49 protein-coding genes and 1 tRNA gene (2 of these 50 cut by a window edge) are annotated in these 57,671 nt (G+C 46.2%); 35 read left to right on the top strand and 15 right to left on the bottom strand.

Annotation, left to right across the window (positions count from 1 at the left end):
* Nucleotides 1-203, bottom strand: the beginning of a protein-coding gene (locus BMZ54_RS27830; RefSeq protein ID WP_089919972.1) for a hypothetical protein. The gene continues 328 nt to the left of window position 1, outside the view; only the first 203 of its 531 coding nucleotides appear in the window; its start codon is at nucleotides 201-203; its stop codon lies off the left edge, out of view.
* A gap of 177 nt (nucleotides 204-380) precedes the next feature.
* Here BMZ54_RS27830 and BMZ54_RS27825 point away from each other — a divergent pair, with 177 nt between their 5' ends.
* Nucleotides 381-1,295, top strand: coding sequence for a winged helix-turn-helix domain-containing protein (locus BMZ54_RS27825; protein ID WP_089919717.1), 915 nt, complete (start codon nucleotides 381-383; stop codon nucleotides 1,293-1,295).
* Between the two features lie 92 nt (nucleotides 1,296-1,387).
* Here BMZ54_RS27825 and BMZ54_RS27820 read toward each other — a convergent pair whose 3' ends face one another.
* From BMZ54_RS27820 to BMZ54_RS27810, 3 genes are all read right to left on the bottom strand, one after another.
* Nucleotides 1,388-3,139, bottom strand: a complete 1,752-nt coding sequence (locus tag BMZ54_RS27820) for a trypsin-like peptidase domain-containing protein (RefSeq protein WP_089919715.1) — start codon at nucleotides 3,137-3,139, stop codon at nucleotides 1,388-1,390.
* A gap of 15 nt (nucleotides 3,140-3,154) precedes the next feature.
* The gene (locus BMZ54_RS27815) at nucleotides 3,155-3,787 is read right to left on the bottom strand and encodes a hypothetical protein (protein WP_143081163.1); all 633 of its coding nucleotides are present in this window, start codon (nucleotides 3,785-3,787) and stop codon (nucleotides 3,155-3,157) included.
* Nucleotides 3,788-3,880: 93 nt separating this feature from the next.
* Nucleotides 3,881-4,123: a response regulator transcription factor gene (locus BMZ54_RS27810; RefSeq protein WP_262487624.1), complete on the bottom strand. Its 243-nt coding sequence runs from the start codon at nucleotides 4,121-4,123 to the stop codon at nucleotides 3,881-3,883.
* A 389-nt stretch (nucleotides 4,124-4,512) separates the two neighbouring features.
* Between BMZ54_RS27810 and BMZ54_RS27805 the strand changes: the two genes are divergently transcribed.
* The 7 genes from BMZ54_RS27805 to BMZ54_RS27775 all read left to right on the top strand — a co-directional run bounded on the left by BMZ54_RS27805 (nucleotide 4,513) and on the right by BMZ54_RS27775 (nucleotide 8,987).
* Entirely contained in the window at nucleotides 4,513-5,295 is a 783-nt protein-coding gene (locus tag BMZ54_RS27805; RefSeq protein WP_089919709.1) for an SDR family oxidoreductase, read from the top strand.
* Between the two features lie 10 nt (nucleotides 5,296-5,305).
* Nucleotides 5,306-5,740, top strand: a complete 435-nt coding sequence (locus tag BMZ54_RS27800; RefSeq protein ID WP_089919707.1) for a DUF2147 domain-containing protein — start codon at nucleotides 5,306-5,308, stop codon at nucleotides 5,738-5,740.
* An 18-nt stretch (nucleotides 5,741-5,758) separates the two neighbouring features.
* Entirely contained in the window at nucleotides 5,759-5,956 is a 198-nt protein-coding gene (locus tag BMZ54_RS27795; RefSeq protein ID WP_089919705.1) for a hypothetical protein, read from the top strand.
* A 3-nt stretch (nucleotides 5,957-5,959) separates the two neighbouring features.
* Nucleotides 5,960-6,316 carry a hypothetical protein gene (locus tag BMZ54_RS27790; protein ID WP_089919704.1) on the top strand — a complete coding sequence of 119 codons (357 nt, stop codon included), beginning with the start codon at nucleotides 5,960-5,962 and terminating at the stop codon, nucleotides 6,314-6,316.
* 8 nt (nucleotides 6,317-6,324) lie between these two features.
* Nucleotides 6,325-7,233, top strand: a complete 909-nt coding sequence (locus BMZ54_RS27785) for a helix-turn-helix domain-containing protein (protein ID WP_089919701.1) — start codon at nucleotides 6,325-6,327, stop codon at nucleotides 7,231-7,233.
* 244 nt (nucleotides 7,234-7,477) lie between these two features.
* Entirely contained in the window at nucleotides 7,478-8,047 is a 570-nt protein-coding gene (locus tag BMZ54_RS27780; protein ID WP_089919699.1) for a Crp/Fnr family transcriptional regulator, read from the top strand.
* A 79-nt stretch (nucleotides 8,048-8,126) separates the two neighbouring features.
* Complete coding sequence (locus BMZ54_RS27775) at nucleotides 8,127-8,987, top strand: SDR family oxidoreductase (protein ID WP_089919697.1); 861 nt, start codon at nucleotides 8,127-8,129, stop codon at nucleotides 8,985-8,987.
* 206 nt (nucleotides 8,988-9,193) lie between these two features.
* Here BMZ54_RS27775 and BMZ54_RS27770 read toward each other — a convergent pair whose 3' ends face one another.
* Nucleotides 9,194-9,535, bottom strand: a complete 342-nt coding sequence (locus BMZ54_RS27770) for a winged helix-turn-helix transcriptional regulator (protein ID WP_089919970.1) — start codon at nucleotides 9,533-9,535, stop codon at nucleotides 9,194-9,196.
* A gap of 87 nt (nucleotides 9,536-9,622) precedes the next feature.
* On the opposite strand from BMZ54_RS27770, the gene BMZ54_RS27765 reads away from it, so the two are divergent.
* Entirely contained in the window at nucleotides 9,623-10,411 is a 789-nt protein-coding gene (locus BMZ54_RS27765) for an SDR family oxidoreductase (protein ID WP_089919695.1), read from the top strand.
* A 158-nt stretch (nucleotides 10,412-10,569) separates the two neighbouring features.
* Here BMZ54_RS27765 and BMZ54_RS27760 read toward each other — a convergent pair whose 3' ends face one another.
* On the bottom strand, nucleotides 10,570-11,760 hold the full coding sequence (locus tag BMZ54_RS27760) for a macrolide family glycosyltransferase (RefSeq protein ID WP_089919692.1): 1,191 nt from the start codon (nucleotides 11,758-11,760) through the stop codon (nucleotides 10,570-10,572).
* A 186-nt stretch (nucleotides 11,761-11,946) separates the two neighbouring features.
* Between BMZ54_RS27760 and BMZ54_RS27755 the strand changes: the two genes are divergently transcribed.
* Nucleotides 11,947-13,593: a M1 family metallopeptidase gene (locus BMZ54_RS27755; RefSeq protein ID WP_089919691.1), complete on the top strand. Its 1,647-nt coding sequence runs from the start codon at nucleotides 11,947-11,949 to the stop codon at nucleotides 13,591-13,593.
* Nucleotides 13,594-14,009: 416 nt separating this feature from the next.
* Nucleotides 14,010-14,363: an avidin/streptavidin family protein gene (locus BMZ54_RS27745; protein WP_089919685.1), complete on the top strand. Its 354-nt coding sequence runs from the start codon at nucleotides 14,010-14,012 to the stop codon at nucleotides 14,361-14,363.
* A 373-nt stretch (nucleotides 14,364-14,736) separates the two neighbouring features.
* On the opposite strand, the gene BMZ54_RS27740 is transcribed toward BMZ54_RS27745, so the two are convergent.
* A tRNA-Pro gene (locus BMZ54_RS27740) sits at nucleotides 14,737-14,810 on the bottom strand.
* A gap of 58 nt (nucleotides 14,811-14,868) precedes the next feature.
* Nucleotides 14,869-15,447 (bottom strand): chloramphenicol phosphotransferase CPT family protein, encoded by a 579-nt coding sequence (locus BMZ54_RS27735; RefSeq protein WP_089919682.1) that lies wholly within the window; start codon nucleotides 15,445-15,447, stop codon nucleotides 14,869-14,871.
* Between the two features lie 306 nt (nucleotides 15,448-15,753).
* Here BMZ54_RS27735 and BMZ54_RS27730 point away from each other — a divergent pair, with 306 nt between their 5' ends.
* The 3 genes from BMZ54_RS27730 (at nucleotide 15,754) to BMZ54_RS27720 (ending at nucleotide 18,100) form a co-directional block, all read left to right on the top strand.
* Nucleotides 15,754-16,179 carry an SRPBCC family protein gene (locus BMZ54_RS27730; RefSeq protein WP_089919680.1) on the top strand — a complete coding sequence of 142 codons (426 nt, stop codon included), beginning with the start codon at nucleotides 15,754-15,756 and terminating at the stop codon, nucleotides 16,177-16,179.
* A 280-nt stretch (nucleotides 16,180-16,459) separates the two neighbouring features.
* Nucleotides 16,460-17,191 carry an SDR family oxidoreductase gene (locus BMZ54_RS27725; protein WP_089919678.1) on the top strand — a complete coding sequence of 244 codons (732 nt, stop codon included), beginning with the start codon at nucleotides 16,460-16,462 and terminating at the stop codon, nucleotides 17,189-17,191.
* A gap of 18 nt (nucleotides 17,192-17,209) precedes the next feature.
* Nucleotides 17,210-18,100: an AraC family transcriptional regulator gene (locus tag BMZ54_RS27720; protein WP_089919675.1), complete on the top strand. Its 891-nt coding sequence runs from the start codon at nucleotides 17,210-17,212 to the stop codon at nucleotides 18,098-18,100.
* Between the two features lie 9 nt (nucleotides 18,101-18,109).
* Here BMZ54_RS27720 and BMZ54_RS27715 read toward each other — a convergent pair whose 3' ends face one another.
* Nucleotides 18,110-18,766 (bottom strand): RNA polymerase sigma factor, encoded by a 657-nt coding sequence (locus tag BMZ54_RS27715; protein WP_262487623.1) that lies wholly within the window; start codon nucleotides 18,764-18,766, stop codon nucleotides 18,110-18,112.
* A 162-nt stretch (nucleotides 18,767-18,928) separates the two neighbouring features.
* On the opposite strand from BMZ54_RS27715, the gene BMZ54_RS27710 reads away from it, so the two are divergent.
* The 6 genes from BMZ54_RS27710 to BMZ54_RS27685 all read left to right on the top strand — a co-directional run bounded on the left by BMZ54_RS27710 (nucleotide 18,929) and on the right by BMZ54_RS27685 (nucleotide 27,758).
* Nucleotides 18,929-20,113 carry a FecR family protein gene (locus BMZ54_RS27710; RefSeq protein ID WP_089919673.1) on the top strand — a complete coding sequence of 395 codons (1,185 nt, stop codon included), beginning with the start codon at nucleotides 18,929-18,931 and terminating at the stop codon, nucleotides 20,111-20,113.
* A gap of 212 nt (nucleotides 20,114-20,325) precedes the next feature.
* The gene (locus BMZ54_RS27705) at nucleotides 20,326-23,835 is read left to right on the top strand and encodes a SusC/RagA family TonB-linked outer membrane protein (RefSeq protein ID WP_089919671.1); all 3,510 of its coding nucleotides are present in this window, start codon (nucleotides 20,326-20,328) and stop codon (nucleotides 23,833-23,835) included.
* A gap of 26 nt (nucleotides 23,836-23,861) precedes the next feature.
* Entirely contained in the window at nucleotides 23,862-25,274 is a 1,413-nt protein-coding gene (locus BMZ54_RS27700) for a RagB/SusD family nutrient uptake outer membrane protein (protein WP_089919669.1), read from the top strand.
* A 13-nt stretch (nucleotides 25,275-25,287) separates the two neighbouring features.
* Entirely contained in the window at nucleotides 25,288-26,457 is a 1,170-nt protein-coding gene (locus BMZ54_RS27695) for a TlpA disulfide reductase family protein (protein ID WP_089919668.1), read from the top strand.
* A gap of 146 nt (nucleotides 26,458-26,603) precedes the next feature.
* A complete protein-coding gene (locus BMZ54_RS27690) occupies nucleotides 26,604-27,071 on the top strand; it encodes an ester cyclase (RefSeq protein ID WP_089919666.1) in 468 nt (155 codons plus the stop codon).
* A 21-nt stretch (nucleotides 27,072-27,092) separates the two neighbouring features.
* Nucleotides 27,093-27,758 carry an SDR family NAD(P)-dependent oxidoreductase gene (locus BMZ54_RS27685; RefSeq protein WP_089919663.1) on the top strand — a complete coding sequence of 222 codons (666 nt, stop codon included), beginning with the start codon at nucleotides 27,093-27,095 and terminating at the stop codon, nucleotides 27,756-27,758.
* On the opposite strand, the gene BMZ54_RS27680 is transcribed toward BMZ54_RS27685, so the two are convergent.
* Nucleotides 27,755-28,117: a winged helix-turn-helix transcriptional regulator gene (locus BMZ54_RS27680; RefSeq protein WP_089919661.1), complete on the bottom strand. Its 363-nt coding sequence runs from the start codon at nucleotides 28,115-28,117 to the stop codon at nucleotides 27,755-27,757. The two genes, BMZ54_RS27685 and BMZ54_RS27680, sit on opposite strands and share 4 nt — an antisense overlap.
* A 112-nt stretch (nucleotides 28,118-28,229) precedes the next feature.
* On the opposite strand from BMZ54_RS27680, the gene BMZ54_RS27675 reads away from it, so the two are divergent.
* The 3 genes from BMZ54_RS27675 (at nucleotide 28,230) to BMZ54_RS27665 (ending at nucleotide 32,747) form a co-directional block, all read left to right on the top strand.
* Entirely contained in the window at nucleotides 28,230-29,213 is a 984-nt protein-coding gene (locus tag BMZ54_RS27675; RefSeq protein WP_089919659.1) for an MBL fold metallo-hydrolase, read from the top strand.
* Between the two features lie 189 nt (nucleotides 29,214-29,402).
* Nucleotides 29,403-31,964 (top strand): GH116 family glycosyl hydrolase, encoded by a 2,562-nt coding sequence (locus BMZ54_RS27670; protein WP_089919657.1) that lies wholly within the window; start codon nucleotides 29,403-29,405, stop codon nucleotides 31,962-31,964.
* Nucleotides 31,965-32,003: 39 nt separating this feature from the next.
* Nucleotides 32,004-32,747, top strand: a complete 744-nt coding sequence (locus BMZ54_RS27665; RefSeq protein ID WP_089919655.1) for an SDR family oxidoreductase — start codon at nucleotides 32,004-32,006, stop codon at nucleotides 32,745-32,747.
* Here BMZ54_RS27665 and BMZ54_RS27660 read toward each other — a convergent pair.
* Nucleotides 32,744-33,628 carry an MBL fold metallo-hydrolase gene (locus tag BMZ54_RS27660; RefSeq protein WP_089919966.1) on the bottom strand — a complete coding sequence of 295 codons (885 nt, stop codon included), beginning with the start codon at nucleotides 33,626-33,628 and terminating at the stop codon, nucleotides 32,744-32,746. The genes BMZ54_RS27665 and BMZ54_RS27660 overlap by 4 nt on opposite strands.
* A gap of 433 nt (nucleotides 33,629-34,061) precedes the next feature.
* Between BMZ54_RS27660 and BMZ54_RS33015 the strand changes: the two genes are divergently transcribed.
* The 6 genes from BMZ54_RS33015 to BMZ54_RS27635 all read left to right on the top strand — a co-directional run bounded on the left by BMZ54_RS33015 (nucleotide 34,062) and on the right by BMZ54_RS27635 (nucleotide 41,712).
* The gene (locus tag BMZ54_RS33015; protein WP_156093030.1) at nucleotides 34,062-34,235 is read left to right on the top strand and encodes a class I lanthipeptide; all 174 of its coding nucleotides are present in this window, start codon (nucleotides 34,062-34,064) and stop codon (nucleotides 34,233-34,235) included.
* 80 nt (nucleotides 34,236-34,315) lie between these two features.
* Entirely contained in the window at nucleotides 34,316-34,516 is a 201-nt protein-coding gene (locus BMZ54_RS27655; protein ID WP_089919654.1) for a class I lanthipeptide, read from the top strand.
* Nucleotides 34,517-34,615: 99 nt separating this feature from the next.
* On the top strand, nucleotides 34,616-35,827 hold the full coding sequence (locus BMZ54_RS27650) for a lanthionine synthetase LanC family protein (protein WP_089919652.1): 1,212 nt from the start codon (nucleotides 34,616-34,618) through the stop codon (nucleotides 35,825-35,827).
* A 35-nt stretch (nucleotides 35,828-35,862) separates the two neighbouring features.
* Nucleotides 35,863-38,991, top strand: coding sequence for a lantibiotic dehydratase (locus tag BMZ54_RS27645; RefSeq protein WP_089919650.1), 3,129 nt, complete (start codon nucleotides 35,863-35,865; stop codon nucleotides 38,989-38,991).
* A complete protein-coding gene (locus BMZ54_RS27640; protein WP_089919648.1) occupies nucleotides 38,991-41,177 on the top strand; it encodes a peptidase domain-containing ABC transporter in 2,187 nt (728 codons plus the stop codon). The genes BMZ54_RS27645 and BMZ54_RS27640 overlap by 1 nt, the downstream gene beginning before the upstream one ends.
* A 4-nt stretch (nucleotides 41,178-41,181) precedes the next feature.
* Nucleotides 41,182-41,712 carry a beta-barrel domain-containing protein gene (locus BMZ54_RS27635; RefSeq protein ID WP_089919647.1) on the top strand — a complete coding sequence of 177 codons (531 nt, stop codon included), beginning with the start codon at nucleotides 41,182-41,184 and terminating at the stop codon, nucleotides 41,710-41,712.
* A 19-nt stretch (nucleotides 41,713-41,731) separates the two neighbouring features.
* Here BMZ54_RS27635 and BMZ54_RS27630 read toward each other — a convergent pair whose 3' ends face one another.
* From BMZ54_RS27630 to BMZ54_RS27620, 3 genes are all read right to left on the bottom strand, one after another.
* The gene (locus BMZ54_RS27630; RefSeq protein WP_089919645.1) at nucleotides 41,732-44,140 is read right to left on the bottom strand and encodes an ABC transporter permease; all 2,409 of its coding nucleotides are present in this window, start codon (nucleotides 44,138-44,140) and stop codon (nucleotides 41,732-41,734) included.
* Between the two features lie 195 nt (nucleotides 44,141-44,335).
* Nucleotides 44,336-45,055: a LytR/AlgR family response regulator transcription factor gene (locus BMZ54_RS27625; protein WP_089919642.1), complete on the bottom strand. Its 720-nt coding sequence runs from the start codon at nucleotides 45,053-45,055 to the stop codon at nucleotides 44,336-44,338.
* 3 nt (nucleotides 45,056-45,058) lie between these two features.
* Complete coding sequence (locus BMZ54_RS27620; RefSeq protein WP_162277686.1) at nucleotides 45,059-46,069, bottom strand: sensor histidine kinase; 1,011 nt, start codon at nucleotides 46,067-46,069, stop codon at nucleotides 45,059-45,061.
* Nucleotides 46,070-46,254: 185 nt separating this feature from the next.
* Between BMZ54_RS27620 and BMZ54_RS27615 the strand changes: the two genes are divergently transcribed.
* The 5 genes from BMZ54_RS27615 to BMZ54_RS27595 all read left to right on the top strand — a co-directional run bounded on the left by BMZ54_RS27615 (nucleotide 46,255) and on the right by BMZ54_RS27595 (nucleotide 55,824).
* Entirely contained in the window at nucleotides 46,255-48,654 is a 2,400-nt protein-coding gene (locus BMZ54_RS27615) for an outer membrane beta-barrel family protein (RefSeq protein ID WP_089919638.1), read from the top strand.
* Between the two features lie 105 nt (nucleotides 48,655-48,759).
* Nucleotides 48,760-49,359 carry an FMN-dependent NADH-azoreductase gene (locus BMZ54_RS27610; RefSeq protein WP_089919635.1) on the top strand — a complete coding sequence of 200 codons (600 nt, stop codon included), beginning with the start codon at nucleotides 48,760-48,762 and terminating at the stop codon, nucleotides 49,357-49,359.
* Nucleotides 49,360-49,703: 344 nt separating this feature from the next.
* The gene (locus tag BMZ54_RS27605) at nucleotides 49,704-52,880 is read left to right on the top strand and encodes a SusC/RagA family TonB-linked outer membrane protein (protein WP_202909377.1); all 3,177 of its coding nucleotides are present in this window, start codon (nucleotides 49,704-49,706) and stop codon (nucleotides 52,878-52,880) included.
* Nucleotides 52,881-52,902: 22 nt separating this feature from the next.
* Nucleotides 52,903-54,723, top strand: coding sequence for a RagB/SusD family nutrient uptake outer membrane protein (locus BMZ54_RS27600; RefSeq protein WP_089919632.1), 1,821 nt, complete (start codon nucleotides 52,903-52,905; stop codon nucleotides 54,721-54,723).
* A 24-nt stretch (nucleotides 54,724-54,747) separates the two neighbouring features.
* On the top strand, nucleotides 54,748-55,824 hold the full coding sequence (locus tag BMZ54_RS27595) for a pectinesterase family protein (protein ID WP_238386704.1): 1,077 nt from the start codon (nucleotides 54,748-54,750) through the stop codon (nucleotides 55,822-55,824).
* A gap of 9 nt (nucleotides 55,825-55,833) precedes the next feature.
* On the opposite strand, the gene BMZ54_RS27590 is transcribed toward BMZ54_RS27595, so the two are convergent.
* The gene (locus BMZ54_RS27590; RefSeq protein WP_089919631.1) at nucleotides 55,834-56,604 is read right to left on the bottom strand and encodes an SDR family NAD(P)-dependent oxidoreductase; all 771 of its coding nucleotides are present in this window, start codon (nucleotides 56,602-56,604) and stop codon (nucleotides 55,834-55,836) included.
* 71 nt (nucleotides 56,605-56,675) lie between these two features.
* Between BMZ54_RS27590 and BMZ54_RS27585 the strand changes: the two genes are divergently transcribed.
* Nucleotides 56,676-57,671, top strand: partial view of a glycoside hydrolase family 15 protein gene (locus tag BMZ54_RS27585; RefSeq protein ID WP_089919629.1) — the 5' portion only. The gene runs 852 nt beyond the window's last position; the window shows 996 of its 1,848 coding nt (coding positions 1-996); it begins with the start codon at nucleotides 56,676-56,678; the stop codon falls past the right edge of the window.

The following is a 57,671-nucleotide window of genomic DNA, read 5'->3' as shown; positions in this document are numbered from 1 at the left end:
CCTTTGGGGGACGCTTCCCATTTTTTGAAATTTATGCCGGCAGGGGTGGCCTCCCATTGTTTCCTTGCTGCACTCCTTTCAGCATCGGTAAGCGCTTTTGGAGACAGCTTTTTAGAATCTTCATTTTTGATTTCGCGATTGGCAAATACTAGTCCGCTTACCACAACCAGCAGTAAGATCAGCGCATAAGTAACTTTTTTCATGTTTTTTGTTGGTTTAATTGTCATAGATTTCCAGATAAATCAGATCCGTTTAAGGCATTTTTTTTATTTTTCGTATCCTTTTAAAGTTGATGCAACAAAAATACTTTGATATCTTTCAGACCGCGGCATCTGGATTGTAAATTAAAATGTAACCTTTGTAAATAATATCTTGACATTATGCCTGATATCCGAAATCTCCTGTCCGGAAAGCGTAAGTACGTGGGTGGATTGTTGCTACTCATGTTTATCTCTATAATCGGCCTGGCTTTCAGTATGGCTGGCAGCAACGACTATGATGTCGCCCGGAGAGAGATCCTACTCCGCCGGATCGGGCATGAAATATTATTACAGTCCGGCGACAGCACATCACGGGTACTTCCGGTAAAAAAGATCGCCGAAAATGAATACCAGGTCAGTTTTGAGAATGATCTTACTTTTCAACCCGGCCTCCTGGTGAATACTACCCGGCGTTTGTTAGCCGGAGACCCGCTTGCACATGATTATGTTGTTAAGGTACTGAACTGTGCAGATGCCAGTGTAGCTTATGGATATGCTATATCAAAAGATAAGAAAGATGATATTGTAGCCTGTTTAGGAAGAAAGCAACCCAAAGCATGTTACATGATCAACATTAAATTTAAACCAACGGCTATCATTACAGCAAAGACTAAATATTTCCTGGGGACAATGTCATTTTTAGCATTAGCCGGATTTATTTTTTTGAGACCTGTTAAGCCGCGGAAGGCCTTAATCGATAGTCAGAATACTGACTTACCCAGCAGCCGGCATACTGATATATTCACATTGGGGTCAATTTCGTTCGACACGGAGGCTCGTAAGCTCATGATAAATGGAAAGGCCATAGAATTAACCAGAACTGAAACCCGTGTACTACGCATTTTCGCGATGTCGCCTAACGAGGCTATAGAGCGAAGCCGGCTACAAAAAGAGATATGGGAAGATGAAGGTGTTGTAGTAGGCCGCAGCCTTGATATGTTCATATCAAAACTCAGAAAAAAGCTGGAATTTGATCCGAACGTCAGGATTGTTGTTATACGTGGCAAAGGTTATAAGCTTGAAATTAGCTCATAAAAAGCCCCCCCTGACTCAAAACAGATCTTTTAGGATATAAAAACGGCACCATTTGTCTTCAAATGGTGCCGTTTGGCTTTGGTCGGGACGGCTTACTTGTTTATATACTGGTCCTTCAGTTTTACTTTGATTAAAGGCACATAGGATTTCAATATCTTAATTTTTTCGGTGAGCGGCTTTTCCTTAATTATATTGAGGGGTGTGGTGTATGTTCCGGGAAAACTACTGCCTAACATTTGCACAAGCAGGCTGCTTTTGATCGCATAACCAACATTATCCATCTGACCCACAAATCCGGCGTTAGTCAAGCCGACCAGGTTTCCATCATTGTCAAAAAGCGGTCCTCCACTATTGCCATGCTGTATGGGCACCGTGATCTGGTACCAGTAAGGATTATCCTGAGCACCCGTCTGCGCGCTTATTTTGCCATCGGTGAATTTTATGTTTTTCCCCAACTTCCACATCTCGGGATATCCGAGTGCAAAAACACCGGAGCCGATATCCAATAGGTTTGTAGTAATGCCGTATGGCAACGCAGACGGCTTGAAAGCATTATAACGGGTATCATTAATTTTTAGAATGGCCAGATCCTGTGCCTCGTCTGCCTTTATTACTTCTGCGTTAAAGGTATACTTAACATTATTCTTCACAAATTCCACTTCAATAACCTGGGCACCTTTGATCACATGCTCGTTCGTAGCGATAAAACCATTCCTGTCGATTAATATGCCACTGCCACTGGCATTCCACTCAACGTCACCAACCGTTGGGGTATTTTTCTCTTCTGGCGCAGCACCCGCCTCCTGTTGTACAATAAACCGGTCGACATATATACGCTCAATACCGGAAGCAACGGTTACACCGGCATAATTGCCCATCAACGGCTGGAATGGTGCGGTAGCAACTACCTGTCCATTGATGACAAAAATATACTCGTTGTTTGCTTTTACAACCTTAAGCAGATTAGGCGATTTCCCCTGTTTTATGGCTGACGTGCTGGTCCACGCCAAGGTCTTTACATCAATACCGTTTTGAACATAACCCGTTTGAAAGGAACCTTGGTCGCTGATGATAAAGTAATCGTAGTTGCTTTGATCCTTAACACCCCACATGATGCCGTGGCTTTTAAAACCGCTGCCAGCTTTATCGAGCGTTACCGCAGCCTCTATGGAAAAAATGCCCGCCGCATCCAGCTTCATATATTTGTAGCCATAGGTACGATAATAACCTGTCCTGGTATTGAGCCAAAGTTTCCGCTCTTTTACTTCGGAGGTATAATCCTTACCATTAAAAAGCGTCCATTCAGCCGCATTGTCGAAAAACTCAGGATACACGGCTGCAGGAATACCGTTTTCATCATATTCCAGATACACATTTCCTACGAGTTTTCCATTGTTGTAGGCCGCTACCAATCTCGGCTTCTTATTCGGGAAATACCTGATCCAGGCGCCATGTAATACGTTGTCCTTATAATCTTCTTCTCCTGTCAGATCGCCGTTTTCGTTCCAATAATAGGTGGTACTGTCAAGCCTGCCATTAAAATAAAAGCTTTGCTGTTGAAACTGACCATTGGGATAAAACCAGGTACACCAGCCGCTCCGTGTTTCTGTACCATTTTTATCAATAGAGGTAATGTATCCACGCCACTGAAGCTGCCCGCTGATGTAATAGTCGTTGACTATTCCTGTCGGCTGTCCGTTGGCGCCATAAGCGATCATACGGTAGTAAGAAGCCTTCTCCTTATTCTTTGTTTTTTTCCAATCCGCAGTGAAAAACTCTGTCGTCTGGCAAAATAAACTCAGTGGAAAAAGGAACGCTGATAGGATAAAAGCGACATTTTTCATACAGGATAATCTTGGTTAAAATTGTTTGGCAATCTTTACTTTTATTTCGAACATGCCCGGCTGCCCATTTTGTTCCATTTCATCGGAAGAGCCCCAACTGGCCAGGCCGAAATGAATCTCCGGAGTAAACACCATTCGTTTCACTTTAAAATCGACGCCGAGTGATGCCTGCAAGCCATAGATATAGTTAGCTTCTGCATTCTCTCCGCCGCTATTGATGTAGTTAAAATATGGCCCCATACCAATCAGCGGTACGATAGCGCCTTCATTCTTTGGAAATAAGTATCCCATTTTGAACAATCCTTTAATACCCAAAGCATACCCACCTTTACTTTCACCCTCTGTATTGCCATTGGCCTTTATATCGGACTTGATACCAAGGCCTCCGGTCAGCTCTCCACCAACATCGAACACGAGTTTATTTTTTTGCCAGGCGGATTTCTTCTCAACGCCCAATGACAGTATCAAACCCGAAAATGTCTGATCGTTGTATAAGTCACGGCCACCTGCATAAGCATACAGGTCCAATGAGTAGGTTCCATAGCCAATTGCCAGGTTCCCATAAGCGCCTTTACGGTCTGCCTGCGCAAAAATGAATGTGGGAAAGCACAACAAAAAAAGAAGCGATGGATAAAGTTTCATGAACATAGTGCTAGGTTATTTATGCCAACAAAACTATGTCCTGCTAAAACCGGCATCAATAGAACAAAAGTTAGATTTGGAAGCAAACTGACTGAGCCGTCATCCCAAATGCTTGCCCAATACTTTATTGAGCGCTTCAGTACGGTTATACACATGCAGTTTCCCGTAGATGTTGTGGATATGTTGACTTACCGTGCCGCTAGAAATGGATAATTTTGTGGCGATCTCCTTGTACAATAATCCTTTGGCAAGCAGCATCAATACTTCCATTTCGCGACCGGAAAGCTCATTTTGCGTTGTCCTAAGCTGATACGAATTGAAATCCAGCGGTTTGATTGACAATAAAGCGCAATCCTTCCCTTATTTCGGTGATATCTTCCACAATGCTGATAAGAATTGGGTTCATACTATAAAATTGGCATTCCCTTTTTACAAATTCACTATAACAAAAGTTATATCGGCATGATGCTGAAGGAAACTTCCCTGCTTTTTTCGTTTTTAGGAAGGCTGAAGGACTGGGGCTCAGTTCTCTGATCTTTTAAACAATTTCGTTCGTGCTGAAATTGCTTTAACAAACCAAATGGTATTTATGTTTTTCAGGTTAAGTTGAAGTGCTGCTTGTCTGTTATAAAAGCCGGCAATCTTCCTTTTTACTACAACTTCGTGACTTTTGGATACATCTGCTCATTGGCATTGGCTGAACTTTACATCAACAAATTAGTGAGAAAAATATGGATTTAAAGAACAGCACCATCCTGATCACAGGAGGAACCAGCGGTATAGGTTTGGAACTTGTTAAGCAACTTACCGAACAGGGATCAACGATCATCGTTACAGGTCGTAAACAGGAAACCTTAAATGATACCAAAAGACGTTTTCCCAAAATACACGTCTTTCAGAGTGATGTAAGTGATCCGCAGGATATTGAGCGCCTGTATGAAGTGGTGACACAGCAATTTCCTGATCTGAATGTGATCGTTAACAATGCGGGTGAAATGCGGTTGCTTGACGTTCAGGACGCCAGTAAGGACCTGAAAAACATCACCCGTGAGATTGATATTAATCTTACGGGAACGATCCGGATGGTTCATCAATTTCTGCCGCACCTGATCAAAAAGCGTACGGCGGCAATTGTGAACGTTTCCTCCGCCATTGCTTTTATGCCTTACTCCACCGCTCCGGTCTATAGCGCTTCAAAAGCAGGAGTTCATGCTTACTCCCTGGCCCTGCGCCTCCAATTGAACAAAACCAGTGTCAAGGTGTTCGAATTGATCCCTCCGGGCGTAAATACCAATCTTCAGAATGATTGGGTACTGCCACCTAATCCGAGCCAAATGATGGATGTGGATAAACTGGTCAGTGTAGCCATTAAAGGACTTTTGAATGACACGCCTGAGATCAAGCCATTCCTGGTGAATGTAGTAAAATTTCTAAGCAGGCTGATGCCCAGCCAATTGATGAAGTTAGGACACAAAGAATTTGAAAAATTCAAAAAACTGAATAATCAGCAATAAACAATCAGATATGAAAAAATCAATACTGGCAGTGTTTATGCTGCTGTTATCACTGGCATCTTTCGCGCAGAAACTACCTGCAGACCAAATCACAGGGGTATGGCAATGTGATGATTACAAGATCGGGGTGTTCAAATCAGGCAACACATACTCGGCTAAGCTCTTATGGTCGAAAGAGATGTTTGAAGCAGATGGCAAAACCCCGAAGAAGGACTTTAAAAATCCTAATGAAAAACTCCGGGGCAGGTCCGTTCAGGGCCTTACGCATATCACTGGTCTAATCTATAAGGATGGCGAATACGTGGACGGTAAATTGTATAGTGTACAGGATGGGAACACCTATAGTATCAAAGGAAAACTAAAAGGCCCTAATGACCTTGAGACCCGGGGCTACAAAGGCATCCCCCTGGTGGGCAAATCATTTAAATGGAAAAGAGTTCAGTAAATTATAAAAACAATACTCATGAAAGATAATAAAGATACGCTGTCCAGGTTTTGGCTCGTCACTTCCAATGCCCTTCCTCCTATAGGATTCTTCCTTTATTTCAAACACAGAAACACGCATCCAAATAAGGCTAAAAGAGCTTTAGCAAGCGCAATGATCGGCGTGCCGATAGCGATACTTGGAGGTTACATCATGAATACTTTTATCCTTAATTAAACCATGGCAAAAAACATTGTTTCAGCACTGCTACTACTCATTTCGGTGACGCTCAGTTTTAAACATGCCTGGGATACCGTACATTACAAAAGCAATCCGGAGTCCGTTAAGATGATGGAAAGTTTAGGGATCAGCGAAGCGTTCATTCCATATCTGGCTGCTGTAGCTATAGTGGTCGGCGTACTCCTGCTCCTCCCTGGCACCTTTTTCCTGGGCAATATGCTAAATGCGATCCTGATCGTTATGATCATGGGGCTGGCGCTGCGGGCGGGAAATTACCGCATCGCGTTGATAGAGATCCCGTTTTTAGCGATGCCATTAGTTATGATATGGCTAAAGTATCCTTTTAAATTTAAATAACCTGCAGTATGGCTAACAGCAAACCCTACCGGATCACTTCCATAACGGAGATCCACCGTTTGATGGGGCTTCCTAAACCCCATCACCCGCTGATCAGCATCGTTGATCTGAAAGGGCTGAGAAATGATACAGGTATAGAGGCGGTCGTATTCGACTTGTATGTGATCTCAATGAAAAGAGGATGTGACGGCTTACATTACGGGCAACAAAAATACGATTTTGACGAAGGGCTTATGGCCTTTATGTCCCCCGGCCAGGTCTTGCGTGGCGAAGAGAACGGTGTGCCTCCGGACCTGGATGGCTGGATGCTTTTTGTACACTCTGACTTTCTTTGGAACACACCGCTTGCTACCAAGATCAAGCGATACGAATACTTTAGCTATGCTACCAGTGAAGCGCTCTTTCTCTCGGATAAGGAAGAAGTATTGATCAATGACCTGGTCAAAAATGTAAAAACGGAATATTATTCCAATATGGATAAGTTCAGCCAGGATATTATTATCTCACATCTGGAAACCTTGCTGAATTACGCCGAACGTTTTTACCAGCGTCAGTTCATCACCCGAAAGATCACTAACCATCAGGTCTTAAACCAGGTGGAAGAGATCTTAAGAACCTATTTAAACAACGAAGCGCTGCTTTCTGAAGGGTTGCCTACGGTACGATACTTTGCCGATGCTTTGAATATGTCCTCTAAGTATTTAAGTAGCCTGTTGAAACAATTGACCGGTCAGACGATGCAACAGATCATCCACGAGAAGCTAATCGAGAAAGCTAAAGAAAAATTATCTACGACGAGTATGTCCGTAAGTGAGATCGCCTATCAACTTGGTTTTGAGCATCCTCAGTCTTTTAATAAGTTATTTAAAAGCAAGACCAAACAAAGCCCATTGGATTTCCGGCAATCCTTCAATTGAAATGTGCATACAACCTTTGAATAAGATGGTAGGGAAGCAAAGGGCGTCATTCGGCCGATATACGGCCATTTCACTAAAACGCCGTTAGTATGGACCGCTCAATAAAACAAACTGGACTTTTCAGAAAACCCGCCTTTCATTTTTACTCTGGAAGATCTCGCAGGCTTTGGCGCTTGTGTCAGGCTTACCTCATTTTTTACCATATGGTAAATGAATGCCCGGCACTGTAAACTATCTTTAGGTGATGGAAGCACTAATAGATCTTATCCTGCAATTTGGTCACCTAAACAAACAGCAGATCGAGTTTTTGCTGAGCAAGGTTCAAACTCTCGGCTTTAAAAAGGACGACTATCTATCGGAAGCCGGGAAGGTGCCCCAGTATGTGGCGTTCGTGCTGGAAGGCGTTTTCCGCTTTTGTTACTATAACAACAAGGGTGAGGAAATCACCAATTATTTTGTAGAAGAAGGTAATTTTGTAGTGGATAACGAAAAATTTGAATCGCAGATCGTGGCCTCAGAATATGTACAAGCCGTTACTGATTGCAAAGTGCTTGTGTTTACCAAAAAGGACTGGGACGATATATCCGACACCATTGTGGGCTGGGAAATGATGAAGGCCAACATGGTAAAAAAGTGCCTTACGCTGGCTATGGAGCGCCGCAGTCCGCTGGTTTCAGAAGATGCCACCACACGTTACCTGTCCTTCATCAAGGGCTTTCCTAATCTTATTAACCGCATCCCGCTTTCGTACGTGGCTTCCTACCTGGGTATCACCCAGCAATCACTTAGCCGGATACGCCGTAATATTCGTTAGCGGCGCTTTTTACCAAATGGTAAATGTTTTGTTGTTACCATTTTCGACATTTGCTTATTCATTTAAACAACTAAAAAAGATGAGCAAAAAGATCGTATTGATAACGGGAACAAATAGTGGTTTTGGCTGGCTTACCGTCCACAGCGTGGCGGCCTTAGGACATCAGGTGTACGCAACCATGCGCGATACGCAGGGCCGTAACGCCGATAAAGCCGCGGCACTTGCAGCGGTAGCGAATGTGACCGTTTTGGACGTTACCCTAACTGATGATGAGAGCGTGAAGCAGGCCGTTAAAACTGTTTTGGCCAAAGAAGGCACTATTGATGTGCTGGTGAACAACGCCGGTTACGGCATGACCGGGGTGGCGGAGAGTTTTACCACGGCCGATGTGCACACTACCTTTGATATCAACGTTTATGCCCCCTGGCGGCTGATCAAACAGGTACTGCCCGCCATGCGCAAACAGGCCGATGGACTGATCATTAACGTGACCAGCGGCTTCGGCCGCGTATCATTCCCGTTCGCTACCATTTATGCGGCCTCGAAATTTGCGCTGGAAGGAATAAGCGAGGGCCTTCATTACGAGGTGAAACGTTTAGGCATTGATGTGGCTATTGTGGAGCCGGGCGCTTTCCCTACCGAAATGCAGCAAAAGAACAACCCTGCATCTGATCAGGGAGTATTTGAGGGGTATGGCGCGATTGCCGATATCCCAAACAAAATGATAGCCGCAGTGGGCGGAGAGATGCAGGCTAAAAATCCTAACCCGCAGGACGTTGCTGACGCTATTGTAAAACTGATCGGCGCCCCAAAAGGCACCAGGCCATTACGCACCGTTGTTGACCCCATAACCGGCCAATACATTGAAGCCGCCAATCGGGCCGTAGATGAACAATTTGCCAAAGGATTGACGGTGTTCGGGATGGGTGAGTTATTGTAAGAGGAACAGATCTAATGGGAACGGCAGTGGCGTGGGCTACTGCCGTTTTTGGTTTGTGGCTGTTGGAGTATGGTATAAAGATCTGCTTGTAATAGCTACTACTTGATCTGACAGTACAAGGATTTTTGTATGGTTAAGTAGTAGCTAAAGATAACATAATGGCAGATGAAGTGTTGTTACCCGTATTTTTGGAATGAAAACGATTGTTATTTTCCTTTAATTTTTTGCTTGTGTTTTTTGCCCCAACTTTCCAATGGTTTTGCAATTTCTTCAAGTCCCAAACCATAAGAAGTTACAGCATATTCAATCCGGACAGGATAATCGCTAACGATGCTTCTTATAATCAAAAAATTTTCTTCTAAATGTTTCAATTCTTTTGACAAAACACGATTTGTAATTTTCGGAATTGAATTTGAAATATCATTAAACCGCTTGTTTCCGCTGTAAATAGAAAGAATTATCGGTATTTTCCATTTACCACCAATTACAAACATGGTATCTTGAATCGCCTTTATTTTCTCCTGAAACCGTTTTTCTTCCGTCGTCATAATATTAAGTATCCTTTTGGATACAAGTATCAAAGGTATACTATTTTCATTCTAGCTTTGCCGTGTAAACAATAAAAATAACGTAAAATGCAAACAATCTTCATTACAGGGGCTTCATCAGGAATTGGAAAAGCAACCGCAAAATTGTTTCAATCAAAAGGTTGGAATGTGATCGCAACAATGCGAAATCCCGAAAAAGAAACTGAACTAACGCAATTAAAAAATATAACTATTTTGCCATTAGACGTTACGAATCCTGAACAAATAAAATCAACAGTATCCAAAGCCATTTCATTAATGGAAATAGACGTGGCGTTGAATAATGCAGGTTATGGTTTGATGAGTTCCCTGGAATCCTTTACTGAAGAGAATATTGTAAAACAAATAGACACCAATTTTTTAGGGACAGTTCGCGTTACACAAGCCTTCATACCTCATTTCAGAGAAAAGAAAAGTGGCTTATTTATTAATGTAACTTCTATTGGAGGACATACAGGCTTTCCATTCACAAGTGTTTACAACGGCACAAAATGGGCGGTTGAAGGTTGGAGTGAATGTTTGTCAATCGAATTGTCAATGTTTGGCGTTGGTGTTAAAACTGTTGCACCGAGTGCTACGAATACGGATTTGTTCAGCCACAATTCGGACGTGAAACCACTTCCATTTTATGAGGCAGCTGAGAGGAAAATGTTGAGTATGATTAAGCCTGCCTCAACACCTGAAGAAATAGCTGAAGTTATCTATGAAGCGGCAACAGACAACAAAGACCAACTTCGTTATTTTGCAGGCAAAAGCTCGCGGGCAATTTACGACAGACGTATGGAAATAGGCGCGGAAGCCTCAAGAAAAGAAATTAAAAAAATTTACTTTGACTGATTGAGTTAACTTATGCCTTGTGTTCATTATTACAATTTTCACCCGGCAAACTGTTCGCATCAAAAGATGTTTGGATGAATATAACGCTGTTATGCCCGTCCGGAAAGTTACGGCTCGTGATTACAGGCACTAACTCTGTGCGCCGGCGGTTAATATGATCACCTGGTTTGGATCGCCTGCTGATAATATGCAGTAATTGCGTCGGTAGCCCGTAAATAGCCGCCTGCGCTGCGGATGTCATTCTTCATGTGCTGTAAGAATTGCCTGATCTGTTCATTCTGCAATACGTAATTTACCGCTTCGCGAAGTGATGCCGAAGTAAGGTTGGATTTGTCCGGTACAATTCCCAGCTGCAATTCCCGCACACGCGCCGCTGTTGTTTCCTGTTCCTTAATGGTCGGCAGCACAACCAATGGTATACCATAAAAAAGGCTTTCCATGGTGCTGTTTAAGCCGCCATGGGTAACAAATACGTCCACATGCGGGAGCAGGGCAGTTTGCGGCACGGAACGTTTTACGGCAAAGTTGGCTGGTACAGGTTCCAGTGCCTGTAAGTCGATCTGATCACCTACGGACATAACTACACTCCAGTCTGGCGCCGGGAAGGCGGAGTAGCACATGCGGTAAAAACCAGGTTCATTATTACGGAGTGTTCCCAATGAAATATATACCCTGGTTGTCTTTGATTCGCTGCCTGTGGCTGCCGGCCATGGAATGAGTGGTGGCGCCACGAAGGATGGTCCTACGAACAGGAAGCGCTCATCAAATTGCGCAGCCTCAACCTGGAATGTTTTTGGCAGGAACACCAGCGTTAGGCCCGGCACTTCTGCATACAACTCCCGTAATGAAAGCCGGGGAAGCTGATAAGATGTTGCCACCGCTGCAAGTGCTTGTTCCGCGGCATATGCAGATAATTTGAAATCCGGGTCGGAGCTTATTTCACTATGCTTCGGCTGCCTGGAACTATGAAATGGCCTGAATCCGATAATGGGCAGCCCCAGTATCCGCGAAACGATTCTGGGAGCAAGCAGCATGGTATTGAATAGTACGCAGTCGGCTTTTATACTTTTTAACCTTTCCAGGATTGCCGGCACTATACGTGGCGATTCGCGCGCCATTAAAAACGGTAATAGTGCAATCTCTTTATCTCCCGGTGGGGGTATATGCTGGCTTCCTGGTGTTCCGGGCAATACCACGGCTATACCTCCGGCCTTTTCTATCGCTGCTGTAAAAGATTCGTTCACAAAATAATAAACGGTATGTCCACGCCTGCTGAGTTCTGCAACAATAGGAAGCGTGGGATTTATATGACCATGTGCCGAAACATTAAAGAAGACGAAAGTGGGCATAACTTATATTTCCGGGTAAGCAGGATATCTTCCTCAAATTTATACCCTTTATCCCAGAAATTCTCCGCCATTTCCATCTCTGATTGTAGATAAGATTGCTGCTTTGAATAGTAAATAGTTACTCAAATTATATTATAAAGTATAAGCTCTTTTGACTAAATTAACAGTTAATGATAATGTCATACAATGAGAAGATTAATATCCTGTTTTTTATTTTGCCTTGTAATAAATAAAATACAAGCCCAACCTTGGAATGATAAAACACACTTAACCCATCAAGACTCATTGCGTGGTTCAGTAACTCCCGAAAGAGAATGGTGGGACGTACTATACTATGCAATAACAATAAAGCCAGATTTTTTATCAAAAACAATAAATGGATTTAATACTATTAAGTATAAAGTTTTAACCAAAGACAATAAAGGCATCATGCAAATTGATTTGCAAAGGCCATTAAAAATTGACAGCGTTAAACTGGGCAATAATAGAAAAGTATCTTTTAAAAATGAAATGAATGTTTGGTATTTGAATCTTCCAGGCCATCAATCGGATATTGATAGCATTACCATTTATTATTCAGGAAGTCCACATCAGGCAGCAAATCCACCTTGGGATGGTGGGTGGGTTTGGACAACTGATAGCCTGGGCAGACCCTGGATGACAGTAGCTTGTCAGGGCATTGGAGCAAGTACATGGTATCCATGTAAAGACTTACAAAGTGACGAGCCAGAGTTAGGTGCGTCGTTAACAATGATTGTCCCTGATACATTGGTAGCAGTCGGCAATGGAAGATTAGAGTTTGAAAAGCAAATCGATAGTCATACCAAAAAATATAAATGGTATGTTGTGAGCCCAATTAATAATTATGCCATCTGTCCCTATATTGGAAAATATGTAAATATTAAGGAAGTATACGAAGGTTTGAAAGGACCTCTGAACTTGAGTTATTGGGTATTAGATTACAATTATGTTAAAGCACAAAGTCATATGCTGCCACAGGTGCATTTAATGATGAAAAGTTTTGAACATTGGTTTGGCGCTTATCCGTTTTATGAAGACGGTTTTAAGATGGTTGATGCACCAGGTTACGGAATGGAGCATCAAAGTGGAATTGCTTATGGAAATGGTTATGTCAACGGCAATCACGCAGTAGATTATTCAGGGACAGGGTTTGGAATGAAATGGGATTTTCTGATTGTTCATGAGAGTGCACATGAATGGTTTGGTAACAGCATCACCGCAAAAGATCCTGCCGATAAATGGATACATGAAAGTTTCGCTTGTTATGCAGATATACTTTACATGAAAGATTACTTTAGCGATAGTGCCGGGAATGAATATGTAATAGGAACAAGAGACAATATAAAAAATGATGAACCGGCTATTGGTCTTTACAATATTGGTAAAGAAGGCGGGAGCGATATGTACCCAAAAGGAAGAAATATGTTGCACATGATAAGATATATTATAAATGATGATGAGAAGTTCAGACAAATTCTAATTGGTATGAACAAAGAATTTTATCATCAAACGGTAACAACGAAGCAAATTGAAAATTACATTAATGAAAAATCTGGAATTGATTTTTCAGCGATATTTGATCAATATTTGAGAACAACAAACATACCGGAATTTGAATATAAAGTATCAGGTAATGAACTTCAATATAGATTTATAAATTGCGTAAAAGACTTTAGTATGCCTGTAAAAATAATTGCCGATGAATATTTTTGGATAAAGCCGACAGAAAGTTGGCAATCATTAAAACTTGAAAGTCAACCTAAAAAGCTGTACGTTGATAGAAATTTTTATATCACTAGCGTTGTGTTATAAGTAAAAATTTCTTTCATACCTGACATCTGCCAAATCATCTCACATGTAATGATGGCATACTTATAATAGCCATGAAATAATTTCGCTTTGCGGTTCCTTTCCTGAAAAGTATAATGTACTGCCGTCATAGCGCCAAAGACCATCAACATTACCGAACCCAATGCTTCCTTTTTTATCTTCAATTATTGACCAAACGTTGTTAAACACTTTACCATCTTTTGCCTGTAGGCAATTACTTATTGTGTAATTTTATGTACAGACAGGGGGGATCGGCCCATGAAGCAAAAAGCTCTAAAATTCTTATTGAAATTATATCTTTGACTAAAGAAAGCAGCTGGATGATATACCACCAGTTCCCTAATATTTTAGTCCGACCCTTAGCTCAAATAGGGATTATTGCACTTAAATGATACAAAATGGATTGGATAGGTAAATGGAGAAATCAATATGGTTCCATCCTCAACATTACTGGCCAGGCAAATGGAAAGATTGAAGGCTATTTCCAATCGGCAATTGATGAAACTACCAAAGGACAACAATTGCCTGTTACCGGCGTATATAAAGATAACCTGATAGGCATTACCTGCGCAGGCGGAGATCATTTGGTGACCTATACAGGTATGTTTTACCAAGGTAAGATGGAAACGATGTGGCAGCTTGTGGCGTCAGAAACGTTGACAGCAACCGAAGCGGGAGAAAAAGCTGCCAAAAAACCGCTGGCCTGGTGGCAATCTGTAAAAACAAATGCAGACACTTTTGAAAGAATTTAATGACTCACGCACTATGGCATTTCCATCGAAGCAGCCTCTTAAATTCTGAGGCTTTCTTTGTGGATAGCATTTTTATAAGAATACTTCTTCGCTAAAAGTCTCACAATAATGATCGGTCATAAATAATCCGTGAGGATTAAATAGCTATATATCATATCAAAACATAGCAGGTTTAATAGCAAAAATATAAGAATAGGAAAGTTCAACACGATATAAAACAACAAGTAGGAGGAGCTGATTTATAAGAGATTAATTAGTAAAATTACTCAGTTTAGCACCCAGTCAATTACTCAGAAGAATGGCAAAATTTGGTCGAAATAACTGATTTGTATTATATGAAAAAAGGTTGTAAATCAATGACTTACAACCTTTGTCGGGATGACAGGATTCGAACCTGCGACCTCGTCGTCCCGAACGACGCGCGCTACCGGGCTGCGCTACATCCCGAGGTCCCCATTTGGGAACGCAAATGTAAGAAGGTTTTTTATTTATTACCAATTTTCATTTATATATTATTTTGTGGCAATGTGTTACTCCCCAAAGCTCCGCGCCCTGCCCGTTGCTCCCAGGCCTCTGCAATGGCTTTAGCATTTTCATCCGGCGGGTTCATGCTATCAACTTCAAAATCATATTTCGTGAAGGTATGAACCGTTTCCAGGTCCCTTTTTGCATCGCCTATTGCCCGGTCGCCCCGCAGTTTTTCCCGCCGTTCCAGCTCCGGTAAAGGGCAGTGCACTCCTACCAGGAATACGTCCAGGTGTCCCAGTTTTTGGATCAGCTGCTGCAGCTGTTCCTGCGATTCAATAATATAATCTGTAAGCACGTTATTGCCCGCATTTGCCAGCCCTGCCAGGCAGTTGAAGTATCCCCCGAAAAGTTTTGGCCGGATGACCGGCCATGAAAACGGGCCGGTCTGTTCACGGCGTTTGGGCAAAACCTTTGAGTTAAACATAAAGAAGTCTAATGAAAATTGTAAAAAGGGAACTGTTAGCTCAGCTTGTAATGCCCCGCAAAGCGTGGATTTTCCTGCACTGGAAGCGCCATTGAGCAGGATTATTTTTCCGGAAGAATTCTGTATGGACATGTCTAAAAATAAAAAATGGCGTATATTATTTTAGGTTTTTCCTGATCAAAGGTATTTGTGTCACATTGTTTAATAAAGAATAGGTGAGGGCATTCAGACAAGAAAAGTCTATATAACGGATATTCTAAGTAGCATATTTTAATAACCTGGTTAATCTCAGCTATAGGGCCAGGCAGGTGATCGTCAGTAGTTGTACAGCGCCGCAAAATTCCCCCTCTTCAAAGTCGTAATTACCCATCATCCATATTCGTTAAATGCCGGATGTTTGCATTGTAACAAACGTATTAACAAAACAAACCTATAAAAATGGAAACGCAACAAAAAACACTTATTACAGTAGAAGCCACCGTAAATGCACCCATTGAAAAGATCTGGGAATACTGGGCAAAACCGGAACACATTACCCGTTGGAGTGCTGCATCAGACGATTGGCACACCCCCCGTGCAGAAAATGATCTTCGTACAGGCGGTACCTTTAATTCAAGGATGGAGGCAAAGGATGGCAGCTTTGGTTTCGACTTCGGCGGTGTATATGATGAGGTTAAAGATCATGAGCTCATCCGCTACACCATGGGCGACGGCAGAACCGTAGAGATAACTTTTGCTACCCAGGGCAGCAGCACACACATAGCAGAAACATTTGAAGCAGAGAGCACCAATCCCATAGAAATGCAACGCGGGGGCTGGCAGGCTATACTGGATAATTTTAAGAAATACACGGAGGCTAATTAATGATGAACGCCGAACGCTGATGCTTAACGCTAAGGTCTTTTAGCCGGAAGCCTTAGCTGCCAAATGCATAGTGCATTCAGCGTTTTTCTACCGTCCTTAAAGCCACCGCCAGAGCCTTATGCCGGTGTGCGGCCATACGCAACAACGCATTAAGCGTTCGTCGTTAAGCACTCAGCATTCAGCATTCGGAAATTGACCATCCAGGACAAGTCTAATTGACCATTTCAGTCAAACAGCCCGGCAATATCCTGCTATAACTTTGTCCTAAACTTAAGAGAAAATGGAAAGGATCAAAGACAAAGTTATTGTAATCACGGGCGCCAGCAGTGGCATTGGCGCTGCAACAGCCCGTAAGCTGGCCGGTCTGGGAGCCAAAGTGGTATTGGCTGCCAGGAGGTTTGAGCAGCTGCAGGCACTCGCAACGGAGCTGGGAGAAAATGCCCTGGGCGTTAAAACAGACGTAAGCAAAAAAGCAGACCTGGATAACCTGGTTGTCAAAGCACTGGAGCGGTTCGGCAAAATTGATGTGCTCCTGAATAACGCCGGTGTAATGCCTATATCTTTTTTTGATGAAGGAAAGGTTGAGGAATGGGAGAGGATGGTGGACATCAATATCAAAGGCATACTCTATGGCATTAATGCCGTGCTGCCGCACATGCTGGAAAGAGGCAGCGGCCATATCCTGGCTATTTCTTCGGTGCAGGGTCACAAAACTTTCCCGGGCACAGGCGTATACGCAGGTACCAAGTTCGCTGTAAGAGGTATTATGGAAAGCCTGCGGGAGGAGCTGGCAGGGAAGATCAAAGTGACCACCATTTACCCGGGGCTGGTGGCCACTGAATTTGGCAATGATATTACCAGCGCCAGGATTCTGAGCACCTATGGCGATTTCAAAAACTTTCCCAGCCTGGATGCCAATGCAGTGGCAGACGCCATCATTTACGCTATTAGCCAGCCCGGTAATGTTACGGCCAATGACATTATTCTCCGCCCCCTGGAGCAGGCGCTTTAAATAACTAAATTCAATATATTGTACCAGGTTGCAGGTATTGCCTGTGACCCGGTACAATACTTAATTGCAGGTATGCAGGTAGATCCTAAGGCTTTTTATTTTCCTAATGTTGCTTACTTCTCAGGAACAAGCAAAGAACATGCACAGGAGGAATTTGTGCGGGAGCACGTACTTTGTCATATAATAGCCGGCGAGCTGCGGTTTACAGATGCGGAAAAGGACACCATCGGGAAACCCGGTGAGACCATTCTGTTTCGCCGCAACCTGCTGTTAAAGTGTGAAAAACGTCCCACGCCTGAGGGCGGGCCTTTTAAAATTGTATATTTTGTTTTGGAAAAAGAGTTCCTGCAACAGTATGCTTTAAAGCATGGTCTGAAAAGAACGGGTATACATACGGATCATAAACCAATTTTATTTATTGATCCCAAACCCGCGCTAAAAGGGCTTATACAATCCATCTACCCTTATGTTGAAGCAGGTGGGTTCTTTAGTGAGGCCATGATACAGCATAAGCTGGTAGAGGCTATACTGGCGTTACAGGAACAGGATGAGCAGCTGGAACATTGGTTATTTGATTTCCCGCAGCAGGGAAAAATAGACCTGCAGGATTTTATGCAGCGGAATTATATGTTCAACGTACCAATGACAAAATTTGCAGAACTTACCGGCCGCAGCCTCTCCACTTTTCAGCGCGACTTTCACAGGATCTTTGGTATGAATGCCACCCGCTGGCTGCTAAAACGCAGACTGAATGCGGCTTACGATGCCCTCGCCTCCGGAAATAAAATGCCGGTTGATATCTACCTGGATCTTGGATTTGAAGACATCGCACATTTTTCGAGGTCATTTAAAAATGAATTTGGCTTTAGTCCCTCTCAGTTAACTGCCAAAACCCGGAAAGCGGTCTGATACCCGCCTTTATTTCATTATTCCCGAAACCGCGTACGTAGTCATAATCAATATCGCCATATCCCGGTTCCTGAGGATATAATCTTTTATAGCCTGAATAGATTTAGTCATGTGACTGTTCACCGTGGCCGGCGAAATACCCATAATGCGGCCGGCTTCCTCATAGCTCTTACCCTCGATCTTACAAAGCTGGAAAACTCTTTTTCTTTGCGGCGGCAGCTGCTCTATAGCCTGCCTTAAGATAGCGGCAGTTTCTTTATTTTCAAGTAATTCCTGTCCGTTCAGGTAATAGTTGGCGGCGTTTATGATCAGGGCTTCTATCAGCGCCTGGTCGTGCGCTGCTTTCCGGAAGTAGTTATACACCAGGTTTTGTGCAATAGTATAGAGGTAAGACTGAAAAGACTTTTCACTGTCAACAGTCGTGCGTGCATTCCAGAGCTTAATGAAAAGTTCCTGTAACAGCTCATCCGCAATGTCGGCACTTTTTACCATCCTTAATATGCGCAAATACAATGGCTTGCTATAGGCCTGATAAAGTTCGTTAAATGCTGATTCGTCACCACGGTTGAGCCGGAGAAGTAATTTTTTCTGATATATGTCCTCTACAATTTTCACCAACAACAGCAAGTTATAACCAAATTTAAAACAATTCGTTCCAATTTTCATATGGGGCGCAGCAGGGGCTTGCTTAAATTGTTGCCTGGGAGTAGATTTGCAATCTTTTGCCAATAATAAATATATGCATAATAAAATAATTAATATGAATTTTTCTGCAGCCGGAGTAATTGGAATTTCACGCAGCGGTGTATTAGCTATTAACTACCGGTCATGAAAGAGATCACACCAGCACTATTTGAAAAATATCTCCGGGATCAATGTTCCGGGGAGGAAATAAAAATGCTCCTGGAGTATTTTGAAGTTCCGGGTAATGAAATGGCTTTAAAGGAGCTGATCCTGCAGGAGCTGCAGCAACAGCAGGAGCTTACCGTTCCGGTACCTGATGTGGATCAGCGGCTGGCAAACATTTATAGCAAAGTAACACAACAGATCCGGCAGGAGAAAGCAGTGCATAAATTGCCCGGAAAGATCAGCTGGAAACGTATTGCAGCAGCTGCCGCAATAGTAATGATGCTCGGTAGCACCTACTACCTGTTCCTGCAAACAGGCCGGCATAAGCACATGGCCAGGTATGCCAACGATATAGCGCCGGGCAAAAGTTCTGCCACACTCACCCTGGCCAATGGAACAAAGATCGTATTGTCGGATGCGGCCAACGGCAAATTAGCAGAGCAGGCTGGCGTAAGCATTAGTAAAACCGATAGCGGCCAGCTGGTGTATGAAATAAAAGACCAGCAAACGGCCGGTATGAATGTAATGAATACGCTCACTACCGCCAATGGGGAAACATACCGTTTGCGCTTACCGGATCAGAGCGAAGTATGGCTGAATGCAGCATCTTCCATCCGGTTCCCGGCATCTTTTGCATCGTTAAAACAACGCAGGATAGAATTGAGCGGGGAGGCTTACTTTGAGATCGCCCCGGATGCAGCACATCCGTTTATCGTTAAAACAGACCGGCAGGAGGTGCAGGTACTGGGTACCCGCTTTAATATCAATAGCTACAAGGATGCAGCTGCTACGGTTACCACTTTGCTGGATGGATCCGTACGGGTAGCAGATGCGCTTGCCAGCAAAGGGGAGATCCTTAAACCAGGACAACAGGCCGTCGTGAAAGAAAACAGCCCGATCATGATCATGCCGGCAAACATTAAGGCAGCCATGGCCTGGAAGAACGGTTATTTCCGTTTCAACAACGGATCTATAAATGAGATCATGCTGCAGCTGGGCAGATGGTATAATATTGAAGTGAGATACGAAGGAAAGCTATCAGAAGAACGGTTTAGCGGTAACATTTCCCGGAATAAGAATATCAGCGAAGTACTGGATATGCTTAGCTATTCAAATGCCGTAAAGTTTAAAGTAGAAGGCAGGGTAGTAACAGTAATGCCTTAAAAGTTATTGACAGGGATCTAATCTAAGAAGGAAAAATTGGCCGTAGGATCACCACCAACCATTAATCTACGCCAATAGAACAACCGGCCTGATTGCATTCAGGCTGGTTGTTTAGCATGTCAAACGTAGGAACAAATATCAACCAAATAATGATCAGATCATGCAACCCAATGCGGTGCGTTTTACAGGAACAATACAAACGAAGTAGAATTATGAAGCTAATCACTTTGCTTTTACTTGCAGGGCTTATGCAGGTAAGCGCCAGTACCTATGCGCAAAAAATTACATTATCAGCCAAAAATGAAGAGCTTATTAACGTTTTTGACCAGATCAGTGACCAGAGCGGTTATGACTTTATGGTAACCAGCTCTATTCTTAAAAAAGCATCCAAAGTAAATATCCAGGTGAAGGATGCAGCTCTCAAAGATGTGCTGGAGCTGATCTTCAAAGGCCAGCCGCTTGAATTTACCATCAGGAATAAAACAGTGCTGGTAAAACAAAAGGAACCGGCACCATTAACAGATCCGGGAAATGGTGTAACAGCAACCAGCAACATTGATGTAAAGGGAAAGGTAGTAGGAGAGGACGGCGCTCCGCTTCCCGGAGCCACCGTAAGAATAAAGGGCAGCCCAAAGCAAACTTTTGCCAATGAGAACGGGGATTTCTATTTGCCGGATGTGCCGGAAAATGCGGTGCTGCTGGTTTCCTTTGTTGGTTATAAAACCATCACCCTAAACGCAGCCCCGGAATTGGGCAGTATTGCCCTGAACGTACAAACAGGCGAGCTGAAAGAGATCACCGTTTCTACCGGTTATCAAACACTCTCCAAAGAACGTGTAACCGGTTCTTTTTCCAGCGTATCGGCCGGTAAGCTGCAGCAGCAGCGTTTAAGCAGCTTAGGTTCCCTGCTGGAAGGCCGCATCCCGGGTTATAATAATGGATTGATCAGGGGTACCACCTCCATGAATGGCGTAACTACTCCATTATATGTGGTAGATGGTTTTCCGGTAGAGAATACACGCTACACAGAAACCGGATCGCTTACAGAAGCGGTGCCCGGCTTAAACCTGGAAGATATAGAAAGCATCACCGTGCTGAAAGATGCCGCCGCTGCATCCATCTATGGCGCCAGGGCTGCTAACGGAGTGGTGGTGATCGTTACGCGTAAAGGCAAAAAAGGAAAGCCGCAGATCTCTGCATCCAGTACGTTTACATTTTCCACCCCTGGCGTTTATACCGGAAATCTTACCAGCTCCGCAGATATCGTTGACCTGGAAAAAGAATGGGCCGCCGCCAACCCGAATTTAAAAGGGCCGGGTGCAGCCGCTTATGCCAGCTCCCTGCTGGATAATATGGCTTATCCCAGCCAGGGTATTAATGCGCTGCTGCGTTATTATTCCGGCACGCTTTCAGAAGCAGACCTTAATACAAAGCTGAACCAGCTGGCGGGCGGTGGATACCAGTATTACGATGATGTTAAAAAATACGCTAAGCGTAATCCCTTTTACCAGCAACATAATCTGAGCGTGGGCAACGCTACGGAGAAAAATTCATTTTATGCTTCCGTTACCTACCGTCACAATAATTATGAAGATAAGTTTGCGAAGGACCAGATGCTGGGCCTGAACATCAATAATACTTTCAAAGTAAATAAATGGCTGAGCCTTGAGCTGAGCAATTACCTCCAGTATAGCGATGCCCGGATGCAGCCGAACAGGCCCTTGTCTCCGGGATATGCCTTTCAGCCTTACGACCGCCTGGTAAATGCGGATGGCAGCCATTTTACTTCCACAGCTGATTCCCGCTTAAGTAAGAACACCATGTCGCTGATCAATAACTATCATCTTTACAATATGGACATCACTCCGCTGGATGAACAGGCCATGAACCTGGCAAACGACAGGGCTTTCAGCAACCGCTCCTATGTAAAGCTGAATGCGGATATCACCAGCTGGCTGTCTTATAAGTCTACCTTCCAGTATGAATATACAAATGACCAGCTGGATCAGCTGTACGATAAAAATTCTTATTATGTACGCAGTAAAGTGAACAGTTTTGCTGGCAGCACGGGAGGGAGCGCAACAGTTTTTAATTTGCCATACGGTAATATTAATTATACAGTAAACCAGCGGAATGTAGCCTATAACTTCCGCCAGCAGCTGAATATAGATAAAACCTTCTCGGATAAACATAATCTCACCGCCATCATTGGTACGGAAACCCGGCAAACCAAACTGGAATATAATACCCGCTACCTGTATAATTATGATCCGGAGGTTTTAACGTATACCCTCATTGATGCCAGGGCATTGAGCACTGTGCAGGGCGCCATACTGGGCGGAGGTAGTTTCAGCGCAAATGATGTGGCTACACAGCACGAGATCATTAACCGGTTTATATCCATCTATTCCAATGCCGGATATGCCTACGATAATAAATACCTGCTAACAGGCAGCATACGCTGGGACCGTTCTAACCTCTGGGGCACCAATTCCAAGTACCAGAATAAACCGCTTTGGTCGGCAGGTGCAGGCTGGAACATCTATAAAGAATCATTTTTTAATGTGAATTGGGTGAACCTGCTGAAGGTCCGTGCATCCTATGGTATCAGCGGTAACATTGCCAAAGATGCAGCTCCTTACATGACGGCAAACTACTATTCCAGTAACACGGTAGGCGGTTTATATGGCACCATTGCTTCCCGCCCTAACCCATTATTATCCTGGGAAAAAACCACCACTACTAACGTAGGATTGGATTACGCCATTTTTGATAACCGACTGAGCGGAACAATAGATTATTATCACAAACAGGGCAACGACCTGCTGGCTAACACCATGGGCGTGCCCACGGAAGGTTTTGGTTATTCCACCTATTCCATTAATAATGGCGCCATGCTGAACCAGGGTATTGAATTATCCCTTTCTGCAGATGTGATCCGCAACAAGGACCTTACCTGGAACGCCACCCTGCAGTATGCCCGTAATAAGAACAAGGTTACCTATGTGAATGTGGAGGCGCCGGTTTATTTCCTGCAGCTGGATTACCCGCAGGCTTACCCGCGCATTGGTAATCCGTATAATGCCATTTACAGCTACCGCTGGGCAGGGCTCAGTGAAAAAGGACTGCCCCAGGTATATGATGAAAAAGGCGGCAAAATGCCCAATTCCCCTGCCACGCTGGAATCTATTGTCTATAGCGGATCTACTGTACCTGAATATAGTGGTTCATTTAACAGCACACTGACGTACAAAAATTTTGTGCTCTCCTTCTTACTGACTTTTGAAGGAGGACATAAAATAAGGAATACTTTCCTGCCCATGCTGGGAAATGCTTACAATTCCGCCCTTTTCGGTTATGTTTCAGTAATAGGCGTTGTGAACAAAGACATTGTGAACAGGTGGCGTAATCCCGGTGATGAGAACCATACCCAGGTGCCCCGGGCAGTATTTGCAGAAGACCCGGATTACAACAGCCAGAGCTATGATATTTATAAGAACGCAGACATTAATGTGTTGAATGCATCTAACATGCGCATGCGCAACATTTCCCTGGCTTATAGCCTGCCGGAAAGGATCAGCCGGAAAGCCGGTGTGGAACATGTAAGGCTGCAGTTTAATGCGGAAAACCTGTTTATGATCGCCGCAAATAAAACCGCCAAGTATTTATTGGGAGGTTACTATCCGCCTAATTATGTGATGGGCGCTTATCTGAATTTTTAAAAACCTGGCCGTTAAAAATATTACCGATGAAAAGTTTACTGTTAAATACAATTAAGATCGCTGCACTGCTGCTGGTAATGGGCCTGAGCAGCTGTGAAAAATACCTGGACATTGTGCCCAAAGGGAAGAAGATCCCAACCACCCTGGCCGACTTTGACGCCCTGCTGCGGGATGAATATGGTAACCAGCGCATGGATATTACCCAGGCTATTCTTTTGCTGAACGACAAGTTTGAAACCGCCTCAAACCTGAGCTACTATAAGCTGTATAATGCCAATTACAACTGGGATGAAAATGCAGACCGTATTGCATTCAATAACAGTGATGAGGGTACGTATTATAATGCTTACACTGCCATCTCCACCAGTAACCTGATCATTACCAATGCAGGATCCGCCACAGAAAGCAGTGATGCGGACAGGAAGCAGCTGATTGCACAGGCTAAGATCCTGAGAGCGCTGAACTACTTTGTACTGGCCAATTATTATGCTGATACCTACGAGGAAGCCACGGCCGCCGGCAAATTATCTGTACCGCTGATCTTAAGCGCGGATATCGGCGCCGCCTACACGCAGGTGAGCATTAAGGAGCTGTATGACTTTATGCTGAAGGATATTACAGAAGCCCTGCCTGACCTGCGTGCACAGGGAGCCACCATCCTGCATGCAAACATTGGCAGTGCCTATGCGCTTGCCGCCCGCATCCACCTGCAAATGGGACAATACGCCCAGGCCCTGAGCGCAGCCAATGAAGCGCTGAAACAAAATGATAAGCTCTACGACTGGACGGAGTTCTATAACAAATACAAAACACAGATCGAAGCGCCGGATCAATATGTTAATGCACCCTCTCCAATGGGATATGATTTTGTGGAGAACTACAGCTTCCGCCATGGCGGCAGGCAGTACTCCAGCACTGAGGTCAACATCCGTACCGACCGCGCCACACGTTTTGAGCAGGGCGATGCAAGATTTGCCTCCCGCTGGAAGTTAAGGACCGTGGGTGCAGATACGTATTTCAAAAGCATAACCACAGGCTTTTATAATTACGGCGGGTTTACCACCACAGAAGTATACCTGATCAAAGCAGAATGCCAGGCCCGCCAGAACGATATTTCAGGCGCTATGAACACCTTAAATGCCGTTCGGGTAAAACGGATCCTGCCGCAGTATTATACAGCGCTTAGCGCCACCACGGTGCAGGATGCCGTAAAGCTGATCCAGCGCACCAAGGGCAATGAGCTGATCCTGGGTATTACGCCTTTTGCAGACATGCGCCGCCTGAATAAAGATCCGGATTATGCCCGCACACTCACCAAGACAGAAAATGGTGTAAGCCTAAGCCTTTCTCCGGCCTCTCATTTATGGACCATGCCATTTCCCCAGGGCGCTATTAAGAACCCGGGGAATGGAACTATCACACAAAACGTAAACAAGTAAAACCTTAAAGCATATGAAGTTCAACCTAAGAAGCACCCCGTTAATATTATTGCTGTTAGTATTTACATACAGCGGATATGCCCAGTCAAAACCCTTTACCATTACCGGTCTTATAAAAGGACTGCCGGATGGCGCCAAAGTAGAGCTGGTTCCCGGCGCCACCCATCAGGACGAAGCACCGGTGGCAACAGCAACCGTGAGCCAGGGTAAATTTGAATTAAAAGGAGAGGTACCTGAGCCCCGCCTTTTTTATATACGTTTAGCAGAGCCCCGGGGCTATTATTCATTGATGGTGCAAAGCGGGGAGATCTCCCTCACGGGTGATGCCCGGCTTTCAGGGAACGGCGACAATAAATTCTATGAATTTGAGCACATGTTAGTAAAGGGAAGTGATGCGCATACGCAATTCCTTCAGAAAAAAGCGCCCCGGGAAATGCTGGATTCCGTTTACATGGCCAACAGGGAAGCCAGTAAAGAAATTTCAGAAAAGGTGAACGCAGCTTATAAAAACAAAGACACCGTATTGTTGAAGTCTTTGAAGGAAACAGAAGCCTATAAACAAATGGATGCAAGGGAATCTGCTTTCTTTAAGCTGGTTACAGCTACGTTTGAAAAAATTATCCGCGATAATAAAGATACCTGGTGGGGGCCTTTCCTGGCGCTGGATCTGTACAACTATTTTACGCCAAAGGATAAGCCGGTGTACGAACAGTTCTCACAGGAAGCAAAAGATAGTTATTATGGTAAGCTGCTGTACGAGCAGCTGAACCCGAAAGGCTTTGCCGGGCAACCGGCTCCCCTGCTGGATCTAAAGGCAAGCACCAGCATACCTACGGATATTGCCTCGCTGACCAAAGGCCATAAATATGTGCTGGTTGATTTTTGGGCTTCCTGGTGTGGACCCTGCCGCCGAGCTATCCCCGCTATGAAAAGTTCCTATGCGGACTTGCAGGCAAAAGGCGTGCAGATCGTGAGTGTATCTATCGACAAAAAAGAGGCAGACTGGCTGAAGGCGCAGAAAGAAGAAAAGCTGCCCTGGCCCAGCTTCCTGGATAAAGGTAAAACTGCCAATGCCTGGAAGATCCGTGCTATCCCTGCTATGTTCTTACTGGATGAAAAAGGGATTGTGGTAGGAGAAAATTTAACCCTGGAAGAGATCCAGGCAAAAATGAAAGAGAACTAAATACAGTCATACACCAGGAATTATAATTCCCCTGAAGTCTTTCTGAATGTAAAGGAAGATTTCAGGGGATTTTTTTATAAACTGAAAACCTCACCATAGCTATACCTTATCATGCAACGACCTTTGTACGCATAAACAAATGAATTATGACAGTACAACATGAACAGCCAGAAATGGTTAAAGCATTAACGGCAGCAGAGCGTAACGCTATAACAGTTTTTTACAGCGCCTGGAAGAAAAAGCAGCCGGAGCTGCTGGATGAAGTATGCACCCCTGACTGGCAGGACATTCCCCTGGGACCGGGGCAGGCAGAGGGGCCTAAAGGATTACAGGATATTATCCGCGGGTTTTCAGCTACCTTCCCGGATGTGGAAATTGTGATCCATGAAATTTACGGCACCTATGAGCGCGCCGGTGTGCGTGCCTCCTTTGTATTTACGCACAATAACGAGTTAATGGGTATTCCGGCTACCGGGAAAAAAGTAGCCCTGGCCCTGCATGAGTTCCACCACCTGAAGGATGGCAGGCTTACGCATACCTGGCACCTGGAAGATTGGTTCGGGCTGCTGCTGCAAAGCGGTGTTTGGGCAGCAAAAGGTTTAGGTGGTAATTAAAAAAAGTTAAACAACAGCATCATGAACAGGTTAAATAAAACAGCGGTAGTTACGGGTATCAGCAGCGGAATAGGTTTAGCGCTCACTAAAAAACTATTGAACGAAGGTTATAACGTTATCGGCACTACGAGATCTGGCGTATTAAAAGAGCTTTCGCATCCGGATCTGCAGATCATTGCTTTGGAAGCCACAGACCGGCAAAGCAGCCAGCAGGCCGTTGAGCGCATCCTTACATTAACAGGCGGTATTGATCTGCTGATCAACAATGCCGGCGCTGCGCCGGATGTATTTGCCGTGGAGCCGGAGTACCAATCCTTTACACAAACACTCAACACCAATATTACCGGCGCTGTGTTTTTTACAGAGCCTTTACTGGAGCATATCAACGAAGGCGGACAGATAATTTTTATTTCCAGCAATATGGGCCTGCCGGAAAATGCAGCGCCCAATGGCCCCGGTTACCGCTTATCAAAAGCAGCTATTAATATGTATGCAGCCATGCTGGCCACCCGCCTGGCTGATAGCAGCATCCGTGTAATGCCGGTTCACCCGGGCTGGGTACAAACCAAATTAGGCGGCGACCAGGCCCCCTTAACCCCGGAGCAATCGGCCGAGGGCATTTACCAGGGTATTTTAACAGGCACGCAAAGCGGTAAGCTTTGGGATATAACGGCAGCCGTTAACTAACAGGCTATTTGCTCAATAGGGTCCGGTAATTCTTCCATACGCCTTTCCGCCCATTGTTTAACATGATTGATAAAGGGGATCAGCTCTTCGGCAATGGGCGTTAAGGTGTATTCCACTTTGGGAGGTACTTCATGATAAGCTTTCCGTATCACCAGCCCGTCTTCTTCCAGCTCACGCAAGGTTTGCGTAAGCATTTTAGGAGTAATGCCTTTAACCATTCGCTTTAACTCACCGTAACGCACAACTTTGCGTTCATGAATATACCAGATCAGGCGGCATTTATACTTACCGCCTATACGCTGGAAACCATAGTCCACTGCGCAGGAGGCCTGTTTATCTTTCAGATTTGTCTTAGTCATAGACTTTTATTTCACTCATTATCAGCATTAGTATACAAATGGTGCGTAGGTTCCCAAAAAGTGCATACTTGCTACAAAGGTATTACGCATCTACATTTGCAGGTAAAAAAATATGGAAAGAAGAGCTTTGATAAAGAACGGGTTGTTGCTGGGGTTGTCCGCAGCATTGCCCCTGGCGCCGCTGGCGGCTATGATAAAAAGGCGTAAACCCAACGCCTATACGGGCTTTCATGAATTTGAGCTGGGAAAGCTTAAATTAAAAGTGGTAACCGATGGACATATCCTGTTTAAAAAGGTGCAGCCTGGTTTTGCGCCTGGTTTTCCCGCAGCAGCGGTTGAGAAATTATTGAATGAAAACTTTTTGCCTGATTCCGTTGACCTGGGTATTAATGTGCTGATCATTAATACCGGCAGCAAACAGATCCTGGTTGATACCGGCTGTGGAAGCTCCCTGGGAGAAAATTCAGGATGGCTGCTTAAAAACTTACCACTGGCCGGCATTCATCCGCAGGATATTACAGATGTGGTGTTAAGCCACGCTCACCCCGACCACCTGGGCGGCTTACTGGATAAAGATGGCAACATGCCGTTTAAGAATGCGGATATTTATATAGCTCAAAAAGAATACGATTTCTGGATGGTGGCACAGCCGGATTTCTCCAAAAGCAAAATGGATGACCAGGAGCTGAAAGCTTTAGTGATACGCGTTGCGCAGGAAACCCTTACTAAAACCAAACCCAGATTACATTTGTTTGAAGATGGCGATACCCTGTTTGACTGCATAAGACTGAACCTGGCGCCAGGCCATACACCCGGCCATACCGTAACCACCATTTTTTCAGAAGGGCAGGAGCTGGTGCATGTGGCAGACCTGGTACACTCGCCTGTGCTGGTATTTGCGCACCCTGAGTGGGGATTTGAAGGGGATACAAACTTTGAATTAGCGGCTGCTACACGCAGAAAAGTATTAGGTGAGCTGGCGGCCAATAGAAAGCAGGTTTTTTCTTATCATTTACCCTGGCCGGGTCTGGGTCATGTAAGGAAAAAAGAAGATGGTTTTGAATGGGTGCAAACAGGTTTTGCATTGCCCGATTAAATAGCTGCAGGTAATACGATGGCTGCCCCGCCAAGCAGGTAGCCATCGTACGCCGCTATTAAACAGTAATTTTCCCGGAACCTGTAAAAAAAATACAAATTCTGATAAGATGTTGGCTTTACCTGTTTACACAATTGCAGTTCACATCATTATTGCATAAGTTTAGTTCAGGAACTAAAACTTTGCGTTATGAAAAGACCCAACAGGCGCCGCGACTTCCTGAAGAATATTGCGCTGGGCGGCCTTGGCGCCGGGCTTGCACCCTTAACCCTGCATGCTGAAAGCCATAGAACAGAACGGGAAAGAACAATAAAGGAAAACCCTTCACCGCAGCGCAGGTACAACAGCGCCTACACCGGAGAATTCAATAATATGATCGCTTTTCCGGTAGGTGGTATAGGTACCGGCATGTTTTGCGTGGAAGGTACAGGCGCTATCTCTCATATGTCGGTAAGGCATGTGCCGGAAATTTATCATGAGCCGGCCATGTTTGCAGCAATAAAAATAAAAGGCCATGCGCCCCGGGTGCTGGAAGGGAAGGTGCCGGACTGGAAAAAATTCGGGCAGCGTGATTCCGGCTTAGGCGGCAGGGGCGGGGCTACCTGGGGATTGCCAAGATTTGCAGCCGCTGAATTTGAAGCAAGATTTCCTTTTGGAAAAGTAAGCATGAAAGATGAAAGCATGCCGCTTTCCGTAAGCCTGCAGGCCTGGAATCCTTTTATACCCAATGACGAAAACCATTCAGGTTTGCCGGTAGGCGGGCTGGAATATACTTTCAAAAATACCGGCAGCAGCACACAGGAGCTGATCTTCTCTTACCACTCCCGCAATTTTATGCAGCAGCAGGATGCTGCCAATAGTATAGGCGCTATCAGCAATGGTTTTATACTATCTTCTGCAGGTACGCAGCAGGCGCCTTCAAAAGAAGGCCATTTTGCCATCTTCACCAATGAGGGCGCAACCGTGGTAGATCATTGCTGGTTCAGGGGCGCCTGGTTTGATCCGCTTTCTATGGTATGGAACACCGTAAGCGATGGGCAGCTGAGGAACACGCCGCCCGTGAATGCAGATGCACCCGGCGCATCGCTGTATGTGCCTTTTACACTGGCCCCCGGTCAGCAGAAAACCATCCGCTTAATGATGGCCTGGTATGTGCCGCATTCCACGTTAAGGATAGGCGAGTTTGAAAAGGAGGATGAAGCAGATCATTCCGAAGCAAGGTTTTACCGCCCCTGGTACAGCAATCGCTTTAATAGTATACAAAACATTGCGGACTACTGGAAAACCAATTACGAAACACTGCAGCAAAAGTCGTTACTGTTTCAGAAAGCATTTTATAATTCAACATTGCCGCCGGAGGTTTTAGAAGCAATAGCGGCTAACCTTACCATTTTAAAATCTACTACGGTAATGCGGCCTTATGAAGGCCGGTTCTGGGCCTGGGAAGGCTCCGGCGACAGCTGGGGAAGCTGCCATGGCTCCTGCACGCATGTATGGAACTATGCGCAGGCTGTACCGCACTTGTTCCCGGTATTGGAAAGAAGCCTGCGGGAAACAGAGTTTAATGAAGACCAGAATGAAGCAGGGCACCAGGTGTTCCGCGCAAACATGCCCATCACAAAGGTGAAGCACACCTTTCATTCCGCTGCAGACGGGCAGCTGGGAGGCATTATGAAAGTGTACCGCGAATGGAGGATCATGGGCGATGACCAGTGGCTGCAAACCATGTATCCTGCTGTGAAAAAAAGCCTGGACTATTGTATCAAAACCTGGGACCCACGCAAAAAAGGCGTGATAGAAGAGCCGCATCATAACACCTATGATATAGAGTTCTGGGGCGCTACCGGTATGTGCACCAGCTTTTACCTGGGTGCATTACGCGCATTCACTGAAATGTCGGAACATCTGCACCAGGATGCAGCTGCCTATAAGGATCTGTATAATAAAGGCAAACAGCAGCTGGAAACGGAGCTTTATAACGGTGAGTTTTTTATTCAGAAGATCCAGTGGACAGGGTTGAATGCACCTGATCCGGTAAAGGCGCAATCATTCAGCACCGGTTATTCACCGGAAGCTCTGGAGCTGTTAAAAAAAGAAGGCCCTAAATATCAGTACGGCGCCGGCTGTTTATCTGATGGTGTGCTGGGAGCCTGGATAGCACGGGTTTGCGGGCTGGATGATATTATAGATGCCGGTAAAATTAAAAGCCACCTGGCTGCAGTGTATAAATATAACCTGCGGCAGGATCTTTCCTCACATGCTAACCCGCAAAGACCTACGTATGCGCTGGGAAAAGAGGGCGGCCTGCTGTTGTGCTCCTGGCCTAAAGGAGGAAAGCTTTCGCTGCCTTTTGTGTACAGCAATGAGGTGTGGACGGGTATCGAATACCAGGTAGCATCGCACCTGATCTTTATGGGTGAGGTGGAAAAAGGCCTGGATATTGTAAGAACATGCCGGGACCGGTATAATGGTAAAGTGCGTAACCCGTTCAATGAATATGAATGCGGGCATTGGTATGCAAGGGCAATGTCCAGCTATGGATTGCTGCAGGCTTTAACCGGCGTACGTTATGATGCAGTTGAAAGAACATTGTACGTAGATTCAAAGGTGGGCGACTTTACCAGCTTCCTGAGCACGGAAAGCGGTTTCGGAAATGTAAGCCAGAAGAATGGAAAGGTGCGGTTTAATGCAGTAAGCGGTAAGCTGGATATAAAAAAAATTGTGGTGTCAGGCCGGGTGCAAGCTGTGTAGTTATGTTTTAACTTTATTCCCTCAATAAAAGCGCCCGTTATGACAACATTTGCAAATGATGCCCTCAAGGGTAAAACCGCTATTGTAGTAGGTGGTTCAAGAGGTATTGGAAAGGCCATCGTAGAACGTTTAGCCGCGGCCGGAGCCGCCGTGGCCATTAATTATGTGAACAGCGCCGCTGCTGCGGAACAGATCGCAGAAAAGATCAGGCAGCAGGATGGTAAAGCCATTGCCATACAGGCAGATATCTCTCAGCTGCCGGCTATCAAAACACTTTTTGAAAAAGCGGAAGCATCATTAGGGAAACCTGATATCGTAATTGCCAATGCCGCCAGCTATATCCCCGCTTTATTATCCGAAGCCACGGAAGAGCAATATGACGCTGTGTTCAACACCAATGCAAAAGGTATATTTTTCGTGTTGCAGGAAGCCGCCAGAAGGGTAAAGGATGGCGGCCGCATCATCGTAACCTCTACCGGCGGCACACAAATGTATTTTTCCATGAACGCCATTTACCTGGGTAGTAAAGGAGCGATAGAGCAATTTGTAAGAGTGCTGTCCCGGGAATTAGGAGAGCGCAACATTACAGTCAATGCAGTATCTCCGGGTTTTACGAATACGGATCTGTTACCGGAGCGCGACCGGGCGGTGGCTGCGGCCATGTCTCCTTTTAAACGGGTAGGAGAGCCGGAAGATGTAGCCGATGTAACTGTTTTCCTGGCCAGCGATGCGGGCAGGTGGATCACCGGGCAGAATATAGGAGCCGGAGGAGGCGTGTTTTAGATCGTATTATTAATTGGCTCCCCGGCCAGTATATTCCTGTTTACCTCGCCAGGCAAAACGCGGTAAACAGGAATTTTTATTTTTAGCTGATCGCATAAAGTTCTTATGCTCCTGTCAATTTCTTCATTTGAATAGCGGGACGAGAAATGCCCCAGGATCAGCGTTTCAATATTCAGACGGGAAACCATTCTTAAAACCTGCTCTAAATTACTGTGTTTATTCCGGTGGGTGTTTGCATGGTTCAGCTCCTGTTCTCCTAAAAAGGTAGCTTCATGGATCAGTATTTTTGTGTTGTTCCATCGTTCAGGATCATCCACCGGCGTGTCTCCTGAATAGGTTAGTATATTGGTCCTGATCTGTTCTGTCATGCGCTCCTTGCCAATTTCCGCGATCCGCTGTAAGATCTCTTCCTGTGATAAGCCGGCGTATTCTTTTTTCAATTTGTTCTTTACCTGGTACACCTGGTAACCAAAACTTTTAAAAACATCCTTTTCTGCCGGTACATGATTATTCCTGATGGACTGCACATACAGGTCGTCCTTTATTTGAATGTGCGCATTTTCTTTGATGCCTTTCCAGGTAGTGCCGCTTACATGCGGATCAAAATTTTTTGAAAAGGTTTCTATGGCAGGAAAAGAGCTGGAATTAAAAGGATAGAAGATCTTGGGAAAACCCTCCCTGGCATTCAGCTGGTTGAATTGCAGCAGTCCTGTTAAATGATCCCGGTCTGCATGAGAAATAAAAACGTTATCTATTTTTCTTGCTTTTTGTAGTAAAGCAGCCGTGATGCCATCGCCAGCATCAAACAGCAATCCTAATTCTTCAACGAAATACCAGGTTGAAAATAATGCCGTTGAATATCCCGTGATGGTGAGTTTCATGATAATGCTTCTTTGTAAATATTGCGGATCCCGGGTAAGTACTTCTGCCCATACACGTAACAAAAATAATTTTTAAAAACATTTTTTTTTACAAGATCAATTTACTTAACTTCAGAATCTCAAATTGCAAATCTCAAATAACCCGTCACTTATGCGTTTACTTACATAGAGCAAGGATGGTATTTATAAAGTTACCCCTGCGCCCATTATCTAAACCGTCGTAACATAGCAAACCTGTAAACCCTTAACAGATCATAACCCGTAATTCCTCACATATGAGAAAAAGGAAAATTTCACTATTCCCCCTGGCAGGCTAGACTGCATTTTTTGCTGGTCTTCATTAAACACGTCTGATTTTTTAACCCGGACAGGCTATAACCGGCTGCCCTACAATGGCGGCAGGGGAAGGTTTTGTCCATAAATCCCAGTTTTTATGAAAAAGAAAAAGATCGAGCTCAGTAAAAAATTATTACTGAAAAAAGAAACCATTGTTGAGCTGAATCAACAGCAACAGGCAAAAGTAGCAGGTGGCGGCCCCTTAACCTGGTGGAGTGCATGCTGCGTAGAAACTGATGAAGTTACCTGTCCGGCGGATTGCGTAAGATAGTAACACCTCCTTTCACAGAAGCTGAACAACCACCCCATGGCTATAGACAGGGGAGGACCCTCATGTAAAAATTTACCATCATGAAAAAGAAAAAAGTAGACCTCAGCAAAAAGCTGCTGTTTAGCAAAGAAACCATTGCACAGCTTACAGCAGATCAGCAGGCACAGGTAAATGGCGGCGCCGCAACCCTTGCAGCTACCTGCACAGAAGACACCCGTTTAATATCCAGCTGCAGGGCTACCAGTCCTGGCCCCGGCCGTCCCTGCTGCATGATACCCTGATAGCAGGCCCCGACAATTTTAAGGAACAGGGATGAGTGGTCCCTGTTCCATTTTTCATAATCCGGAAACTGTTTACAGACATTAAACAGCCGCTGAAAAATGAATATGATAGCCACACAGCTGCGGAACATCTATAATGATCTTATTCCCCTGCTGGACCAGCAGAAATATGATCCCGATATTAGCGGCAGCTTATTTAAAGGCCCATGGGGCGCCTTGCTCTTTATGTTCTACTATGAGCAGTATGCAGACCAGGAGGCGGATAATGCTGTAGCCCTGCTGCAAAAGATCTATGCCGGTTATACTCCTCATGAAGGACTGAATTATTCTTTTTGTTCAGGCCATACAGGCCCGTTCTGGCTGCTGGAGCATCTGAGCAGGCATGAGTTCCTGGAAATGGATCTTGATGTGCTGACAGCTGAATTTATTTCCACTACTATTGAACAAAGCCGGTTCCACCTGCAATGGAAGAACTTTGATTTCCTGCACGGCAGTATAGGCATGTGTAATTTTCTGCTGCCTTTTTCAGCCAGGGAGGAGGTGCATACGCACCTGGTATTTTTTGCGGATCAGCTGATGGCCGCCAGCAAGCTAACACCCCTTGGCAGAAGCCTTCCCATTTTTTATACGCACGAACAACCTGCAGGCACTTATGTAGATGCCTTTAGCCTCGCGCATGGCAGTTGTGCTGCATTAATACTGCTGGCAAAAATATACAAGGCGGGTATTGCTGAAAAAACATGCCGGCAGCTCATTACGGAATGTATCCCCTTCATATTGCAGCATAAGATCCCGGTGTCCGGTAACGGCCTGCATGCTATGTACCCGGCTATACTGGATGGGAAACAGTCCAGCGTCAATAGCCGCCTGGCATGGTGTTACGGCGATCTGAATGTAGCATGGACCTTATGGTACTGTGGTAAAGTATTGGATGAAAAGAGCTGGATGAGTGAGGCCCTGGAGATCATGCGTTATAATACCCGGCGTTTAACCAATGAAACTGCCGGTGTAATAGATAACTGCATTTGCCATGGGTCCAGCGGTATTGCCGCCTTTTACCGCAAGTTCTGGTTTGAAACAGGGGAGCAATCCTTTTATGATTGCGCTGCTCATTGGCAGCAAAAAGCAGTGGAGCTTATCGCTTTTTCAGAAGAAGAGGGTAAGCACGGCATTCGTGTATGGCAGGGCAAGGATAAGCTATGGGATTACTCCTGGGACCTGCTGGATGGCGGCAGTGGCGTAGGATTGTCATTATTATCGCATTTACAGGATCATCCATTACCGTGGGATGAATGTTTCCTGCTTTCATGAACCACGTTTATCAATAAAATTTTAAAGGATCTGTTATGGCTTTATCGCATACAGGATTCTTCCTATTGAGAAGTCCGCTTTTTCCCATAAAACAGTACCGCCGGGTGCTGGATAATAACCTGCAGGCGCTGGCGCAGGAGTTTCCTGTGTTCCTGTACGCTTTGTCTGTTGCTTCCAGAGAGCTGCTCAAAGAGCTGGAACGTTACCTGGCGGATCCTGCTGCTTTTACACCGAAGAAAACAGAAAAGCTGCACCGCTCCCTGTATAAATATTGGGTGAGGGCATGCACCCGCAGCACGCCCTACGGCCTGTTTGCCGGCTGCACTACCGGAACGGTAGGCGAAACAACTGCCTGGCAGCTGGCGCCACTGGCGCAGGCACGGCAGCATGTGCGCCTGGATATGGATTACTATACCAGGATCTGTCATCATATTCAACGCCTGCCAGCAGTAAGTGAAACGCTTACCTGGTATACCAATAACAGCGTATACAAAAGCGGGGATAAGTTCAGGTATGCGGAATATATTATTGCCAATAACCGGCGTAAGTACCTGTTAACAGCAGTGGCCGATTCCGTATTTATACAAAAGATCATCCGCGAAGCATGCAATGGTTTAACTATGCAGGAAATGGTGCAGCTGATAGCCGCTGAGGATGATTCCATTACTGCAGAAGAGGCACGTGCTTTTGTAAATGAGCTGATAGATGCGCAGCTACTGATCGCAGAAATTGAACCCCGCATTACAGAAACAGATAACCTGCAGGCCCTTGTAAACCGCCTTTCATCCATTGAAGCAGCAACCCCTGTAAAAGACCGCCTGCAGCAGCTGCAGCGCCTGTTTCAGCAACAGGATTTTGACCAGGCACGTTTAACCACTATTCATGATATCTGTAATGCCGCTTTTTCCTTGGATACACCGAAAGACCTGCTGCAGGTTGACCTGTTTAAAACCGCTGCTGCCTGCACTATCAGCGAAAAACTCTTAAACGGTATACTGCAGCAGGTAAGTGAGCTAATGGCCCTTTGCCAGGGATATGCAAAAGGTGGGAACACAGAGCTGGCCGGTTTTGTAAGCCGTTTCAAAGAACGCTATGAATCGCAGGAAGTGCCGCTTAACCTGGTACTGGATGGTGAAACCGGCATTGGTTATGGCAGTAACCTTGACAGTACTATTCATGCGCCCTTTGTAGAAGATATAGCCGGCAGTGGTGCAGAAAATACTATGACCACAGTAACCTGGTCGCCCATGCAACAGCTGTGCCTGGAAAAGTATGAGCACTACCTGCGTACAGGCGGCTCCGTTACCATTACCGGCGAAGAGCTTAAGAAGTTAGGCGATCCGGAACAGCTGCCCTTTGCACGCAGCAGCTACCTGTTTGGCTCTTTATATGCCAATACAGCTGCAGATGCGGATAACGGCGTTTATACCTTTGCGTTACAGTCTGTGGGCGGCCCTTCTGCTGCTAACCTTTTAGGCCGCTTTTGCAGCGGGGACGGGCATTTAGCCGGCCATGTACAGGCCGCGCTGGCAGCAGAGGAAGCCGCATACCCCGATGTTATTTTTGCAGAAGTGGTGCACTTTCCCGAAGCCCGTGCCGCCAATGTGCTGATACGGCCGCCTTTACGGCAATATGAAATTCCCTACATAGGTGTGTCCGGTGTACCGTCAGCCTGCCAGATACCGGTATCAGACCTCATGGTATCTGTACAGGATAATGAAGTGGTGCTGAGGAGTAAGCGCCTGAATAAGCGCGTTATTCCCCGCCTTAGCTCAGCCCATAACTATAGCTTTAATAGTTTACCGGTTTATAAATTCCTGTGCGATCTGCAGCACCAGTCGCTGGTATCATACCTTTCCTGGGATTGGGGTGTGTTGGCCGGCCGTCCCAGCCTGCCGAGAGTAACCTACAAAAATATTGTTGTATGCCGCGCCAGCTGGACCATAACGCAAAAAGACCTGGAACCAGCCGGTAATAAGGATACGGATCCGCTGCAGCGTTTTGAAAAGTACCGGCAGCAACAGGGCATTCCTGATAAGGTATTATTATCTGAAGCAGATAATGAGCTGTTGCTGGATCTTACACAACCTATAGCGGTTGGTATTTTGCTGGATCATATTAAGCGCACCAATACGGGAAAGTTAAAAGAGTTCCTGGCAGCAGAGCAGCACGGTATGCTGCGGGATGAGGAGCATGAGGTATATGCACATGAGCTGCTGGTGCCTTTGATCTATACTTCCGCTAACACCAATATCTTACCAATGGCGGCAAAGCAGACAACAACCGGTTTAACACGGAGTTTTGCCCCGGGCAGCGAATGGATGTACCTGAAGGTGTATTGCGGTTACCGCGTGGCAGAAGGACTGCTGGCTGGTTTCTTTGCGGAGCAGGTACCCCTATGGCAGGAAGACGGGCTGTTTGAACAGTTCTTTTTTCTGCGGTATGGCGATCCCCAGCCGCATATCCGCTTAAGATTTCTGAATAAGGAGCATCCTGCTAATAACGACGTGCTTTTACACCGCATACAAACAGCGCTGCAGCCGTATATAAGGTCAGGCCAGGTACAAAAGCTGCAATGTGATACTTATGTACGTGAAATAGAGCGCTATACCGCTGCTGCCATGCTGCAAAGCGAAGAAATGTTCTTTGCAGACAGCATAGCGGTACTAGGTATTATCAGTTTGCTGGAAGGCGCTGAGGGAGAGGAGTACCGCTGGAAGCTGGCCCTGCGGGGTATGCATATGATGCTGGATGATTTTGGGTTAACCCTGCCGGAAAGGAAACAATTGCTGGCTTCCTTAAGAACAGCTTTTGTTACGGAATTTGGCGGAGCAGAGCTGTTGCATAAACCGCTCAATGATAAATACCGCAAACACCAGCAGCAGATATTGTCTTACCTGAATGCTGCCGATGATGACCGCAATGATATTGCCGAAGCAGTGGATCTTTTTCAGCAGCGTTCACAGACTGCACAGCCATTGGCTTTACAGATGCGCGCGGATTGCGGCTCGCCGGACATATACCTGCGCATTATTGCCAGCCATTTGCATATGTTCATGAACCGCTTATTCATTGGCAAGCAACGGAAGCATGAGCTGGTGCTGTATCATTTCCTGGAAAAATATTATTTATCACAACTGGCGCTGGTAGCCGCTACCAAGTAATGGGATTCTTTTTCTATAAACAGATGGACGCTATGGATTGCGGACCTACCTGCCTGCGCATGGTAGCCCGCCACTATGGCCGCAGCTACTCGCTGGAATACCTGCGGCAGCAGGCAAGCATTACCCGGGAAGGAGTGAACCTGCTGGGCATTAGCGAGGCAGCTGAAAAAATTGGCTTCCGTACCAATGCGGTGCGTATCACCTTTGAGCAGCTGGATGAGCAGGTAGACCTGCCCTGCATACTCCATTGGAACCAGCAGCATTTTGTAGTGCTGCCCCCGCAGGAATATAACCGGCATAAAAAGGGGGAGAAGATCCTGGTGGCAGACCCGGGGCATGGACTGGTAAAGGTGGATAAGGAAACTTTCCTGGACTGCTGGCAGGGTAATAGCAATACCGGCACCATATTAATGCTGGAACCTACCGCGGCCTTTTATCAAAAGGAAGCAATGCAGGAAGCAGCCACCGGTTTCCGTTTTCTGTTCAATTACATAAAACCCTATCGCAAATATATTGTCCAGCTATTTTTAAGTGTGCTGGTGGCCAGTGTGCTGTCGCTCACATTACCTTTTCTTACCCAAAGCCTGGTAGACTATGGCATTAACCGCAACAACACGGGCTTTGTATACCTGGTGCTGGTATCCCAGCTGTTGTTATTTGCCGGCTCCACCGCCATTGAAATGATCCGCAGCTGGATCCTGCTGCATATGAACAGCCGGATCAACATCCACATCATTTCCGATTTCCTGATCAAGCTGATGAAATTACCGATCCGTTTTTTTGATACAAAAATGATCGGCGACATTCATCAGCGCATCGGCGATCATACCCGCATACAGAACTTCCTGACCGGTACCACACTGTCCACCCTTTTTTCTTTTGTGAACCTGTTGGTGTTTACCGTAGTGCTGGCCGTGTACAGCCTGAAGATCTTGCTGGTATTTGTACTGTTCAGCGCCGCTGCTATTGGCTGGATCCTCTTTTTCCTGCGGCGCCGTAAAGCGCTGGACTATAAACGCTTTCAGCGCATGAGCGAGAACGAGAATATTTTATTTGAGCTCATCACCGGCATGCAGGAGATCAAATTAAATAACTGCGAAACAGCCCGGCGCTGGGAATGGGAACAGGTACAGGCGGGGCTTTTTAAGGTGAATGTAAAGAACCTGGCATTAGGGCAATACCAGCAGCTTGGTTCGGTTTTCTTTCACCAGCTGAAAAATATCCTGATCTCTTTTATAACCGCCCGGGAAGTCATGAACGGGCACCTTACGCTGGGCATGATGTTATCTGTGAGCTACATCATAGGACAGATGAACAGCCCCCTGGATCAGCTGTTAACCTTTATACAATCCGCCCAGGATGCAAAAATGAGCCTGGACCGTTTAGGCGAGATCCATAACCGGCAGGAGGAAGAGCGGGCCGGCCAGGAGGCGCTGCCAGCAGGCAATGGCGATATACGCCTGGAAAATGTATCCTTCCAATATGGGCCTAAACAATCTCCTTTTGTTTTAAAGAACATTAACCTGGTGATACCGGAAGGAAGGGTGACCGCTATTGTGGGCACCAGCGGCAGCGGTAAAACTACCCTGTTAAAATTACTGCTGCAATTCTATGAGCCGGGCAACGGTCAGGTATGGGTAGGCAACCGGCGCTTACAGGAAATATCGCCCCGCTGGTGGCGGCGGCAATGTGGCAATGTAATGCAGGACGGTTTTATTTTTTCAGGCTCCATTGCAAAGAACATTGCTATCAGTGATGAAAAGCCCGACAAGCATAAATTAATACATGCAGCGGAAGCAGCCAACATACGCGATTTTATAGAGGAGCTGCCATTGGGCTACCAGACTAAGATCGGAAATTCAGGTGGCGGCATCAGCGCAGGACAAAAACAGCGTATACAAATTGCGCGCGCCATTTATAAAGATCCCCGCTACTTATTTTTTGATGAAGCTACCAGCGCGCTGGATGCCAACAATGAAAGCATTATTATGCGTAACCTGGAAGCGCTTTTTGAAGGCAAAACTGTGGTGGTGATCGCACACCGGCTAAGCACGGTAAAACATGCAGACCAGATCGTGGTGCTGGAAAAAGGAGAGATCGTAGAAGTGGGTACGCATGCCACGCTTACCGCACAAAAAGGAAATTATTTTGAACTGGTAAAAAATCAGCTGGAGCTGGGAGGATGATCATATGCCGTTTGTTCAGCAACATAAAACCGATTTAAATGGCCATGCCACTCATCACTCCCTGGAAGAGGTGCGGAGTGAAGCTGTGCAGGAGATCATGGGGAAAATGCCGCCCTGGATCATCCGCATTGGTATTTACCTGGTAGCGCTGCTAACAGCAGCAGCATTGGCAGGCGCATGGTTCTTTCATTACCCGGAGATTGTAACGGCGCCTGTGGTGGTGCGGCAACAGCTGGCAGCAGCTAACATTCCGGCCGCCGCTGCCTGGAAAGTAAAAGCCGGTCAGCAGGTATTGATCCGGCTTACTGCCTATCCGAAAGAGGAATTTGGAATGCTGCAGGGTACTGTGCTGAGTATGAGCGCCACTGAAACGGGTACAGGCTTCCTGGTAAGTATACAGTTAACGCATGACCGGGTTACCAGCGCTGGTAAAAAGATCCCCCCTCATCCGCAGCTGGATGGAACCGCCGAAATTATGGCTGAGGATAAAAGCATAGCAGCGCGGTTATTTGGTAAGTTCTGGAAAATGAAATAAAAGGATCCCGGATGGTCCATCATTCACTCCGCAACGACTTTACGGGGTCGGCCAATGCTGCTTTGATGGCCTGCAGGCTCACGGTTACCAAAGTAAGCATGATAATAGCGGCGCCCGAAACCAGGAATACGGCGGCATCTACGTTTACACGATAGGCAAAGCTTTGCAGCCATTGATTAGTTGCCCACCAGGCCAGCGGAAAAGCTGCAAGTACGGCAAGCATTACAAGTTTTAAAAAGTCTTTTGTCAGCATTAACGTAATACTGTTTACAGAAGCGCCTACCACTTTGCGGATACCAATCTCTTTTTTTCTTTTTTGTGCGGTAAATGCAGTAAGACCAAAAAGGCCCAGACAGGAAATGATGATAGTTATAACGGCAAAATACCGGGACAGTACGGATACTTTTTGTTCTGACGCATACATAGTCTGGTAATCCTCATCCAGGAACTTATACTCAAATGGAAGCCCTTCATTAAAATGCTGGTAGAGTTGTTCCAGCTTTGCCAGGGTTTGCTGTTCAGTACCGGCCTTTATTTTTACCAGGATAGTTTTGTTGCGGGTGGAATATTCCAGGAATGCAGGACCTACTTTTTTATAGAGAGATTCAAAATTAAAATCCTTTACAACTCCAATGATCTGTTTTTTACGCCCCCAGAGTGAAACTATTTTGCCAACAGGATCTGTAATGCCCATTCTGGCAATGGCTGCTTCATTGAAAATAACAGCAGAACTATCCGCACCAAATTTGTCCGAAAAAGTACGGCCTGTAGCCATTTTTAATCCCAGTATCTCCATATATCCAAGATCGCCGCTAACCCCAAAATATTCTATACCTAAATTGGGATCTTTCCCTTCCCATGAAATGCCGCCGCCGCTGTGGCCTGAATGGCCTAAAAGATCACCTTGCATACTGGAGGCATTTATAACACCGGGAATATTCCTGGCTTCAGCAAGGAAGGTCTGAATATTATCCTGCAGTTTCCCAACATTGGCAAACCGGATGATATTATCTTTATTATAGCCAAGATTTTTTGTTTGTATCAGCTTCATTTGCTGATATACAACAATAACCGCAATAATGAGTATGACTGAAATAGTAAATTGAAAAACAACCAAACCTTTCCTTATGATGGATTCACTCGCGGAAGTATGCAGCTTCCCTTTCAGCACAGCAGTGGGCCTGAAGCCGGAGAGATAAAGCGCCGGATAGCTGCCGGCAATAATACCGGTAATAACCGCAATGCCTAATAGTGAAAGGACAAAGCCCGCGTTGAAGCTGAGTGACAGCTGTTTTCCGGTAATTTCTTTAAAAACCGGAAGTAATAAAAAGGTTATTAATACGGCAATTGCCAGCGACAGGAAAGACATTAACATAGATTCTCCCATGTATTGCAGGAGCAGCATTCTCCTGGGTGCGCCGATCACTTTTCTTATACCCACTTCCTTCATTCTTCCGGAAGCTTTTGCCGTAGAAAGGTTCATGAAATTAATACATGCGATCACCAGTATGAAAATAGCAATGATGGAAAAAAGGCGTACATACTCAATTCTGCCGCCAATAGATTTTCCATTTTCAAAATTATTGTGCAGGTACCCGTCTGAATATTTCCGGACAAATAGGCTTCCTTCCCATTTTGACCAATATTCAGAACCAGGTATGTTCTTTATTTTTGATCTTGTAAAATCCCTGATCTTATTGTTGAAGGCATTTACATCCGTACCTTTTTTCAGGATCAAATAAGTATGCACACTATTATTTCCCCAGTTATAAATATCGCCCACCCCACCAATCTCTTTGTCAACATATACCCTATAGTTAAATGCAAGATCAAACTGGTCCGTTGCATTGGATGGAGGCGCTTCATATACGCCGCTAATGGTGTAAGCGCCATTAAAATCCCCGCCGGCATCCCAGGTGAAGGCTTTGCCGGTCAGGTTATGAGTGGTGTTAAATACTTTCAAAGCAAGTTTATCTGAGATCAGCACCCCGTATTTATCAGCCAGCACCTTGTCTTTACTCCCCTCAATAAGGCGGTAGGAAAATACGTTCAGGAAATCATTGCTCACAAAACGCCATGCTGCTTTCATATGTTTTTCACCAACTGAAAGGATCCCCGTCTCACCTTCTTTTCTTATGGCAACCGCATGCTCAACTTCAGGGAATGATTTGGATAGTTCATCGGCTAAAACGCCTTGTGCAGTTGCCCATACAGCAGTGGTGCCATCTCCGTTGGGAGCCGCTTTCATTACCTGGTATAGCTGGCTGTCCTTTTCATTAAACCGGTCCACATGCAGTTCATCATTTACCCACAGATATATCAGCAGCACACAGGCCAGCCCTGTTGACAAGCCTATTAAGTTAAGCAGGGTAAACTGTTTGTCTTTTATGAGATTACGCCAGGCAACTTTAAAGTAATTTCTTATCATTCAGGTGGGATTTGATGGTTATTCTATAAAAAAAATGCCATCTTCTATAATTATTAATAACCAGCTGGTTATGATTTTACAAAATTAAGTAGGTGTCCGTTTATGATACACGGCATGTTCAGTTTTATACAACTGGGGTATGAGTAGCTGGCGCATCACCGTATCAGGCTGATGAAACTGCCCATGAAATAATAGTTATTCCCTGCCCTCAATAAGCTGGAAGAAAGGCTCCCGGTAAGTATCGCCGATCGGTATTACATGATCGCCGATGAAGATGCGGTTCCGTTCAATAGTATCGGTTTTTTCCAGGGAAACAATATAGGATTTATGCACCCGCACAAACCTGGGCGCCGGCAGTATCTTCTCCATGCGTTTCATATTCTGCAGGGTAATGATCTTTTCAGCAGTGGTTTGTATGGCAATATAATCCTTCAGGCCCTCCACAAACAGGATCTCTGAGAGCTGCACCTTTACCATTTTATTATCCGTTTTCACGAAAATAAAATTAGGCAGTTCTGCCGCGGGCTTTTCATAGGGTGTAAGGGCCTGGCTGGGGCGTATGGCGCTGAGCGCTTTTTGCGCTGCTTTATAAAAACGTTCGTAGGCAACAGGTTTCAGCAGGTAATCCAGCACATCATGCTCATAACCGTCCAGCGCATACTGCGGGTAGGCGGTAGTGAATATCACAAGGGCTTTGCCATGAATGATCTTCATGAACTGCAGGCCGTTCAGCTGGGGCATTTGAATGTCCAGGAACACCAGGTCGGCCCCGCCGCTTTCCACCAGGGGTAAGGCATCCAGCACCTGGCTGGTGCTGTATACCAGCTCCAGGAAAGGGGTTTTGTGAATGTAATCGGTTATCACATCCAGTGCCAGCAGTTCATCATCTATAGCAATACAGCGTAATTTTTGCATGGGCTAGGCCAGTTTCAGCTTAAGTTCACAAATGTAATGCGTTCCGTTATTATTCACCGTTAACGTGTGCCGCCCGGGGTACAACAGCTCCAGCCTGCGTTTGATGTTGGTAATGCCAATACCGCCCGTTTGATCTTTCCCCTGCGCATTTATGCGGTTCTGCACATACAGCTGCAGCTGTTCCGGCTCAAGGGTTACCTGTATAAGCACAGGATCAGCGGCATCATGCAGCTCACCATGTTTAAAGGCGTTTTCCACAAAAGCGATCAGCAGCAGCGGCGCTATCTGCTGGTGTTGCGTATTGCCTTCCACCAGCAGATCGGCATAGATGGTTTCTTTAAAACGCATTTTCTGTAACGCCACAAAATTGTCCAGATATTGCAGCTCCTTTTCCAGCGGCACAAGCTTGTCCTCCGTATCATACAGCATATACCGCATGATCTCCGATAGCTTCAGGATGGCGGCCGGCGCTTTTTCTGACTGCTGGTAGGAGAGGGAGTAAATGCTGTTTAAGGTATTGAACAGGAAATGCGGGTTGATCTGCGATTTCAGGAAGGAGATCTCCGCAGTGAAATGTTGTTTTTCCAGCTCTCTTTGCTGCCGCTGCAGGTGGTACCAGTTTTCTATAAAGCGTACCACGCTGGCCAGTATAACCCATACGCCAAAACGCAGATAATTGTCTTTGAAATAAAAGGTCCAGGTAAGCTCCTGAAAATAATTCCTGAACCCAAACAGGCGCAGGAACAATACCTCTTCCACCAGGTAGCGGAGCGCGATGACGATGATCACCAGCAGGGCCACGCTCAGCAGCCATGCAGCATATCTTTTTTTTGCCAGCAGCCTGGGATGCAGCCATTTATAGTTGATATAAAAGCTGGCTAGTTTCAGCGCCGTAAAAGAGACCATGAAAATGCCAAGGTCCAGATCAATATCAATGTCCAGGTAAAGGTTCATGACCGTTACCCCGAACAAAAGTAGTAAGCTGAAAAGTATTTTTCTATGCTGATCTGTCATAATACGGTGATTGATCCCAAAGTTACCGGGAAGCTGCCTGGCCCTGGCCTTTCTTCGACAAACTACCCTTTCCGTCCGACCAACGGGCCGGCCCTGGTTGGTCGGGCCCGGGAGATGGTTGGTATAATTGAAGCCGCAGGCCCGGCCGTTTGCAGGCATCTTTGCAGGGTCTCAATTTAAGATTTATGAAGCTGTTTTTTACCTCCCTGTTCATCATTTTACAATTTAGCACGTATGCCCAATCCCGTATTTCCGGGCAGGTATCTGCTGCTGCCAGGCCGGCATCCTTTGCTACCGTGGCTTTGCTGAAAGCGGCAGACAGCTCATTGGTTAAAGGAATGGTATGCGATAGCCTGGGCCGTTTTACGCTGGAAAATGTGCCTTATGGCAGCTATCTGCTGGCTGCAACACAAGCAGGCGCCGGCAAAACCTATAGCAGGGGCTTTATTGCCGATAGCCTGCACCGCCAAATAATGCTGGATACCTTGCGGCTGATGCAGCAGCATACTTTAAAAGAGGTAGCTGTAAATGCACAAAAGCCTTATGTGGAAATGCAGATAGATAAGCTGGTGCTGAATGTGGAGAATAGCGTAATGGCGCATGGCAATATGATCTTTGACCTGCTGATCCATGCCCCGGGCATGCGACAGGATCAGTATGGGAATATAGTGATGATGGGTAAGCCCGGTGTGCAGATCTGGATAGACGGCCGCCCCTCTGCACTTACCGGCGAAAGCCTTTCCAACTGGCTAAAGAACCAGCCGGCAGATGTGGTTGCTAAAATTGAGATCATCACGCATCCTTCGTCCAGGTATGATGCGGCCGGCAGCGCGGGTATTATTAACATACGCCTGAAGAAGAATGTGCAGCAGGGCATAAACGGGGGCGCATATACTTCCCTGTCCATGGGTAAATATCCAAAGGCTTCCACAGGGGTTAATATGAACTACCGGAAAAATAAGCTGAACATTTTCGGCGACTATAGTTATTCGTATTCAGAATCGTACAATTACCGTACGCTGAACACAGTGATCAACAACGGCTCTTTTATTGATTACGATAACTACTGGCATCCCATAGGCAACTATCATTACGGGAAGCTGGGCGCTGATTATAAGCCTGACGCCAAAACAACGATCGGTATGTTGCTGAATGGTAACATCAGTGCTACCAACGCCATTACAGATGCCAATACAGCGGTATACAGCGATCCTTTGGAAAAGCGCTACCTGGTGGCGCAGGCAGATGGAAAAGACCGCTGGAACAACCTCTCTTACAACTTTAATATTTTGCGTGAGATAGATAGCCTGGGCAGCACCTTTAACCTGGATGCTGACCTTTCCCGCTATGATAAAACAGCCTACGATAATATCCTGAACTGGGACCGTGCCGGTGAAAAAGGCCAGGCTACACAGATCGCAGAGATCCGGAGCGCCATGCCGGTAGTCATAAGGGTGCTATCGCTAAAGGCCGATTATGTAAAGTACTTTAATAAAACCTTCCGCATAGAAACCGGTTTTAAGATCAGCAGGGTGAGCACCGATAACGATATCCGCTATGATTCTTTGCTGCAGCAGGTTTGGGAGCCGGACCTGAACCGATCTAACCATTTTGAATATACGGAAAACATTCAGGCAGTGTATGCAACCGTGGTAAAGGAGTGGAAGCAATTAACCCTGCAGGCAGGACTGCGTGCCGAAAGAACAGATGCAACCGGCAATTCCCTGACGCTGGGGCAAAAGGTGCAACGCAGGTATGCCGGCTTTTTTCCATCGCTGAATGTGATGAAACAAATAAACAATAATAATCAGCTTACCTTCAGCTATTCCAGGCGTATAGACCGGCCTTCGTACAATTCCCTGAACCCCTTTGTGGTAGCCATTGATCCCTATAATAAAAGCGTGGGCGACCCTTACCTGAATGCTGCTTACAGTAATACTTTTGAGCTGCGGCATGGTTTCCGGCAATTCCTGTGGACCACCCTGTATTACAGCCATGGCAGCAAAGGCGCTATTAGCCTTATTAAGCAGGATAGCCTTACGAAAATACAAACCACCACCTTTGCTAACCTGGGCAGCAGCGATTACGGGTATCTATCGGTAAGTATTAGTTTGCCGCTTACCAAATGGTGGCAGATGGATTTTAACGGTGGTGCAGGTTACGCGCAATACCGTTCGGATATTCCAGGCAGCCGGTTCACCAATGGCAGCTGGGGCGCAGAAACCGGTTTGGATAACACGTTCACCGTATTTAAAAACCTGAAGCTGATGATCAGTATGTTCTATAACACTGCGGCGCCTTCTGGTCAGGAGCTGCAGCGCGCTAACTATGGCGGGCGTTTGAGCGCCAGTAAGCCGGTGCTCAATAAAAGAGGGCGGATCAGCTTTACGCTGCAGGATCCATTTAATATGCAGCGCTATGATGCGGATATATACACGAATGCCTCTGCCATCCGTTGGATAAACCGCTGGGAGAGCCGCCGCGTAAGCTTAGGCTTTTCCTGGAAGTTTGGGCGGCAGCAGATCAAAGCCGCCAGGGACCGGAAGAACGGGATGGGGGATGTAGAAAGAAGAGTACAGCTATAACAGGTAGCTAACCCAAAGGTTAGCACTAACCTTTGGTATACCTTGCGCCTGCAAGTACCAGGCTAACCTAATTTTGTAAACACAATTAGCAAAACTGTTTACAACATGAAGAAAATATTAAGCGTCATCTCAAGCGCCCGTAGTAAAGCTTCCAACAGCATACGGCTGCAACAGGAAATTATAGACAAGCTGCAGGCACGTTACCCGGAGAGCACCGTAACCGTAAGGGACCTGGTTGCAAACAAATATCCTCACCTGGAAGAATCCCACCTGACTGCTTTTTATGTTCAGGAGGAAAATGATTCACCGGAATACCGGCTGGCAAGAACACATTCGGAACAAGCCATCCGCGAAATTGAAGAAGCAGACATCCTGGTGATAGGAGTGCCCATCTATAATTTCAGTATTCCCTCTGCGCTGAAAGCCTGGATTGATCACATTGTGCGCTCACGTAAAACTTTCACGGTTGTAGATGGCCGTCCGGAAGGATTGGTGAAGAACAAAAAAGTATACCTGGCCATTGCATCCGGTGGTGTTTTCTCTGACGGGCCTTATAAAGCATGGGATTTCACAGAACCTTACCTGCGGCATGTCCTGGGCTTTATTGGGTTAACGGATATTACTGTTTTTCGTGCAGAAGGCTTTAGCGTTCCTGGTGTGCAGGATGTAGCGCTGCAGAAAGGAATTGAAAGTGTTGCTGTGTAAAGTATTTTAAAAGATAGCGAACAGCTGGCTGAAAACGGGAGCCGTACTGCATTTGGTACGGCTCCCGTTCTTGTTTTACAGAATATACAGCATTTTTTCCGGCAACGTTTGCGTAAATAAAATGTCCGCAAAGAATGGTTTGTAAAAAAAATAGGTATAGAATTGTCTACGTATTTGAGGAGTGATCGCCTGATTATTTTTCACCAAATAACTATTGAACTGATGGGGATATTCATGAGTAATCCTGGCCCTGTATGTAATTAGTTTGCCCTTTTTGATTTAGCATTTCCACATCCACCTCGATATCCACTGTTATGAACGTTATGAAAACAAATTCATTGATCATGCTGTTTTTGGCATTGGGATTTTTAGCTGCCCATGCGCAAACACTTACTATCACCGGCCGGGTGGTAGAGAATGGTAGCAACGATCCGCTACCCGGCGTTTCCATTATGGTTACTAAAACAAAACAGGGTTCAATTACCGATGCCAACGGCCACTTTTCAATTACCGTAAACGGGAGAACATCGGTAGACCTCCTGTTTTCGTTTATTGGTTTCAGTTCCCAAACCATTACAGCCAGCGGCGGCAAACCCTTGCTGGTACAGCTGCGTAAAGAGCAGGCCAGCATTGGGGAAGTAGTAGTGGTAGGTTATACCGCCGTGCAAAAGAAAGATGTAACCGGCGCTGTTTCTTCTGTAGGCGCCCGGCAAATTAAAGATGTGCCCTTATCGTCAGCCGCAGAAGTATTGCAGGGCCGCCTGGCAGGCGTACAGGTAGTAGCCTCAGAAGGCGCGCCCGGCGCAGAGCTGGTGGTGAGGGTGCGCGGCGGCGGATCTATTACACAGGATAACTCACCCCTGTACATTGTAGACGGGGTGCAGGTTGAAAACGCGCTTTCGGTTATTGCACCACAGGACATTGCCTCTGTTGATGTGTTAAAAGATGCCTCCACCACTTCTATTTACGGAGCAAGAGGCGCCAACGGTGTAGTGATCATCACTACCAAAAGCGGGCGTGCCGGTAAAACGCAGGTAACCTACAGCGGATCTGCCGGCTGGCGGGAGCTGCCCAAAACTATGGATGTATTAAGCCCGTACGACTTTGTATTATGGCAATATGAAAGAAGCCGGGGCAATATTGCAGACAGCACCGACTTTGCCGGTACCTACGGTACTACCTGGGATACCTTGCAAAACTATAAGCAGGTACAGCCCATTAACTGGCAGCATGAAGTATTTGGGCGTAAGGCGCAATTTCAAAATCATAATGTATCCATGAACGGTGGCACCGCTGCTACTAACTTTAATTTAAGCCTTACCGCCAATAAGGAAGACGGCGTGCTGCTGGAATCCGGGCTGGATCGTAAGATCGCTAATTTTAAGTTAGACCATAAAATTTCTGACAGGGTAAAAGCAGGTATTAATATGCGTTACCTGGATCAGGAAATTCACGGCGCCGGCACTACCAATAGCGGCACCCGTACTACGAACCGCTTACGCCATGCCATTAACTACCGCCCGTTTGAACTACCGGAATCCGGTGGGGGAATAGATGATTTTGATGAAGCCTATTTCCTGGCTTCTGCCGGGGCTACCAATCCTGTGCTGCTTACACAGGCAGAGTACCGCGAGCAAAAAACAAAAGCCACCTACCTCACCGGCTATGTGAGCATTAACCTGGTTAAGAACCTTACATTCCGCTCTACCTTTGGTTATGATAATACCAGCATCCGGCAATCCCTTTTTTATGGAAAAATTACCAGCACGGCGCGGCAGTACGCCTCCCTGCCCGTTGCCTCCATTGGGGATCAGCAGAACAGCACCTTTAATAATTCCAACACCCTGCAATACACGCTGAGTAAATACAAAACCCATCATGATATTACCGTGCTGGCAGGGCAGGAGATGGTGGAGTTTTTGTCCGGCAGCAATTATGTAGAGACCCGGTATTTCCCGGCAGATATAAGTGCTAACAAGGCACTGACGAATATGGGCCTGGGTGCAGCGCCCACAGGATCTGCACAGCCATTGCCTTCGTCTAGTGAAAACCCGCCCAGCCGTATCTTTTCTTTATTTGGCCGCGTTAGCTATGCATATGACGATAAATACCTGGCTACTGTTAACCTGCGGGCAGACCGTTCCTCGAAGTTTGCTCCGGAGAACGGTACGCTGGTATTCCCATCTGCTTCCATAGCCTGGCGCTTTTCCGCGGAGCAGTTTATGAATAACCTTAGCTGGCTCACAGATGGTAAGCTGCGCTTTGGTTACGGCGCTGTAGGTAATAATCGTATAGGCGACCTGTTATACCGGCAGCTGTACGGGGTAACCGGCCAGTATGCATTTAACCATTCCATACTGCCGGGCTTTGCACCCTCTGCGCTGGCTAATCCTGCGCTGCGCTGGGAAAAGAATATAACGCGCAACCTTGGGCTGGACCTGGCTTTCTTTGATAACCGCTTACAGGTGACCATTGATGCCTATAAAAATACAGCGAACGATCTTTTACTGGCCGTGCAAATACCGCCAACAACCGGTTACACCACGCAGGTGCAGAACATTGGCGCTACCTCTAACCGGGGTATAGAGCTGCAGATAAGCGCTACGCCTGTACGGCAAAAGAATTTTGCATGGAGCACTGATTTTAATATTGCTTTAAACCGGAACCGGGTGGAGAATCTGGGCGGTCCTGCGCAGATCACCCGTAACTCAGGCTGGCAGGGCTCAGACGGGGTAGATGATTATTTAGTGAAAGTGGGAGAGCCCGTGGGTTTGATGTATGGTTTTGTAACGGACGGCTTTTATACCCTCAATGATTTTGACTATAATGCCGCTACCGCTACCTACACCATTAAGAAAGGTGTTCCGGTGAATGGCGTGTACGGCACCCCGCAGCCCGGCATGTTAAAGTGGAAAGACCTGAACGGTGATGGCACCATCACCGCAGACGGCGACCGCCAGGTGATCGGTAACGCCAACCCTAAATTTACCGGCGGCTGGAACAACCAGTTCACCTACAAAAACTTTGATGCCAGCATCTTCATCAACTTTGTAGTGGGCAATGATATTTATAATGCCAATAAATTAGAGTGGACAGACGGTGCTTTTCCCAACCTGAATATGATAAGCACCATGAAGAACCGCTGGACCAACATCAACAGCCAGGGGCAGGTAGTAACAGATCCCAATGAGCTGGCCGCGCTGAATGCCAATGCCAGCATCTGGTCACCGGTGCGGGTGCAGCGCTGGTGGCTGCATTCCTGGGCAGTGGAAGATGGCTCTTACCTGCGCGTTAATAATGTGACCTTAGGATATACCCTTCCCAAACGTATTACGGAGCGGGCTAAGATCAGCAGCCTTCGTGTATTCGGCACCGTGAATAACCTGGCCGTAATAACCGGCTATTCAGGTTATGACCCGGATGTTACAGCCCGCCGTAGTGATCCCTTAACCCCCGGTGTGGACTTTGCGGCTTATCCCCGTTCCAGGACCTGGGTGTTTGGTGTAAACGTTACTTTTTAAAATCTAAAACTTGACAGCTCCCATGAAACATATATCCTACAGGCGCTTAAGCAGTATCATTATTATGCTTGCAGCTTTATTTACCATGCAGGCCTGTAAAAAATGGACAGAAGTAGAGCCCCGCTCCCAATACAATATACAGGAGGTCTTTTCAGACGTGTCCAACGCCACCTCCGCTGTAATTGGCGTGTATGATGAGCTGCAGGGCGATGCCGGCTATGGCATACGCATTAGCATGTATTACCCCTATGATTCAGATGAAGGTATTGTAAGCGGCAATATTGATAACGGCCGCAGAGGAGTGGGCCGCTACCAGCTGCTGCTTACCAATGCAGAAATATCCAACCCTTTCCGGCAGCTGTACCGGGGTGTGGAAAAAGCCAATCTTTGCATTGAGCAAATTCCATTAATGCAATTATATACCAATGGCACAGATGACCAGAAAAAAGAATTGCGCCGCTTGTATGCAGAAGCCCTGACACTGAGGGCCCAGTTTTACCAGGAGCTGATCCGTAACTGGGGCGATGTGCCGGCGCCCATGATCCCTTCTTATGAGCAGGCCAGCCTGTTCATTGGCCGGGCCGACAGGGATTCCACCTACGATAAGCTGCTGGCCGACCTGGCCACGGCCAAAGATCTGCTGCCCTGGCGTACGGAAGTAGCGCGTAATGAGCGGATAACCAAAGGCGCTGCCATGGCCTTACGCGCCAGAATAGCGTTGTACCGTGGCGGTTATGCGCTGCGCCGCAACGGGCAAATGGAAAGAAAGAGCGATTACCTGAAATATTACACCATTGCCCGGGATGAATGTGCCGAACTAATGCAGCACCGCGGCGAACATACGCTGAATCCCGATTTCAAAGACATCTGGAAAAATGTAACCGCTTTTAAATACGACCCGCAGGGCGAAGTGCTGTTTGAAGTAGGGGCCGGCGGCGGCAATGGCAACAGCGACAGCCGCATGGGTAACTATGACGGGCCGAATTTAAATGCAGCATCGCGCTACGGGGCCGGTGGCGGCGGCATTGTAATGCTGCCGAATTATTTTTACGCTTTTGATTCAGTAGATACCCGCCGTGATGTAACCATTACATCGTACCAGGTGACTTCTTCATCCAATGTAAAATCACAGCGTCGCCTGGGTGAATTAAATACAGGCAAATACCGCCGCGACTGGCGGGTGCCCTTATTGCCGGGTAATGTTTTAAACGTAGGATATAACTGGGTGCTGATCCGGTTTGCAGATGTGCTGTTAATGTTTGCAGAAGCGGAGAATGAGCTTAACGGCAGCCCCACCGCTGCTGCTATTGCCGCTTTTGAGGAAGTGCGCAGACGTGCCTACAAGGGTAATGAAAGTAAGATGGGCACCACCCCGGTGACCAAACAGGAATTTTTTAATGCTATTGTAAATGAGCGTTATCTTGAGTTTGGGCATGAAGGTATCCGTAAATTTGACCTGCTTCGCTGGAACCTGCTGGCCACCAAGCTGGCGGAAACCAGGACAAAGATCCAGCAGATCCGCGACCGTACCGGGGTATATAGTTTTGTGCCGCGATACATTTACTGGAAGAATAATGGTGAGGAGATCCAGTATTATGTGCCAGGCAGCACCGATGCTGCAGCGGTTCCCTGGTACCAGCCCACGCAGGCGCCGGACCCGCTTACAGGATGGACCCGGGCAGATTGGGCGCAGCACCTGACGGTAACCAACGCCATTGATAACCTGGCCTTATGGGAAGGCCTGGCGCGGTTCTTTGTTTCCGGTAAAAGTGAGCTCTACCCTTTTGACCAGGCCACCCTGGATGCATACCAGGGCCGCCTGGAGCAAAATCCCGGTTACTGATGCCTGCTGCCCAAAGCGATGCGGATGAACGTAATGCGACGCAACGATGCTGAGCAGCGGGCAGCTGCCCGTACCAAAATATTAATAACAGACCTTTTGATTATGCGAATGCAAAGAGCGTTTTTTTTATTGTGGTTCATGATGGCTGCTGTTACCTTAACAGCGCAAAACACCATTCCGCCAACCAGCATAACCGTTGCGCAGGATGGCAGCGGCGATTTTAAAACCATCCAGGAAGCCGTTAACTCTGTGCGGGACCTGTCGCGGCTGCAGGTGAAGATCTTTATTAAGAACGGCACCTATAATGAGAAGCTGGTGATCCCGTCCTGGAAAACAAATATTTCCCTGGTAGGTGAAAGTAAGGAAGGCACTATTATAAGCAACAACGATTACAGTGGCAAGCCTTTTCCCGGTAAAGATCCCAGTGGCAGGGACAAGTACGTGACCTACACTTCTTACACGGTGCTGGTGCAGGGCAATGATTTCAGCGCAGAAAACCTGACCATACAAAATACCGCCGGCCGTGTAGGCCAGGCCGTAGCCCTGCATATAGAGGGCGACCGTGCCGTGATAAAGAACTGCAGGCTGCTGGGTAACCAGGATACCTTATATGCCGCTAAGGAAAGCTGCCGGCAATACTTCCAGGACTGTTATATTGAAGGCACCACGGATTTTATTTTTGGAGAAGCCACTGCCGTGTTCCGGGATTGTACTATTAAAAGCCTGGTGAACTCTTATATAACGGCCGCGTCTACACGGCAGGGGCATACATTTGGATTTGTGTTCCTTAATTGTAAGCTGGTGGCAGATACCGCTGCTAAAAAGGTTTTCCTGGGCCGTCCCTGGCGGCCTTATGCCAGAACGGTTTTTATTCATTGTGAACTGGGCAGCCATATTACGCCCCAGGGCTGGGACCCCTGGAAGGGAGATGCCATGTTCCCGGACAAAGACAAAACAGCCTTTTATGCGGAGTATGAGAATACAGGCCCCGGGGCAGCCGTAACGGACCGCGTAGCCTGGTCAAAACAATTAACTAAAAAGGAAGCGGAACAATACACCATCAAAAATATTTTAGGGGGCGCCGATAACTGGGTCCCCTAAACGCTTTTGTCAGGCGCCCTGGCCAATGTTGATACTAAGCCCGCCATCCACCACAAAGGTGGCTCCGGTCACGTAGTCACTTTCAGCAGATGCCAGGAAAACGGCAATGCCGCTGATGTCTTCCGGTTTGCCGGCCCGCTTTGCTGGAATGTGCTGTTCTTTTTCTTTGCGCACCTGCTCATTTTCCATGGCTTCCTTATTCATATCCGTGAGGATCATGCCGGGGGCAATGTTATTTACGCGGATGCCCTTGTCAGCCACTTCCAGGGCCAGGCTTCTGCTGAAATTTTTGATCGCTGCCTTGGAGGCATTGTATTCTGCATTGCCGGCCGTATTAATCTCTTCATGAATAGAGCTGATGAATATTATATTCCCATCCTTCAGGCCCGGTTGGTTTAAAAATGCCCTGCTGCAATAAAAGGGACCGTACAGGTTTGTTTTGATACAGGTATCAAAAACATGCGTAGGCATATCCTTGACCGGTGTTTTGCTGCCATTAACCGCAGCATTATTCACCAGCAGGTCCACCGTTCCAAACTGCTCATTTACCTTGCTGAAAACTTCCTTTACGGCTGCTTCATCTGCAACGTCCAGCTTAAAATAAATGGCCTTACCGCCTTCCTTTTTTATTTGATCAGCAAGCTGTGCTGCTGCGGGCTCATCCGAATGGTAGATGATAACCACCTTTGCGCCTTCCGCCGCATAGGCCAATGCAATAGCCCGGCCAATGCCGGCATCAGCGCCGGTTATGAGGGCAACCTTATTTTCAAGCTTCTTCATTTTTCAATTATTAAATGGGCATTTGGTAATACTTTCCTAATTTAATAAAATGAAATAAGATACGCTACTATATGAACAGAAAAACAGCATTTGAATCTATAGAGCATCATGGAATTATTGGTAATATGCGCACAGCAGCCCTGGTATCTTTAACCGGGTGTATTGATTTTCTTTGCGCCCCCAGGTTCGATTCTCCCTCTGTGTTTGCTTCACTGCTTGACCCCAAGGCAGGCGGCGCATTTACCATTACCCCAAAAATGAAGGATGTAGCAACCAAGCAGCTGTACATTCCCTTTACAGCAGTACTGATAACCCGCTTCTTTTCTGATACCGGCATTGCTGAGATCACGGACTACATGCCGGTGATGCCGGATACCTGCAACAGCTACAACGTAATTGTAAGAAAGGTTACTGCTATAAGAGGGAATATTGATTTCAATATGCACTTTCAGCCCCGTTTGAATTATGGCAGATCCACACATACCGCCGCAGGGGACGGCAACAGCATTCTGTTTGATTGTACGGAGCAGGCATTGGAAGGGCTTACCGTTCGTTTATCCGCCAACGTGAAGCTGAAGATGCGGAAAGAGGATGCCTACGCCAATTTTACGCTGAAAGAATCCAAAACCGCTCACTTTGTAATGGAGTCTGTAAGGAAAGGGGAGGAGAAATACCTTTCAGACCTGGAATTTTTTGTGAACCATACCTACTTTGAAACCATCCGCTACTGGCGTTCCTGGACCCGCCAGTCAACCTACAAAGGAGGCTGGGAAAGCATTGTAATGCGATCAGCCATAACGTTGAAATTACTGACCTGCATAGAGCATGGTTCCGTAATTGCAGCTGCTACCTTTGGGCTGCCGGAAGAAATAGGCGGGCTGCGTAACTGGGATTACCGCTATACCTGGATCCGGGATGCGGCCTTTAGCATGTATGCATTTTTAAAGCTGGGATTTCATAAAGAAGGTAAGGCCTTCCTGGACTGGATCGTTAAACATGCCAAAGAGAACGACATGCATTTGATTTACCGGGTAGATGGCGGTACGGACGTGGATGAAATTGAATTT

Origin of the sequence: Chitinophaga rupis (assembly GCF_900109685.1) — a bacterium.
Classification (GTDB): Bacteria; Bacteroidota; Bacteroidia; order Chitinophagales; family Chitinophagaceae; genus Chitinophaga; species Chitinophaga rupis.
This window is presented reverse-complemented; position numbering and strand designations above follow the sequence as displayed.

Coding starts and splice junctions, on each gene's coding strand:
- BMZ54_RS27815 (WP_143081163.1), bottom strand. CDS start 3,787: ATGTTCATGAAACTTTATCCATCGCTTCTTTTTTTGTTGTGCTTTCCC.
- BMZ54_RS27595 (WP_238386704.1), top strand. CDS start 54,748: ATGAACGTAATGCGACGCAACGATGCTGAGCAGCGGGCAGCTGCCCGT.
- BMZ54_RS27730 (WP_089919680.1), top strand. CDS start 15,754: ATGGAAACGCAACAAAAAACACTTATTACAGTAGAAGCCACCGTAAAT.
- BMZ54_RS27605 (WP_202909377.1), top strand. CDS start 49,704: ATGCTGTTTTTGGCATTGGGATTTTTAGCTGCCCATGCGCAAACACTT.
- BMZ54_RS27735 (WP_089919682.1), bottom strand. CDS start 15,447: ATGTCCATACAGAATTCTTCCGGAAAAATAATCCTGCTCAATGGCGCT.
- BMZ54_RS27620 (WP_162277686.1), bottom strand. CDS start 46,069: ATGACAGATCAGCATAGAAAAATACTTTTCAGCTTACTACTTTTGTTC.
- BMZ54_RS27765 (WP_089919695.1), top strand. CDS start 9,623: ATGCAAACAATCTTCATTACAGGGGCTTCATCAGGAATTGGAAAAGCA.
- BMZ54_RS27675 (WP_089919659.1), top strand. CDS start 28,230: ATGGAAAGAAGAGCTTTGATAAAGAACGGGTTGTTGCTGGGGTTGTCC.
- BMZ54_RS27685 (WP_089919663.1), top strand. CDS start 27,093: ATGAACAGGTTAAATAAAACAGCGGTAGTTACGGGTATCAGCAGCGGA.
- BMZ54_RS27590 (WP_089919631.1), bottom strand. CDS start 56,604: ATGAAGAAGCTTGAAAATAAGGTTGCCCTCATAACCGGCGCTGATGCC.
- BMZ54_RS33015 (WP_156093030.1), top strand. CDS start 34,062: ATGAAAAAGAAAAAGATCGAGCTCAGTAAAAAATTATTACTGAAAAAA.
- BMZ54_RS27785 (WP_089919701.1), top strand. CDS start 6,325: ATGGCTAACAGCAAACCCTACCGGATCACTTCCATAACGGAGATCCAC.
- BMZ54_RS27775 (WP_089919697.1), top strand. CDS start 8,127: ATGAGCAAAAAGATCGTATTGATAACGGGAACAAATAGTGGTTTTGGC.
- BMZ54_RS27710 (WP_089919673.1), top strand. CDS start 18,929: ATGAAAGAGATCACACCAGCACTATTTGAAAAATATCTCCGGGATCAA.
- BMZ54_RS27705 (WP_089919671.1), top strand. CDS start 20,326: ATGAAGCTAATCACTTTGCTTTTACTTGCAGGGCTTATGCAGGTAAGC.
- BMZ54_RS27800 (WP_089919707.1), top strand. CDS start 5,306: ATGAAAAAATCAATACTGGCAGTGTTTATGCTGCTGTTATCACTGGCA.
- BMZ54_RS27715 (WP_262487623.1), bottom strand. CDS start 18,766: ATGAAAATTGGAACGAATTGTTTTAAATTTGGTTATAACTTGCTGTTG.
- BMZ54_RS27700 (WP_089919669.1), top strand. CDS start 23,862: ATGAAAAGTTTACTGTTAAATACAATTAAGATCGCTGCACTGCTGCTG.
- BMZ54_RS27795 (WP_089919705.1), top strand. CDS start 5,759: ATGAAAGATAATAAAGATACGCTGTCCAGGTTTTGGCTCGTCACTTCC.
- BMZ54_RS27760 (WP_089919692.1), bottom strand. CDS start 11,760: ATGCCCACTTTCGTCTTCTTTAATGTTTCGGCACATGGTCATATAAAT.
- BMZ54_RS27820 (WP_089919715.1), bottom strand. CDS start 3,139: ATGAAAAATGTCGCTTTTATCCTATCAGCGTTCCTTTTTCCACTGAGT.
- BMZ54_RS27745 (WP_089919685.1), top strand. CDS start 14,010: ATGGATTGGATAGGTAAATGGAGAAATCAATATGGTTCCATCCTCAAC.
- BMZ54_RS27660 (WP_089919966.1), bottom strand. CDS start 33,628: ATGAAACTCACCATCACGGGATATTCAACGGCATTATTTTCAACCTGG.
- BMZ54_RS27665 (WP_089919655.1), top strand. CDS start 32,004: ATGACAACATTTGCAAATGATGCCCTCAAGGGTAAAACCGCTATTGTA.
- BMZ54_RS27805 (WP_089919709.1), top strand. CDS start 4,513: ATGGATTTAAAGAACAGCACCATCCTGATCACAGGAGGAACCAGCGGT.
- BMZ54_RS27680 (WP_089919661.1), bottom strand. CDS start 28,117: ATGACTAAGACAAATCTGAAAGATAAACAGGCCTCCTGCGCAGTGGAC.
- BMZ54_RS27780 (WP_089919699.1), top strand. CDS start 7,478: ATGGAAGCACTAATAGATCTTATCCTGCAATTTGGTCACCTAAACAAA.
- BMZ54_RS27650 (WP_089919652.1), top strand. CDS start 34,616: ATGAATATGATAGCCACACAGCTGCGGAACATCTATAATGATCTTATT.
- BMZ54_RS27790 (WP_089919704.1), top strand. CDS start 5,960: ATGGCAAAAAACATTGTTTCAGCACTGCTACTACTCATTTCGGTGACG.
- BMZ54_RS27645 (WP_089919650.1), top strand. CDS start 35,863: ATGGCTTTATCGCATACAGGATTCTTCCTATTGAGAAGTCCGCTTTTT.
- BMZ54_RS27640 (WP_089919648.1), top strand. CDS start 38,991: ATGGGATTCTTTTTCTATAAACAGATGGACGCTATGGATTGCGGACCT.
- BMZ54_RS27610 (WP_089919635.1), top strand. CDS start 48,760: ATGAAGAAAATATTAAGCGTCATCTCAAGCGCCCGTAGTAAAGCTTCC.
- BMZ54_RS27695 (WP_089919668.1), top strand. CDS start 25,288: ATGAAGTTCAACCTAAGAAGCACCCCGTTAATATTATTGCTGTTAGTA.
- BMZ54_RS27655 (WP_089919654.1), top strand. CDS start 34,316: ATGAAAAAGAAAAAAGTAGACCTCAGCAAAAAGCTGCTGTTTAGCAAA.
- BMZ54_RS27625 (WP_089919642.1), bottom strand. CDS start 45,055: ATGCAAAAATTACGCTGTATTGCTATAGATGATGAACTGCTGGCACTG.
- BMZ54_RS27635 (WP_089919647.1), top strand. CDS start 41,182: ATGCCGTTTGTTCAGCAACATAAAACCGATTTAAATGGCCATGCCACT.
- BMZ54_RS27725 (WP_089919678.1), top strand. CDS start 16,460: ATGGAAAGGATCAAAGACAAAGTTATTGTAATCACGGGCGCCAGCAGT.
- BMZ54_RS27630 (WP_089919645.1), bottom strand. CDS start 44,140: ATGATAAGAAATTACTTTAAAGTTGCCTGGCGTAATCTCATAAAAGAC.
- BMZ54_RS27755 (WP_089919691.1), top strand. CDS start 11,947: ATGAGAAGATTAATATCCTGTTTTTTATTTTGCCTTGTAATAAATAAA.
- BMZ54_RS27770 (WP_089919970.1), bottom strand. CDS start 9,535: ATGACGACGGAAGAAAAACGGTTTCAGGAGAAAATAAAGGCGATTCAA.
- BMZ54_RS27690 (WP_089919666.1), top strand. CDS start 26,604: ATGACAGTACAACATGAACAGCCAGAAATGGTTAAAGCATTAACGGCA.
- BMZ54_RS27600 (WP_089919632.1), top strand. CDS start 52,903: ATGAAACATATATCCTACAGGCGCTTAAGCAGTATCATTATTATGCTT.
- BMZ54_RS27670 (WP_089919657.1), top strand. CDS start 29,403: ATGAAAAGACCCAACAGGCGCCGCGACTTCCTGAAGAATATTGCGCTG.
- BMZ54_RS27825 (WP_089919717.1), top strand. CDS start 381: ATGCCTGATATCCGAAATCTCCTGTCCGGAAAGCGTAAGTACGTGGGT.
- BMZ54_RS27615 (WP_089919638.1), top strand. CDS start 46,255: ATGAAGCTGTTTTTTACCTCCCTGTTCATCATTTTACAATTTAGCACG.